At 52.8% G+C, this 56182-nt stretch carries 62 protein-coding genes and 1 other RNA gene (1 of these 63 running past the window's edge); 24 read left to right on the top strand and 39 right to left on the bottom strand.

Annotation, left to right across the window (positions count from 1 at the left end; translation table 11 throughout):
- Positions 1-49 precede the first annotated feature (49 nt).
- From SIB83_RS00580 to SIB83_RS00565, 4 genes are all read left to right on the top strand, one after another.
- The gene (locus tag SIB83_RS00580; RefSeq protein WP_413746449.1) at positions 50-586 is read left to right on the top strand and encodes an HAD family acid phosphatase; all 537 of its coding nucleotides are present in this window, start codon (positions 50-52) and stop codon (positions 584-586) included.
- A gap of 255 nt (positions 587-841) precedes the next feature.
- A complete protein-coding gene (locus SIB83_RS00575) occupies positions 842-1243 on the top strand; it encodes a hypothetical protein (protein ID WP_413746448.1) in 402 nt (133 codons plus the stop codon).
- Between the two features lie 748 nt (positions 1244-1991).
- Positions 1992-2213 carry a hypothetical protein gene (locus tag SIB83_RS00570; protein WP_413747410.1) on the top strand — a complete coding sequence of 74 codons (222 nt, stop codon included), beginning with the start codon at positions 1992-1994 and terminating at the stop codon, positions 2211-2213.
- A 31-nt stretch (positions 2214-2244) separates the two neighbouring features.
- Positions 2245-3288 (top strand): PLP-dependent cysteine synthase family protein, encoded by a 1044-nt coding sequence (locus tag SIB83_RS00565; RefSeq protein ID WP_413747246.1) that lies wholly within the window; start codon positions 2245-2247, stop codon positions 3286-3288.
- Between the two features lie 619 nt (positions 3289-3907).
- Here SIB83_RS00565 and SIB83_RS00560 read toward each other — a convergent pair.
- The 7 genes from SIB83_RS00560 to nadA all read right to left on the bottom strand — a co-directional run bounded on the left by SIB83_RS00560 (position 3908) and on the right by nadA (position 12178).
- Positions 3908-4360 (bottom strand): cupin domain-containing protein, encoded by a 453-nt coding sequence (locus tag SIB83_RS00560; RefSeq protein WP_413746447.1) that lies wholly within the window; start codon positions 4358-4360, stop codon positions 3908-3910.
- Positions 4350-4727 carry a carboxymuconolactone decarboxylase family protein gene (locus tag SIB83_RS00555; protein WP_413746446.1) on the bottom strand — a complete coding sequence of 126 codons (378 nt, stop codon included), beginning with the start codon at positions 4725-4727 and terminating at the stop codon, positions 4350-4352. Before SIB83_RS00555 ends, SIB83_RS00560 begins: the two co-directional genes overlap by 11 nt.
- An 882-nt stretch (positions 4728-5609) precedes the next feature.
- The gene (locus tag SIB83_RS00550) at positions 5610-7985 is read right to left on the bottom strand and encodes a ligase-associated DNA damage response DEXH box helicase (protein WP_413747245.1); all 2376 of its coding nucleotides are present in this window, start codon (positions 7983-7985) and stop codon (positions 5610-5612) included.
- 116 nt (positions 7986-8101) lie between these two features.
- Positions 8102-9811, bottom strand: coding sequence for an ATP-dependent DNA ligase (locus tag SIB83_RS00545; RefSeq protein ID WP_413402850.1), 1710 nt, complete (start codon positions 9809-9811; stop codon positions 8102-8104).
- A gap of 24 nt (positions 9812-9835) precedes the next feature.
- Positions 9836-10186, bottom strand: coding sequence for a DNA ligase (locus tag SIB83_RS00540; RefSeq protein ID WP_413402847.1), 351 nt, complete (start codon positions 10184-10186; stop codon positions 9836-9838).
- Between the two features lie 28 nt (positions 10187-10214).
- The gene (locus tag SIB83_RS00535) at positions 10215-11192 is read right to left on the bottom strand and encodes a ligase-associated DNA damage response exonuclease (RefSeq protein WP_413746445.1); all 978 of its coding nucleotides are present in this window, start codon (positions 11190-11192) and stop codon (positions 10215-10217) included.
- Positions 11193-11245: 53 nt separating this feature from the next.
- Complete coding sequence (gene nadA / locus SIB83_RS00530) at positions 11246-12178, bottom strand: quinolinate synthase NadA (protein WP_413402843.1); 933 nt, start codon at positions 12176-12178, stop codon at positions 11246-11248.
- Positions 12179-12241: 63 nt separating this feature from the next.
- Between nadA and SIB83_RS00525 the strand changes: the two genes are divergently transcribed.
- From SIB83_RS00525 to SIB83_RS00515, 3 genes are all read left to right on the top strand, one after another.
- Positions 12242-13087 (top strand): TIGR04168 family protein, encoded by an 846-nt coding sequence (locus SIB83_RS00525; RefSeq protein ID WP_413747244.1) that lies wholly within the window; start codon positions 12242-12244, stop codon positions 13085-13087.
- Positions 13081-14175, top strand: coding sequence for a hypothetical protein (locus tag SIB83_RS00520; RefSeq protein ID WP_413746444.1), 1095 nt, complete (start codon positions 13081-13083; stop codon positions 14173-14175). The genes SIB83_RS00525 and SIB83_RS00520 overlap by 7 nt, the downstream gene beginning before the upstream one ends.
- A 246-nt stretch (positions 14176-14421) precedes the next feature.
- Positions 14422-15156, top strand: a complete 735-nt coding sequence (locus SIB83_RS00515) for an endolysin (protein WP_413746443.1) — start codon at positions 14422-14424, stop codon at positions 15154-15156.
- Positions 15157-15177: 21 nt separating this feature from the next.
- On the opposite strand, the gene SIB83_RS00510 is transcribed toward SIB83_RS00515, so the two are convergent.
- Positions 15178-15972, bottom strand: coding sequence for a TPM domain-containing protein (locus SIB83_RS00510; RefSeq protein WP_413406443.1), 795 nt, complete (start codon positions 15970-15972; stop codon positions 15178-15180).
- A gap of 65 nt (positions 15973-16037) precedes the next feature.
- On the opposite strand from SIB83_RS00510, the gene SIB83_RS00505 reads away from it, so the two are divergent.
- Positions 16038-17231, top strand: coding sequence for a class I SAM-dependent methyltransferase (locus SIB83_RS00505; protein WP_413746442.1), 1194 nt, complete (start codon positions 16038-16040; stop codon positions 17229-17231).
- On the opposite strand, the gene aroB is transcribed toward SIB83_RS00505, so the two are convergent.
- A complete protein-coding gene (aroB, locus tag SIB83_RS00500) occupies positions 17232-18365 on the bottom strand; it encodes a 3-dehydroquinate synthase (RefSeq protein WP_413746441.1) in 1134 nt (377 codons plus the stop codon).
- A gap of 77 nt (positions 18366-18442) precedes the next feature.
- On the opposite strand from aroB, the gene SIB83_RS00495 reads away from it, so the two are divergent.
- From SIB83_RS00495 to ssrS, 3 genes are all read left to right on the top strand, one after another.
- Complete coding sequence (locus SIB83_RS00495) at positions 18443-19339, top strand: carbohydrate ABC transporter permease (RefSeq protein WP_413746440.1); 897 nt, start codon at positions 18443-18445, stop codon at positions 19337-19339.
- Between the two features lie 40 nt (positions 19340-19379).
- Positions 19380-20561 carry a 5-(carboxyamino)imidazole ribonucleotide synthase gene (locus SIB83_RS00490; RefSeq protein ID WP_413746439.1) on the top strand — a complete coding sequence of 394 codons (1182 nt, stop codon included), beginning with the start codon at positions 19380-19382 and terminating at the stop codon, positions 20559-20561.
- A gap of 1 nt (position 20562) precedes the next feature.
- Positions 20563-20745, top strand: a non-coding RNA gene (ssrS, locus tag SIB83_RS00485) — 6S RNA.
- Between the two features lie 139 nt (positions 20746-20884).
- Here ssrS and SIB83_RS00480 read toward each other — a convergent pair.
- The gene (locus tag SIB83_RS00480; protein ID WP_413402827.1) at positions 20885-21142 is read right to left on the bottom strand and encodes a DUF1651 domain-containing protein; all 258 of its coding nucleotides are present in this window, start codon (positions 21140-21142) and stop codon (positions 20885-20887) included.
- A 243-nt stretch (positions 21143-21385) separates the two neighbouring features.
- Between SIB83_RS00480 and SIB83_RS00475 the strand changes: the two genes are divergently transcribed.
- The gene (locus tag SIB83_RS00475) at positions 21386-21658 is read left to right on the top strand and encodes a hypothetical protein (protein ID WP_413746438.1); all 273 of its coding nucleotides are present in this window, start codon (positions 21386-21388) and stop codon (positions 21656-21658) included.
- 88 nt (positions 21659-21746) lie between these two features.
- Positions 21747-21944: a hypothetical protein gene (locus SIB83_RS00470; RefSeq protein WP_413402824.1), complete on the top strand. Its 198-nt coding sequence runs from the start codon at positions 21747-21749 to the stop codon at positions 21942-21944.
- A 74-nt stretch (positions 21945-22018) separates the two neighbouring features.
- Here SIB83_RS00470 and SIB83_RS00465 read toward each other — a convergent pair whose 3' ends face one another.
- From SIB83_RS00465 to SIB83_RS00455, 3 genes are all read right to left on the bottom strand, one after another.
- A complete protein-coding gene (locus SIB83_RS00465; protein WP_413746437.1) occupies positions 22019-22249 on the bottom strand; it encodes a DUF1651 domain-containing protein in 231 nt (76 codons plus the stop codon).
- Positions 22250-23749: 1500 nt separating this feature from the next.
- A complete protein-coding gene (locus tag SIB83_RS00460; RefSeq protein WP_413402821.1) occupies positions 23750-23902 on the bottom strand; it encodes a hypothetical protein in 153 nt (50 codons plus the stop codon).
- 116 nt (positions 23903-24018) lie between these two features.
- Positions 24019-24228, bottom strand: coding sequence for a hypothetical protein (locus SIB83_RS00455; RefSeq protein ID WP_413746436.1), 210 nt, complete (start codon positions 24226-24228; stop codon positions 24019-24021).
- 546 nt (positions 24229-24774) lie between these two features.
- Between SIB83_RS00455 and SIB83_RS00450 the strand changes: the two genes are divergently transcribed.
- Complete coding sequence (locus SIB83_RS00450) at positions 24775-24957, top strand: hypothetical protein (RefSeq protein WP_413746435.1); 183 nt, start codon at positions 24775-24777, stop codon at positions 24955-24957.
- Between the two features lie 861 nt (positions 24958-25818).
- Here the strand turns inward: SIB83_RS00450 and SIB83_RS00445 are convergent.
- The 3 genes from SIB83_RS00445 to SIB83_RS00435 all read right to left on the bottom strand — a co-directional run bounded on the left by SIB83_RS00445 (position 25819) and on the right by SIB83_RS00435 (position 27380).
- Positions 25819-25998 (bottom strand): hypothetical protein, encoded by a 180-nt coding sequence (locus SIB83_RS00445; RefSeq protein ID WP_413746434.1) that lies wholly within the window; start codon positions 25996-25998, stop codon positions 25819-25821.
- Between the two features lie 920 nt (positions 25999-26918).
- A complete protein-coding gene (locus SIB83_RS00440) occupies positions 26919-27143 on the bottom strand; it encodes a hypothetical protein (protein ID WP_413746433.1) in 225 nt (74 codons plus the stop codon).
- A 60-nt stretch (positions 27144-27203) separates the two neighbouring features.
- Positions 27204-27380 carry a hypothetical protein gene (locus tag SIB83_RS00435; RefSeq protein ID WP_413746432.1) on the bottom strand — a complete coding sequence of 59 codons (177 nt, stop codon included), beginning with the start codon at positions 27378-27380 and terminating at the stop codon, positions 27204-27206.
- Between the two features lie 456 nt (positions 27381-27836).
- Between SIB83_RS00435 and SIB83_RS00430 the strand changes: the two genes are divergently transcribed.
- Both SIB83_RS00430 and SIB83_RS00425 read left to right on the top strand, forming a co-directional pair.
- Positions 27837-28016 (top strand): hypothetical protein, encoded by a 180-nt coding sequence (locus tag SIB83_RS00430; RefSeq protein WP_413746431.1) that lies wholly within the window; start codon positions 27837-27839, stop codon positions 28014-28016.
- 314 nt (positions 28017-28330) lie between these two features.
- Entirely contained in the window at positions 28331-28762 is a 432-nt protein-coding gene (locus SIB83_RS00425; protein ID WP_413746430.1) for a hypothetical protein, read from the top strand.
- Between the two features lie 567 nt (positions 28763-29329).
- Here the strand turns inward: SIB83_RS00425 and SIB83_RS00420 are convergent.
- Positions 29330-29605, bottom strand: a complete 276-nt coding sequence (locus SIB83_RS00420) for a DUF2103 domain-containing protein (protein ID WP_413746429.1) — start codon at positions 29603-29605, stop codon at positions 29330-29332.
- Between the two features lie 79 nt (positions 29606-29684).
- Between SIB83_RS00420 and SIB83_RS00415 the strand changes: the two genes are divergently transcribed.
- Positions 29685-29912 (top strand): hypothetical protein, encoded by a 228-nt coding sequence (locus tag SIB83_RS00415; protein WP_413746428.1) that lies wholly within the window; start codon positions 29685-29687, stop codon positions 29910-29912.
- Positions 29913-29938: 26 nt separating this feature from the next.
- On the opposite strand, the gene SIB83_RS00410 is transcribed toward SIB83_RS00415, so the two are convergent.
- Both SIB83_RS00410 and clpS read right to left on the bottom strand, forming a co-directional pair.
- Positions 29939-31327, bottom strand: a complete 1389-nt coding sequence (locus SIB83_RS00410; RefSeq protein WP_413746427.1) for a BCD family MFS transporter — start codon at positions 31325-31327, stop codon at positions 29939-29941.
- A 37-nt stretch (positions 31328-31364) separates the two neighbouring features.
- Positions 31365-31661, bottom strand: a complete 297-nt coding sequence (gene clpS, locus SIB83_RS00405) for an ATP-dependent Clp protease adapter ClpS (RefSeq protein WP_413402805.1) — start codon at positions 31659-31661, stop codon at positions 31365-31367.
- A gap of 72 nt (positions 31662-31733) precedes the next feature.
- Here clpS and petN point away from each other — a divergent pair, with 72 nt between their 5' ends.
- From petN to SIB83_RS00390, 3 genes are read left to right on the top strand one after another with little or no spacing between them, the layout of a single operon-like run.
- Positions 31734-31835 (top strand): cytochrome b6-f complex subunit PetN, encoded by a 102-nt coding sequence (gene petN, locus SIB83_RS00400; RefSeq protein ID WP_066907630.1) that lies wholly within the window; start codon positions 31734-31736, stop codon positions 31833-31835.
- A gap of 1 nt (position 31836) precedes the next feature.
- On the top strand, positions 31837-31971 hold the full coding sequence (locus SIB83_RS00395) for a hypothetical protein (protein ID WP_413746426.1): 135 nt from the start codon (positions 31837-31839) through the stop codon (positions 31969-31971).
- Between the two features lie 58 nt (positions 31972-32029).
- Positions 32030-33466: a hypothetical protein gene (locus tag SIB83_RS00390; protein ID WP_413746425.1), complete on the top strand. Its 1437-nt coding sequence runs from the start codon at positions 32030-32032 to the stop codon at positions 33464-33466.
- Here the strand turns inward: SIB83_RS00390 and psb29 are convergent.
- Positions 33463-34143 carry a photosystem II biogenesis protein Psp29 gene (gene psb29 / locus SIB83_RS00385; protein WP_413746424.1) on the bottom strand — a complete coding sequence of 227 codons (681 nt, stop codon included), beginning with the start codon at positions 34141-34143 and terminating at the stop codon, positions 33463-33465. The genes SIB83_RS00390 and psb29 overlap by 4 nt on opposite strands.
- A gap of 81 nt (positions 34144-34224) precedes the next feature.
- Here psb29 and clpP point away from each other — a divergent pair, with 81 nt between their 5' ends.
- A complete protein-coding gene (gene clpP / locus SIB83_RS00380) occupies positions 34225-34815 on the top strand; it encodes an ATP-dependent Clp endopeptidase proteolytic subunit ClpP (RefSeq protein WP_413402799.1) in 591 nt (196 codons plus the stop codon).
- A 137-nt stretch (positions 34816-34952) separates the two neighbouring features.
- Here the strand turns inward: clpP and ftsH are convergent, their stop codons facing one another.
- The 3 genes from ftsH to pyk form a co-directional block, all read right to left on the bottom strand.
- On the bottom strand, positions 34953-36866 hold the full coding sequence (ftsH, locus tag SIB83_RS00375) for an ATP-dependent zinc metalloprotease FtsH family protein (protein WP_413402797.1): 1914 nt from the start codon (positions 36864-36866) through the stop codon (positions 34953-34955).
- 62 nt (positions 36867-36928) lie between these two features.
- Entirely contained in the window at positions 36929-38158 is a 1230-nt protein-coding gene (locus SIB83_RS00370) for an ABC transporter permease (RefSeq protein WP_413746423.1), read from the bottom strand.
- Positions 38159-38174: 16 nt separating this feature from the next.
- The gene (gene pyk / locus SIB83_RS00365; RefSeq protein ID WP_413746422.1) at positions 38175-39959 is read right to left on the bottom strand and encodes a pyruvate kinase; all 1785 of its coding nucleotides are present in this window, start codon (positions 39957-39959) and stop codon (positions 38175-38177) included.
- A gap of 60 nt (positions 39960-40019) precedes the next feature.
- Here pyk and SIB83_RS00360 point away from each other — a divergent pair, with 60 nt between their 5' ends.
- Positions 40020-40349 (top strand): nucleoside triphosphate pyrophosphohydrolase family protein, encoded by a 330-nt coding sequence (locus tag SIB83_RS00360; protein WP_413746421.1) that lies wholly within the window; start codon positions 40020-40022, stop codon positions 40347-40349.
- 18 nt (positions 40350-40367) lie between these two features.
- Here the strand turns inward: SIB83_RS00360 and SIB83_RS00355 are convergent, their stop codons facing one another.
- The 3 genes from SIB83_RS00355 to ilvA all read right to left on the bottom strand — a co-directional run bounded on the left by SIB83_RS00355 (position 40368) and on the right by ilvA (position 42820).
- Entirely contained in the window at positions 40368-40670 is a 303-nt protein-coding gene (locus tag SIB83_RS00355; protein WP_413402790.1) for a YggT family protein, read from the bottom strand.
- Positions 40671-40694: 24 nt separating this feature from the next.
- Positions 40695-41189, bottom strand: a complete 495-nt coding sequence (gene scpB, locus SIB83_RS00350; RefSeq protein ID WP_413406441.1) for an SMC-Scp complex subunit ScpB — start codon at positions 41187-41189, stop codon at positions 40695-40697.
- Between the two features lie 95 nt (positions 41190-41284).
- Positions 41285-42820, bottom strand: a complete 1536-nt coding sequence (gene ilvA, locus SIB83_RS00345) for a threonine ammonia-lyase, biosynthetic (protein WP_413402788.1) — start codon at positions 42818-42820, stop codon at positions 41285-41287.
- A 77-nt stretch (positions 42821-42897) separates the two neighbouring features.
- On the opposite strand from ilvA, the gene dxs reads away from it, so the two are divergent.
- The gene (gene dxs / locus SIB83_RS00340) at positions 42898-44841 is read left to right on the top strand and encodes a 1-deoxy-D-xylulose-5-phosphate synthase (RefSeq protein ID WP_413746420.1); all 1944 of its coding nucleotides are present in this window, start codon (positions 42898-42900) and stop codon (positions 44839-44841) included.
- 53 nt (positions 44842-44894) lie between these two features.
- On the opposite strand, the gene psaK is transcribed toward dxs, so the two are convergent.
- The 3 genes from psaK to SIB83_RS00325 all read right to left on the bottom strand — a co-directional run bounded on the left by psaK (position 44895) and on the right by SIB83_RS00325 (position 45818).
- Positions 44895-45152 (bottom strand): photosystem I reaction center subunit PsaK, encoded by a 258-nt coding sequence (gene psaK / locus SIB83_RS00335; protein WP_413402784.1) that lies wholly within the window; start codon positions 45150-45152, stop codon positions 44895-44897.
- Between the two features lie 67 nt (positions 45153-45219).
- A complete protein-coding gene (locus SIB83_RS00330; RefSeq protein WP_413746419.1) occupies positions 45220-45510 on the bottom strand; it encodes a DUF3593 domain-containing protein in 291 nt (96 codons plus the stop codon).
- Entirely contained in the window at positions 45510-45818 is a 309-nt protein-coding gene (locus SIB83_RS00325; RefSeq protein WP_413402780.1) for a DUF2499 domain-containing protein, read from the bottom strand. Before SIB83_RS00325 ends, SIB83_RS00330 begins: the two co-directional genes overlap by 1 nt.
- Positions 45819-45890: 72 nt before the next feature.
- Between SIB83_RS00325 and csaB the strand changes: the two genes are divergently transcribed.
- Positions 45891-46970: a polysaccharide pyruvyl transferase CsaB gene (gene csaB, locus SIB83_RS00320; RefSeq protein WP_413747405.1), complete on the top strand. Its 1080-nt coding sequence runs from the start codon at positions 45891-45893 to the stop codon at positions 46968-46970.
- Here csaB and SIB83_RS00315 read toward each other — a convergent pair.
- The 10 genes from SIB83_RS00315 to SIB83_RS00270 all read right to left on the bottom strand — a co-directional run.
- Entirely contained in the window at positions 46959-47933 is a 975-nt protein-coding gene (locus SIB83_RS00315) for an ABC transporter ATP-binding protein (protein ID WP_413746418.1), read from the bottom strand. The two genes, csaB and SIB83_RS00315, sit on opposite strands and share 12 nt — an antisense overlap.
- The gene (locus SIB83_RS00310) at positions 47930-48745 is read right to left on the bottom strand and encodes a carbohydrate ABC transporter permease (protein ID WP_413402775.1); all 816 of its coding nucleotides are present in this window, start codon (positions 48743-48745) and stop codon (positions 47930-47932) included. Before SIB83_RS00310 ends, SIB83_RS00315 begins: the two co-directional genes overlap by 4 nt.
- On the bottom strand, positions 48742-49617 hold the full coding sequence (locus SIB83_RS00305) for a carbohydrate ABC transporter permease (RefSeq protein WP_413402773.1): 876 nt from the start codon (positions 49615-49617) through the stop codon (positions 48742-48744). The genes SIB83_RS00310 and SIB83_RS00305 overlap by 4 nt, the downstream gene beginning before the upstream one ends.
- On the bottom strand, positions 49617-50894 hold the full coding sequence (locus SIB83_RS00300) for an ABC transporter substrate-binding protein (RefSeq protein ID WP_413746417.1): 1278 nt from the start codon (positions 50892-50894) through the stop codon (positions 49617-49619). The genes SIB83_RS00305 and SIB83_RS00300 overlap by 1 nt, the downstream gene beginning before the upstream one ends.
- Positions 50895-50898: 4 nt before the next feature.
- Positions 50899-52389, bottom strand: coding sequence for a glucosylglycerol-phosphate synthase (gene ggpS, locus SIB83_RS00295; RefSeq protein ID WP_413746416.1), 1491 nt, complete (start codon positions 52387-52389; stop codon positions 50899-50901).
- A gap of 60 nt (positions 52390-52449) precedes the next feature.
- On the bottom strand, positions 52450-53022 hold the full coding sequence (locus tag SIB83_RS00290; RefSeq protein ID WP_413746415.1) for a peroxiredoxin: 573 nt from the start codon (positions 53020-53022) through the stop codon (positions 52450-52452).
- A 12-nt stretch (positions 53023-53034) separates the two neighbouring features.
- Complete coding sequence (gene rpmB, locus SIB83_RS00285) at positions 53035-53271, bottom strand: 50S ribosomal protein L28 (RefSeq protein WP_413402766.1); 237 nt, start codon at positions 53269-53271, stop codon at positions 53035-53037.
- Positions 53272-53332: 61 nt separating this feature from the next.
- Positions 53333-55234: a molecular chaperone HtpG gene (gene htpG, locus SIB83_RS00280; RefSeq protein WP_413746414.1), complete on the bottom strand. Its 1902-nt coding sequence runs from the start codon at positions 55232-55234 to the stop codon at positions 53333-53335.
- 78 nt (positions 55235-55312) lie between these two features.
- On the bottom strand, positions 55313-55543 hold the full coding sequence (locus SIB83_RS00275; protein WP_413402762.1) for an indolepyruvate ferredoxin oxidoreductase subunit alpha: 231 nt from the start codon (positions 55541-55543) through the stop codon (positions 55313-55315).
- Positions 55544-55567: 24 nt separating this feature from the next.
- A protein-coding gene (locus tag SIB83_RS00270) for an ATP phosphoribosyltransferase regulatory subunit (RefSeq protein ID WP_413746413.1) crosses the window boundary here: on the bottom strand, positions 55568-56182 show its 3' portion. It continues 564 nt past the right edge of the window; the window shows 615 of its 1179 coding nt (coding positions 565-1179); the start codon falls outside the window, past its right edge; the stop codon is at positions 55568-55570.

The following is a 56182-nucleotide window of genomic DNA, read 5'->3' as shown; positions in this document are numbered from 1 at the left end:
AGAGATTGAAAAATATCACAATAAACAGTCTGCTGCTGATCAACAAAGTGTGGCAGATGCTGCTATTGCATGGACTAACCAATGGTCTCAATCTCGATGTAATGTACCTAAGTCTTTAGATTTTAGTCAATGTAGATTAGCGGCGGTATTCGATGTAGACGATACTATGTTGAGTTCTTATGTTGTTGATCTGAATTCTCCAGTTCCATTTGTTCATAATGGAAAACTTCTAAACAATGCAATTGAATCTTGTAAAACCCCAGTCATTGAGCCTGTAAGAAAAGCTTATCAAGTTTTTCGTTCCTGGGGAATTGCTACCTTTATTGTCACTGGCCGATCTGAGAATCAGCGGAAATCTACTCTGAATTGTCTCGAATCGATGGGCATGTCAGAGTGGGAAGGAGCTCATTTCAAGCCGCATGAATATAAATGTTCAGCATCACAATGGAAATACCAAGTTCGTCAACTTCTTATCAATGACGGCTGGAATATTGGGCCAAGCATTGGTGATCAGGTCAGTGACATGTCTTATGGCTTATTTACGCGTGGTTTTCTTATGCCAAATGTCAGATATTTTATAAAATAGTTTTCTTAAGTGTTATTAAATCGCGGCAATCTTTTAGTTATTTTACAGACTTGGCCATTGTATTTATCCCTTGCAAACTTGACAGAAAGTTTATAATTAGAGTTATACTTGCTTAGTAATAAATCTCGGACTTGGCTCGTCAAGCAGCCGAACTTCTTGCTGGCTTATGACTATCAGCGTGTTGAACACTTCTAGCATTTGTATTTTTGGTTCCAAACGTGTACTTATATTTGAATGGCGCAATGATGATTATTAGTGGTGGTCGTAAATTGGTTTTTTGCTCCCTATGTAATAAAGAATTACACTCTTTTTGATTCAATGGCTACTTTTATGATCGATCTTGATGGAGTGATTTCTAAGCATTCAACAATGGAATTCAATGACGGGGCTTTGAGTTACTTGAAAAAGATCAAAGATGAGGGTCACAATCTTGATTTTACGACGGCTAGAAAAGCTGCTAATAATAATATTCCATTGCTTCAGCTAGATTTGTCCATTGCTAAATTGAATGATTCAGGTATTGAATTTGATTCCATTGTTGGTGATCTCTCAAGTCCGAGGGTAGTTGTCAATGATGACGGTGCTTTTGCTGTTGATCATGCTCGGAATTCTCCACGTCATCACCATCCTGGAGTTGAGTTGTTTGCGTCAACCTAGCCGCCAGTAAAGTCTACCTCTTTTTTCTCTGTGATAACTTCACTCTAAGCTATGATTGGGTTGAATTATTTTTGTTTAGCACCATGAACTGTATGGTATTCGTATCGTGTCTCAAAGCGTAAAAGTTGCATTGTTTTTGCTGCATTAATGCTAAAAAATTATGGATTTAAAAACTGTTATGTCCGCTGAACAAATTGTCGAATTGGCCTAAGCCATTAAGTCAGATGACAGCTTGAGGGAAATGTGTGTCAGCACGAAGTGTTCCGATGTTGATGATCAGTGTGTGGTCGCCAAGCAGTATGGTTTTAGTATTCACCCACATGATTTCGATAGTTATCAAGGCGGCAAGCTTGTAGAGCAGTCTGACGAAGATTCTTTTCTGAGGCCAAATTGGTGGGAGCTCATTTAGCTAATTCGTTTCCACTAGTTGATGTATTTCCGCTGTTTTAAAAAATCAATTTGTTTTGTAATTTTTCACATCTATTTCAATTATCGATTTTCATATTTTTTCTTGTTTTTGATTGATGATTTTTGAATTTAGAAAAGTTTTGCTGTAAAAGCTGTATGTTGAGTGCTGATTATTTTTGCTTCATTCTAGCGATGGTTGACATCTAATATCTTTTTCATATTCTTCTGCTGTAAGGTTAATGTGTTGGTTAGCTAATCTGGTTATTTGCAGCTTCCAGCTCCTCGCTGATTGGCTTGTTTTATTGTTTCTTTAAAAATGTTTGGTTGCCAATTGTCGTTGATGGCAGCCAAGCTCAAGATGGCTCCATGGATTCATGACAATTTCCAGGCGGCAATTTCTAGGCATTGGGACATTTTCGATCCTATCCAGCATGGCAGCTTCTGGCTGGATGTCTGCAGGAACACAGGCATCAGTTGGTCTGAAACAACTATTGAGGGATGCTTCCATTCCTTTGGGCAATGCTCAATGGAGGCGGCAAGCCATTGCCAGGCTCTGGCATGAACACAAAAAAGCAGGGTCTACGCCGTTAATTGTGCATCAGTTTCCATTCAATTCGCGATCAAAACTGCTGCTCAAGAATGAGGCAATGAGTGTGACGGGCAGCCTTAAGCATCGAGTTGCCTGGGCTCTTGTGATGTGGGGTCTTATTGGCAGTGGTATCCGGCGTGATCTTCACCTTTTTGAACGCACCAGCGGTAATACCGGCATCGCTGAAGCCTATTTCGCTCAGCGACTAGGTTTGAGCTACACCGCTGTTGCGTCAGCAGGCATCAGCCCCCTAAAGCTGAAGGAGATTCGTCGCTATGGAGGGCGAGTTTTACTCATTCCGCAGGGTGTTAGCCCTTTGGCCTACTACCGGCAGGTCTTGGCAGACGACCCTCTTTCCTACGACATCAATCAGTTCGCGAATGCAGAAAAGGCCATCTCCTATTTCCAGGGCCCGGAGGCTGAAACTGAAAATCTCGCCAACGAGCTGGTGCTTCAGCTTCAGGAGCTAGGCATAAGCAGACCCGAGTGGTTTGTCATGGCTGCTGGCAGTGGGGGGACGGCTACCAGTATTGGTCGCTATATGCGTAAATGGAATCCTGGTTGGTCACCCGGATCCAAAACCCAACTTCTTGTGCCTGATCCGGAGCATTCTGTTTTGTTCGACTGGTACCGCACCGGGAATGCAGAACTGCGCTCTTCAAAGCCAAGTTTGATTGAAGGTGTAGGTAGTAGAGGGCCCATCATTTTCGGCAGCACTTTCAGTCTTCAGCGGGGTGTTGTGGATCGCATGCTCAAGGTGCCCGATGCCCTCACAGTTGCAGGGATGCACCTGGCCAACGATCTGGTGGGTTTCCGTGTCGGACCTTCCACTGGTTTGAACCTGGTTGGTGCACTTCACTTAGCTTGCGAAGCCCATCAGTATGGGCGTTCCACAAACATCGCCACTGTGATCTGTGACAGTGGCGAGTTGTATTCCGACAACTACTACAACCCCGACTGGCTGGCTTTTTACGACCTGGATTGGCAGCCGTTGCTTCCCTTACTCCGCACAGCCTGGGAGCAGGGCAGTTGGCCTTCTCAGCTTTAATCCCCCTGTTTATTGAAATCTCTGTATTGCATTCATGAGTGATTCTCCCCGTTTGCTTGTTTAGAGAAATTCCTTCTTTGTTCAGTTAGAATTGATCTAATCGTCGAGCATTTGCTGCAATTCTATCCAGTAATTGATCTTGATTCAAGTCATCAGCGATTGCCATTTATTTTCTGCTTGCGCCATAACTTATCGCAGTACCTGACTCAATGGGAATCACATCCAAAATGGCTTGAACTTGCTGCTTAATTGTTCTTTTTATGGTGATTATTTGTATTGAAAACCTATTCAAGCATTGTGTTGAGGCATGCTTTGTTTGACTTCATCATTGGTGGCGGCTTGGTTGCAGGTTGGTTTTTTCTGTTTCACAGTGATCACACGAGAGTTTATGGCTGATGTCATTTCCACAGATTAACGTAGGTAGTGCCAGGGCAGTGATAATCTTTCTTCTTTTCGGCATCGAGGTTTGCATCCCCATCCTGCATACGCGTGGATTCTCAAGTGAAGTGTTAGGCCAGACAAAGAGTGCCTGTTGGTATACATCACCACATAGCGGAAAAAGGCGCCGGCTGGTAGCTGGCCGATCAGTAAGTGAAAGTTTCAAGCCTCAGAATTAACATCATTGTGATTCATCACAAGGATTCCAGGGAGGAGGATCTTGTACTTGAATCAGAAGTAGTTCAGCAGGTTTCTCGCCTACTGCCCATGAGCGATGTCCTCTGTGTTGTTTTGTTCCCTGATCTCCACCAAAGCTGATTTCTCCGGGCCCCATTTCCACGACCATTCCATCCATCGTCTCGACGCGCCAGCGGCCACGAAGGGGAATGATCCATTTAGGCTTTGGGTTTTCATGCCACTCACCAACTTCTCCCGGCATAAGAATTAATGTGAAGACTTTGGTAGGTCCGCTGTAGTTAAGTGCACTCCAGATGGGATCAGCTCCATCAGCAAAAACTGATAGCTTGTGACCTGAGAGACAATGAAAATTCTGACAACTTTCACCTTGCTTATTGACCCACACCCGCCAAAATTTTATGCCTTTGTTTATCATTTTTGAAACTTCATTTCTCAAGTTCATTGAATGCTTCCTTCGCTGCCAGCAGTGCATTCGTTGCGGCTAGAAATTCGCAATAGGCAATCATCTGAGTGATAATTTCAAGGATCTCTGCTTTGCTTGATCCTGTATTTAATGCGCCTTTGATGTGGACCTTAAGTTCTGGAAGAGCAAAGTCCTGTACTGTCAATGCTGCAACAGTGCAAAGCTCACGTGTTTTGTCGTCGACAACATTACGTCTATAGAGTTCACCAAACGGAAATTCGACATTGACTTTTGCAAATTCAGGATAAATTGAGTGAATCACCTTGATCCATTGATCGGCAGCATCGCCAACATGAGTACGCATTTCTTGCATGCCTTCGACATACTTTTCTGATGGCATAGAATTTCGTTGCGATATTACAAATAACAGAATTGACTATGGACTAAGTCGGTTGACGGTGTACGTTTATCTAATAGCAACGCTTCGTACTGATTGTCCGTATTTTTTGTTTGGCTTTTATTGAATTAGTGATCAAGGTGTTTTGAACCCAAGGCTTAGGGGCAGCAAATACCCCGCCGTTGGCGGGGCGTGATTGGTTTCAGGCCTTTTTGCCCGGGGATTTAAGTCCACACAGCGCCCTCTGCTTTTCCGAGCAAGGTTTTTAAAGGTTTTTAGCGTCCCCGTAATGGCTTCATGCTTCTCGCCGAACAATAATCATTCTGTCAGGCAAACTGATAAATCAGTTTATGCCCTTCAATTCATATTTTCATGTCGCAGAGATTTGTCTTGTTAAGAGACTAGGTTTTTGAGGCCAAGGTGTCTTCTGTAAGACTTGCAATCCCTGGGTTTGGTTACTGGTTTGTTTTCAAGGAAAATTTTATTGTAATAAATATCCTGTAAGACAAAAGTTGCTTAAGAGGCTTCTGCACAATGCTTTCAGTTTGGGATTTAGGTGTGCCTTAAAAGTCTTTCGTTCTGTTTCCCAGCCATAACCATTCCCTAACAGCACAGAAGGTGTCTCGCGATCTCGGTTTGTTATCAGTTTCTTATCTCCAGGTGCGCGACGGTGGTTGCATCTGTCACTGAAGCTTCTGTTTTCTTGATCTCACGACGTGTCGCCAAGTCCTTGCGCTTCACACCAGATGCAAGGTTGAACGCGAGGAAATGATCGATGGATTCAGCTGCTTGCCTCAGGTCTCTTTGTAAGTCAGAGAGGGGGTTCTGGGGGCGAATCCGGCTTGAAGTTCTCCAGGCTGTGACTCAGGTTGTGGAGTCAACCGTCTACTGTTCGTAGCGGAGTGCCTCAACTTGCATTCGTTTGATGCGTTCAAGCACTGATTCATTGCTCATTCGATTATTGAGCCGTTCCACCAGCAGTGGAAATGCCAATGGCGTTGGACGAGGTGTTGGGCAGTGGAGTGTCTCTCCACATCGCATCCTTTTCAATGCGCTTCGCAGTCGAGACAGTTCAAGCTGTTCCTGAAGCACTTCCTGTTGAGCCTGGCGAAGTAGAAGATTGTCGGGTTCATGTTTGTTGAAGACCTCCCATAGCAATGATCCACTGATTTGAAGTTGGCCAGCGCTTTTGTTTTTCCCTGGAAATCCCTGAACGAGCAGTCCTGCCACCTGGGCAATACTGCGGAATCGACGTCGACATAGTTCTGAGAGATTTAACGCCTGCTCCAAATCGTTTTCCAGATGACTGTCATCCAGAAGGTCATCAAGATGCTCTTCCAGTAAGTCATCGATGGGGTAGTTCTTCGGTGCCAACAGTTCGAATCCGTAGTCATTCACCGAAACTGTGATGGTGCCACGGTGTTCTCTTGTCAATCTGGTGGCCCACAAAAAACCAAGACCTTCATGCACGAAGCGTCCCTCAAATGGATATGCGTAGAGATGCATCCCCTCCCGCGTTCGGCAGGTTTCAATCAGCAGCTGTCCGCTGGACGGCAGGGTCGACAGATCCATCTGACGTTCAAACAGTGGTTCAAGTGCGCTGAGTTCCGGTGTGTCCAGTTCACCTCGACCGGCTCGTGCAACCTCTTCACGAAGATGATGGGTCAGCAGATCGGACAGCGACATCTGACCTCCAGCCCAGGCTGGCACTGCAGTGCTTTTTTTGGTTGTGTTTCTTACATAAGCCGTCATGTCGCGAAGCCTCACGAATTCCAGCTGACGTCCGGCAAAAAAGAAAACGTCCTTTGGCTTCAACTGGCTGATGAACGTTTCTTCCACGTGTCCCAGAACGGATCCCCGCACATAGCGAACCCGGATTGAGGGAGCGGACGTGATCGTTCCGATGTTCAACCGATGCAGTCTTGCAATCGCGTTGCTGCTGATCACATAACGCCCGTCAGGCGTGGTGACCAGTTTTCGGTAGCGGGGGTAAGCGCCCAGGCAGTCACCGCCGTGTTCGAGGAAACGCAAACACCAATCCCACTCCTCTTGCGTGATGGCCCTGTACGAAATGGTTCCACGAATTGCTCTGAGTGTTTCACCAGATCTGAATCCAGGACCGCAAGCGAGTGTCGTGAGATGTTGCAGCAAAACGTCCAGTGGATGTTTTGGTGGGCGTCTCTCCTCCACCATGCCGTTTTCAAGCCCACGGCGAACTGCACTGAGTTCCAACAGTTCAAGGGCATTGGTCGGCATGAACAGCACCTTGGAGGTTCCACCTGGAAGATGCGCTGAGCGGCCTGCTCGCTGGAGCAGACGTGCCAGATTTTTAGGCGATCCAATTTGAACAACTCTCTCCACGGGTTGGAAGTCCACTCCCAGATCAAGGGAACTCGTGCAGACCACCCAGAGCATTGACCCGGCTTTCACTGCCGCTTCGATGGCCTCTCTCTCACTGCGATCCAGTGCGCTGTGATGTAGTGCCAGCAGCCCCTCCATCTCCGGACATGCATAACGCAGGCACTGAAACCAGCGTTCAGCTTGATTGCGTGTATTGGTGAACAGCAAGGTGCTGGTGCATGGCTCCAGTTGTGCGACGAGATCTTCGTATTGCCTCAGACCGAGATGACCACCCCAGGGAAATCCATCGATGCTGTCGGGAAGAATGCTTGTGACATCGAGCCCCCGCTTGGGAGCCCCAGTGATCAAACAGGGCTGGGAACTCTCTCCGAGTGCATGCCGGGCCGATTCCTCAAGATTTCCGATCGTGGCGCTGATCGCCCATGTCTGCAGTTGAGGGCGCTCCTGGCGCAACCAGCTCAGAGCCAGCTCCGTCTGGATACCGCGCTTGCTTCCAATCAGCTCATGCCATTCATCCAAGACAACGGTCTCGAGCGTTTTGAACAGTGCTTCGCAATGGCGCCCTGCCAACAGAACACAAAGCGATTCCGGAGTGGTGATCAGAATTTCCGGTGGTGTTCTGATCTGGCGGGTTCGTTCCGCTGATGCCGTATCTCCGTTGCGTATCCCTACACGCAAAGGCCAGCCCATGGCGTCAATGGGTTGCTTCAGGGCAACTGCAAGGTCTCGGCTCAGCGCCCTGAGGGGAGTGATGTACAGCAACCTGACGCCTGATCGCTCATTCGCCGTCTCCAGCATCCGAGCCATCGGCCCCATCACTGCGGCGTAGGTTTTCCCAGACCCGGTTGGCACCTGAATCAGGCCACTCAGCCCCTTCAGGTGGGCCTCCCAGGTGCGCATCTGGAAAGGCAGTGGTGACCACCCCTGCCGCCTGAACCAGGTCTCGATCGGAGCGAGGGTCCGTTGCGGCTGCGTGTCTCTCTCTGTGTGGTCGTTAATGCTTTCAGTTTTCAGATTCAAGACGCCTCGCCTCTTTTGGCTAACTGATCACAAAGCGTTTGAGCGTCCACGATGGTGTTGGCACTTTCGGCCGTGCGGTCGTGCCTCCAACGAAGAATCCTTGGAAAGCGAACCGCCAGCCCGCACTTATGGCGTTTGGATGTCTGGATGCCTTCAAACCCGATCTCGAAGACCAGTTCAGGTGCCACCGAGCGGGTTGGGCCGAAGCGTTCCTGCGTATGACTTCGAATCCAGCGATCCAGCTCAAGGATCTCGCTGTCGTTGAGTCCGGAGTAGGCCTTGGCGAACGTCACCAGCTGAGGGTTGCTCGATGGCTCTTGTGGCTGCCCCCAGAGCGCAAAGGTGTAATCGGTGAAGAGGTTGGCGCGGCGACCACGTCCTGCCTGGGCATAGATGAGCACGGCATCGAGAGTCATCGGATCACGTTTGTGCTTCCACCAGTAACCGCGCTTGCGACCGCTCAGGTAGGGAGATTTCAGATGCTTCAGCATCACCCCTTCAGCGCCCCGCTCAACGGCCTGTGCCCGGAGCTGATCAAGTTGATCCCAATGTCCCAGTTGTTGTCCACTGCTCAGACGGCAACGCCATCCCGACGGTTTCTCTCCAATCCTCTGATGCAGTTCATCCAGTTGTCGAAGTCGCTGCTGCAGTGATGTGGAGCGCAGATCGTCTCCATTGTGTTCCAGCAGGTCATAGGCCACAAAACTCACCGGGCACTCCAAACGCAGTTTGCGGCCAACCGTTTTTCGTCCAAGTCGTCGCTGTAAATCACTGAAGGGTCTTGGTTGTGGCTCGGTTTCAGCCCAGCAGATCACTTCTCCATCAAGCACCGTGTCTTCAGGAATCGCAGCCGCCATGTCAATCAGTTCCGGGAATTGCTCATTGATCAGCTCTTCGCCGCGACTCCACAGGTATGTTCCGCTGCCGCGCTGGATCAGCTGTCCACGGATGCCGTCCCATTTGTTTTCCACCCACCACTCCGATGCAGGTCCGGCATCGATCGATTCCTGTTTGAGGGGGCTGGCCAGAAAAAAGGGGTAGGGAACGGGGCCTCTGTTGGCACGCTCTTCACTGTTGATCGCTGTCAGAGATTGGAACCACCGTTCCGATGCCGCCCATGGCGTCATCAGTCGTTCAAGAACCAGCGCCTCCTCGAGGTTGAAGCCTGCGGCAATTGCCTTCACGACAAGGCCACGTGCGACGCCGATGCGGAAGCCGCCTGTCAGCAGCTTGTTGAACAGGAACAGGCGTTCATCCGGCAGTGACTCCCAGATTGTGAGCACAGCATTGGTCTGCTCATCGGGTTCCATGGCCGCAATGGCAGGGAGCAATGTCTCCATCCACCAGTGCATGGGTGGTGCACTGCTGAGCTGATCGATCCAGAACGCCACCTCCGGGTTGTGGATTCGTGCCGGAATATCGTTCCTGAGTTGTGGCCAGAGCAGCGACAGTGTTTCCGCTGAATCGCCGACATGACTCTGGCAGTCGTCGAACAGCCAGTCAGGCATGGCGCTCGCCTGTTGAAGGATCTCGCGCAGTCGGCGGCCGGTGATCAATCGCTTGCGTCGTTCACCCATCAGCAGCAACACAGCCCAGGCGGCGTCATGAGCATCCGCCTGCTGAAGATGATCTGCGATCAGATCAATTTTGCGTTTCGTCCCTGTGCTCTGATCCAGTTCCTCGATCAGAGCCGCGAAAGCGTTCATGCCGAAAGGGTCTCAGGCTTCTGATCAGTAATTCCAGAGATTGTCTTCACTTGGACCTGTCACCTGAACATTGCAGCCCTTGATTGCGGCTGTGGTGCTGTTGAAGGCTTTCACGTAGCTGTTTGCTGATTCGGATTCGCCGACTTCGCCGAGTGCACTTTGCAGTCGGGCGAGATCGATTCCGACCTGATCACGAGTGAGTGCACCGCTCGCCAGACCGTCGCAGATGGCCTTTGCCGCTGCGGCACCATCAGCGGGAAACACCACAGTGTTGATCTGTTCAATGGTGACCGTGGCCTGCTGTGCCAGTAGCGGTCCTGCCGTTGAAGCGATCAAAACAATCAGGCCGGTCAGTGCAGAACAGCGGGTGGCCATCGTTCCAGAGAAGATGTCTGAGATTAGTTCAGATGAGCTGATCAAGTGGTTGGGCATCGAGTCCGTGTCGCTCGCGCAGGAAGCGTGCCAGCACGTCACTCTGGCCATGGGTGACATAAATGGTTTTGGCACCGCTGTGGAGCACCGTTTGAACCAACCCCTGCCAGTCGGCATGGTCGCTGAGAACGAAACCTCTCTCATAGCCCCGGCGACGACGGGCTCCACGCACGGCCATCCATCCGGAGGCAAAGGCCGTCTGCGGTGACCTGAACCGCCGCATCCAGGCGGAACGATGCGCTGAAGGGGGCGCAAGGATCAGTCGTCCCGCCAGTGAGTCCTTGCGTGGCAGCTCGCTCACAGGCCTGCTTGAGGTCATGGCCACCCCTGCCTCGCGGTAGTGGCGCGTGACGGTCTCAACGGCGCCGTGAAGCAGCACTTCCTCGTCCACACCAATGGCGTTCAGCTCTGCCAGCAGACGCTGAGCCTTGCCGAATGAGTAGCAGAACAACAGCGAGGGACGCTCGCGGTCGCCATGCCACCAGTCTCGGATCTGTGTTGCCACCAGTGTCCCTGGGGCCCAGGCATAGATCGGCAACCCGAATGTGGCTTCGGTGATCAGCACGTCGCAGGGCACGACCTCAAAGGGTTCGCAGCTCGGGTCCGGGCAACGTTTGTAATCGCCGGTCACCACCCAGACCTGATCCTCGACCATCACCCGAATCTGAGCGGATCCGAGCACATGACCAGCGCTGTGAAATGACAGACATGCCTGATTGAGCCAGAACTCCTGGCGGTAAGGCATGCAATGGAGATGGATGTCTCTTCCCAGGCGTTGACGAAGCACTCCCTCGCTGATATCCACAGCCCAGTATTCGCCGCAGCCAGGTCTGGCGTGATCGGCATGGGCGTGCGTGATCAAGGCTCTCGATACTGGTCTTGAGGGATCGATCCAGGCGTCTGCTGCTCTGCAATACAGGCCGCTGTCGGTTCTCTCGAGAACGTTCATCCTTCAACTCTGGCAAGCCTGATCTGCAGCTGTGTCTCGGGCTCCTGAATGCGTTACTTGCTCATCGCCAGCATTCGTCTGATCGGTGCTTCCGCCTTGGAACGAATCGATTCCTCCATGGTGATCTGCGGCGACAGTGTCTCAAGACAGTCGCGCAGTTTTTCGAGGCTGTTCATGCGCATGTAGGGACAGGCGTTACAGCTGCAACCATCAAGGCCGGGAACATCAAGCAATGTCTTTTCGGGAACCCGCTGCTGCATCTGATGCAGGATTCCGGGTTCTGTGAGAACGATGAATGTCTGGGAGTCGCTGATTTCGGAATGGATCAGCAGTTTGCTGGTCGATCCGATGAAGTCGGCTAGGTCCAGGAGATTTTCCTGACATTCCGGATGGGCGATCACTTCCGCATCCGGATGCTCCAGTTTGAGCTTGAGAAGTGCTTCTTCACTGAAGGTTTCGTGCACAAAGCAGCGCCCGGGCCAGAGGGTCAGTTCGCGGCCGCTCTGGCGCTCCACCCAACGTCCGAGGTTGCGGTCAGGAGCAAACAGCACCGGCTGTTCATCGGGCAGCTGTTTCACCAGGTCGACGGCGTTGCTGCTGGTGCAGATCAGATCGCTCTGGGCCTTCACTGCTGCAGTGCAGTTGATGTAGCTCACCACCAGATGATCCGGATGACGTTCGCGAAAGCTTGCGAACTCATCGGCTGGGCAGTCGTCGGCCAGTGAGCAGCCCGCATCGATATCAGGCAGCACCACTGTTTTTTCAGGGCTGAGGATCTTCGCGGTCTCCGCCATGAAATGGACCCCGCAAAACACGATCACATCGGCATCGGTGTTGGCAGCCTTCCTTGAAAGCTCGAGCGAGTCACCGATGAAATCAGCGATGTCCTGAATTTCAGGTTCCTGGTAATAGTGCGCCAGGATCACGGCATTGCGTTCCTGGCGGAGCTGGTTGATCGCCGCGACGAGTGCGGTGTCAGAGCTCATCGGGGCCTTCTGGGGCAGGATGGCACCAGCCTAGAAGTCGTTCTGACATCACTCCGTGTTGCCATTGCCGGAGACCTCCATGGTGACTGGGGGGAAAGAGATGCGGATCTGATACAGCGATTGCAACCGGACGCCCTTCTCTTTGTGGGAGATCTCAGTGATGGAGATCTGCGCCTGGTTAGGAGCATCACCCAGCTGTCCCTGCCTGTGGCGGTCCTGCTTGGAAATCATGACCGTGGACGCGACAGAAGCGGTGGTCTGCTTCAACAGCAGATCACGATGCTTGGAGACCGCCACTGCTCCTGGAAACTGCGTGAATGGAGCCAGCCCGAGCTGGCTGTGGTTGGTGCCCGACCTTGCAGTGCAGGGGGTGGGTTTCATCTCTCGAAGGCTGTTCAAGCGGTGTTCGGTCCAGTCACAGAGGCGCAGTCGGCTGGTTGGATCGTTGATGCGGCCGGGAAGGCTCCCGTTGACTGGCCCCTGGTGGTACTGGCACATTCGGGTCCCACGGGGCTGGGATCAGAGGCGAACAGTCCCTGCGGTCGCGACTGGAAGCAACCTCATATCGACTGGGGCGATCGGGATCTGGCCCTGGCTCTCGATCGCATGCAGCGAACCCGTCCAGCTGACCTTGTGGTGTTTGGTCACATGCATCATCAGCTCAAGGGACGACGCGGTGAACGGATCACGTTCCACCGGAACCGCCGAGGCACCTGCTTTGTGAATGCGGCATGTGTGCCGCGGGTTGGTGTGGATGGATCAGGTCAGCCGCTGCATCACTTCACCTGGGTTGAGTTCGCAGGGACTCAGCCAGCCTGGATCAGTCACCGTTGGTACCGACCCAGTGGTGAGCTGACTTATGAACAGCCCCTGCTCCGTTCAGCTCTGTCAGGTCAGAAGCCGTGCTGATCTATGTGTGTGTCAGTACGCATGGGTATGGCCATGCCGCGCGCCAGGCCGCAGTGCTGATCGAGTTGCATCGACTCAGGCCCGACTGGCATCTGGTGATCAGTTCCGGCGTGGATGAGACCTTCCTCGATCTTGTCCTTCGCGATCTGCCGGTGAGCAGGAGAACGGTTCGCTGGGATGTCGGCATGCTTCAGGCCGATGCCCTCGGCGTTGATGAGCAGGCAACTCTCAGAGCTCTTCAGAAGCTCGAGATCGAGCTCCCCAAGCTCGTGCAACGTGAGGTCGACTGGATTCGGCAGCAGAACAGCCCTTGTGTTGTTTTGGGGGATATTCCACCTGCGGCAGCTGAGCTTGCCCGGCAGCTGGAGGCACCGCTGCTGTGGATGGGCAACTTCGGCTGGGATGAGATCTACGGCCCCCTTGGCGGCCCGTTTCTTGCCTGGGCCGACAAGGCCACATCGGCCTATCAACGCGGGGCGCTGCTCTTGCGCTGTCCCTTTTCATTGGCGATGAACTGGTCGTTGCCTGAACGGGCCCTGGGTCTTGTTTCTGCAGATCCGGAGCCGCTTCCCTCAGATCTGGAAGGGCGTCTTCTCGCGGATGGCCGAGCAAAAGTCCTGGTGGGTTTTGGTGGCCTCGGTTTTCCACTTGCCCCCGAGCTGTTCACAAGCTGGCCTCAACATCAATTTCTCCTGCCTGCACCGAAGGATTCCAGGCAGTACGAACAGTTTCATCAGATCACGAATGTCCTGCTGTTGCCTGAATCGATCAGGTTTCTGGATGTGATGCCGTTCTGTGACCGATTGCTCGGCAAGCCTGGATTCAGCAGTTTTTGCGAGGCGATGAGCTGTCGCCTTGGGCTTCACGTGGTGGAGCGTCAGGGATTTGCAGAGGCTGCTGTGCTGATGGATGGCTTGCAACGCCATGCAGATCACAGAATTCTCACGCGACAGTCGCTGGAAACGGGTGACTGGCAGCTGGATCAGCCCCTGCAGCCTGCCGCAGGCACACCTCTGAAGGTTGGAGGGGCTGCGCAGGCCGCGGAAGCAATTCGACTGGTCGCAACCAACACAGTTCAGGAAGGCTGATTTTTTCTATCAGCTTGGCTTATCGGTGCTTCAAAGCATCTCTGCCCCTGGGCTCTGGCTTCTGTCGCGACAGCTTCAGTTGGCGTGACGATCTCCCGCCTGTCACAAAGTCCCTGGGATCTGCGGCATCTGTTCGACACAGTTTGGCCGTGTTTTACGGCACTGGATTCATCGAATCCATGGATTATTCGCCGTCCCAGTTCTCTTCTGGATTCGACGTTTGATTCTGTTCCTCGAATTTTCTGTATGACTTCCCTTGCTCTCACCGCCTGTCGTTTCATTCCAGGCGCTGTCGCAAGTGTTGTTCCTCTCCTCGCTTCCCTGCCTTTACCGGAGGCTCGTGCGGCTCTGCCTGCGTTGGAGAGTTCCCGCTCAAGGCTTGTGATGCTTGAGGAGGAATCCGGTTCATCAGCTCTCCCTTACATCATCACTCCAGAGCGTCGCGCGATGCTCAACACCATTCGTTTTGCTGAAGGAACCTGGAAGGGTGGTCATGACCTCGGCTATCGAGTCATGTTCGGTGGTGGTCTGATGCCGTCGATGGACCGCCACCCCAACAGGGTGATTTATTCCTCCCGGTACGCCAGTGCTGCTGCCGGTGCCTACCAGTTCATGCCTTTCACCTGGGACATGGTCAAACGCCGCCTGGGAGTCAGAGGCTTCGGCCCTGAGGTACAGGACCAGGGCGCTCTCTTCCTGATCCAACGACGTAAAGCTCTGAAGCTGACTGACACCGGTGTGATGAGTCCTCACCTTGCAGCAAAATTGGCTCCCGAGTGGGCTTCCTTCCCCACCTTGCGTGGCAGCAGCTATTACGGGCAACCTGTGAAGCGCTTTGCAAATCTGCAGGGGTTCTTCAACGTGAATCTCGCTCAGTTGCGCAAGATTCGCGATCAGCGTCGCTCGGCTCTTTCGGCTAATAAAACCGTTCAGGCCAAGTCCGATGCTGATTGTCTGGGTCCAGCATTTTCTTGCAAGTAGCCCTGAGGCCTCTCGCCTGACTCAGCCATCCTGATTGGATTCGTTCAATTTTCGTCCAACCGTGGCCCCGGCGATCAGGTAAGCACCAACTCCTCCAGCCATGAATCCCATGCCGTTGCGAATCAGCGGCAGCAGTTCACTGGTTCGTGTGACGACAGGTGCAACCCCGAACACACCGAACAGCATCACCCAAAGAGGCGACAGCAACAGCAGCCAGCCCCAGGCAATACGCTCACCCTCTTTGCGTGGATAGGCAGCGAAACCTGCAATCAGACCACCAAGGATTGAGGTGCTGAGCGTCCAGAGCCACTGTTCCGTGGGCAGGCCCGGCACAACCTGGCACCCTCCGCGATCCAGGCAGAGTTCCACGGCATCCAGTGCTGCCAGGATGGCTCCGTCTTCACCGTGATCCTTCACATAAAACTGATTGCCGTAGCGGGTTTGCAGCTCCACCCACCAGGTACGCGGCATCAGCGCAAACAGGGCATCCCCCACATTGAAATTGAGCAGGTTGCCCCCACGAGGGTCCGCCACCAGCAGAAGGCTGCGCTCGTCAAGTCCCCAGAAGTCCTTCACGGCAAGTCCTGGGGTTCGCTCGTACTGCGTCAGCACTCTCAGCTTCCAGCCGCTGCGTTGTTCAAAGGCGTCGAGAGAGGTTTCCAGTGACTGCCGCTGCGTCTGGCTCAAGGCCTTGGCAAGGTCAATCACCGGTGTCGGATGGTCGGGAAGCAGATCGGGATTGTCGATAGCCCCGGCGGGTGCAGCGAACATCACCAACAACACCCACAGGCTCAGCAGTGCTTTCAGGCCGCGCATCATTGCTTGAACACCCATGATTCAGTGCGAGTGCACGCCATTCTCACCACATGAAGGCCTTTGATGTGCCCTGCCCAGCGTGGCTGCAGGAGCGACTTCAGCACCATGGTGACCGCGTGCCCTTTTCCACCTTCATGGAATGGGCTCTTCATGACCCTGATCACGGTGCTTACGGACGGGGGGAACTGCGTGTCGGTGTGACCGGGGATTTCGTCACGTCTCCTTCCCTTGGCGAGGATTTTGCAGGTCTTCTGCTGCATCAGCTCATCGACTGGCTGGAGATCCTGGCGTCTCGGCATCCGGATTCGCCGCTGTCAATCGTGGATGTGGGTCCAGGTGAGGGCGATCTGATTGCCCAGTTGATCCACATGCTCCCGGCTGCCGGAGCTGAATGGCTGCCGCGCGTGGAGTGCGTGCTTGTTGAAATCAACCCTGGAATGCAGCTCCGCCAGAGGGAGCGGCTCGAGTCATTGGCCAGTGTTCCCTGCCGCTGGGTTTCCCTGCAGGAGCTCGCCGCAGCACCCGTCAACGGCGTGATGCTTGCTCATGAGCTTCTTGATGCTCTGCCGGTTGAACGCCTCATCCTCCGAGAAGGATCACTGCGTCGTCAGATGGTCGCTCTCGAGACCTCAGACGCATCAGTCCCCGTGCTCAGGTGGGATGAAGATCCTCTGCCACCGCCACTGGAGGCTCAGATCCTGAAGCAAGCCGATCGTGATGCTTTCGAGCTGCCGCCCAGGGGAGCGAGGGAAGGATGGGCGACGGAATGGCATCACTCCATGGCGCCCTGGATGAAAGAGGCCTGGGCGGCCATGAACGATGGCATTTTGCTGGTGGTGGATTACGCCCTGGAATCCAGCCGCTATTACGCTCCGCATCGTGCTGACGGAACCCTGATGGCCTACAGGCGTCAGCAGGCATCGTCGGACGTTCTGCGTGATGCGGGTTGTCAGGACATCACCGCCCACCTGTGCCTCGAATCGCTGGTGGGAGCAGCTGAAGAAGCTGGCTGGAGTTGCGCCGGGCATTGCCGCCAGGGAGAGGCGCTGCTTGCCTTGGGTCTTGCGGAGAGACTGACTGCACTACAGCAGATGCCGGGTGATCAGCTGGCGGAAGCGTTGCGGCGGCGAGAGGCTCTGCTGAGACTTGTTGATCCACACTGTCTCGGTGAGCTGCGCTGGATCGCCTTCGATCGCAATGCACCCGCTGCAGCTGAAGAAGACTTGATCGTCAGTCGTTTTCTGCGTTCACCCTCCTGATCAATTGAGTGAATCAAGGCAACGGGTGACATCCTCCTTGCTGATCTCGTCACTGATGATCACGTTGCCGATCCGGGTCGGCAGGACAAAACGCACCTGACCGTGGCGGACCTTTTTATCGCCTTGCAGGGTTTGCAGTGCTGATTCCTGGTTCAGGGCCGGCCAGGCAACGGGTAATCCGGCCTTCTCAATGAGCTTCACCTGGCGCTGTTGATCAGCTTCGCTCCAGAGTCCCTTCTGGACAGCGAGGCGCCCCACCGCCGCCATGCCGATCGCCACCGCTTCGCCATGAAGCCATGTTCCATATCCGGTCAGAGTCTCCACCACATGACCGAAGGTATGGCCGTAGTTGAGGATTGCCCGCCGACCGCCCTCCCGTTCATCATCAGCGACAACCGATGCCTTGGCCTCCGCAGAGAGCACGAGGATGTCGTGGAGCAATGTCGGATCCATGGCCGCTGGATCAGAGAGATCTGAGGCTTGCTCCAGTCGCTGGAACAGTTCAGGGTCTCCGATCACTCCGTACTTGATGACTTCTGCCATTCCAGCTCTGAATTCCCTCACAGGCAGGGTGTTCAGCGTCAATGGATCAATCACCACCAGTCGTGGCTGATGGAAGGCTCCGATCAGATTCTTTCCCTTCGGATGGTTAACACCGGTCTTGCCGCCGATGGAGGCATCCACCATGGACAGAAGAGTTGTCGGAACCTGGACAACTCCGATACCGCGCAGCCAGCATGCCGCCGCGAAGCCGGTCATGTCGCCGACAACACCACCACCGAGCGCCAGCATGAGGGAAGTGCGCTCCAGGCCCTCCTGCTGCGCTTTGTCCAGAATCAGGCTCAGCGTGTGCAGGTTTTTTCGTTCTTCACCCGCATCGATTTCCAGCAGCACCGGTTTGAATCCAGCAGCTTTGAGTCCTTTCAGGCAGCTCTCGCCGTAGGGCCCGGCCACGTCGGGATTGCTCACCACAAGAATTTTGGTCCCTGATCGAATCGACAGCTCGGCCAGTGCCGCTCCGATCGAACTCACCATCGAACGGCCGATGATGACGTCGTAGGGATTGCGTTCCAGCGACACCGTGATCCTGGTGCGTTCCTGCAAGTCAGCTGGCTGCGCTGTGCTTGTGCTCATGGGCCGATGCTGCGGTTGCAATCCGCTGGCGATTCGATCGACTGACCTTATCCTCAGCCGGAGGCTTCTCGAGTTCGATGAACCCTGTCTCCAGGCCAGACCGGCGAACCACCCTCACAGCATGGGCTTTTCTTGCGCCTGCGCTCACACTGTTGAGTCTTTCGGTGCTGATTCCTGCCGCGATGGCTTTGCTGATCAGCTTCACGCAGACCGGGCTTGATGTGTCGGAACCTCTGCGCTTCATCGGCCTGGCCAATCTGCGCAGGCTTGCCGGTGATCCGATGTTCTACCGCGTGCTGGGGACCACCCTCGTCTACCTCATCGGCGTGGTCCCTCCGATTGTTCTCGGTGCCCTGGCTCTGGCCGTCCTCGTGAATCGCGTTCTGCCGGGTATCCACTGGCTGAGAGCTGCCTTCTACACGCCAGTGCTTGTGTCGATCGTTGTCGCCGCCATTGCCTTTCGCTGGCTGTATGCGGAGAACGGCCTGATCAATGGCTGGCTCGAAGCCTTGATCGGGTCCGGTTTCATCCCCATCGACTTTCTGACCAATCCCCTGCTGGCATTGCCTTCCGTGATGCTGGTGACCCTTTGGAAAGGGCTGGGGTACTACATGGTGATCTTTCTTGGAGGTCTTCAGGGGATCTCCAAGGAGCTCTATGAGGCAGCGGAACTGGACGGCAGTGAGGGTTGGAGGAAACATCTCGATATCACCCTTCCTTTGCTGAAGCCCTACGTGACCCTGGTGGCGGTGATGTCAGCCATCGCCGCCACCAAGGTGTTCGAGGAAGTGTTTCTGATGACGCAGGGAGGACCTGCGGACTCCACCAGGACCCTTGTCTATTACGTGTATGACCAGGCTTTTGCAGAGCTGGAGATCAGTTACGCCTGCACAGTTGGTCTTGCACTGTTTCTGATCGTTCTGCTGCTGACGGCGATCAGATTTGCATTCGCTGAGGACCAGTCACTGATCTAGACAAAAACTTTCCTGAGGGTCGGATGGCAAGCTTCAGGGGATGAAATCAACGGCCATGGCCAGTGCTGCCGGAACAATTGGTGTTGTTGGGGGTGGCCAGCTCGCACTGATGCTCTGTGAAGCCGCGTCATCGCGCGATGTTGATGTCATTGTGCAGAGCGCATCCGGGCAGGACCCGGCAATGGCTGTGGCGCAGGAGCAGGTCACGGGTGCGCCGACCGATGCTGCCGCCACGGCGGAATTGTTGAAGCGTTGCCAGAACGTCACTTTCGAGAATGAGTGGGTTCCGGTGGATGCATTGCGGACACTGGACCGTGATGGGGTGAGGTTTTCCCCTTCACTCGTGAGTCTTCTGCCGCTGGTGAACAAGCTGTCTCAGCGACGAATGCTGGATGATCTGGCGATCCCCAGTCCGGCCTGGATTGCCCTGGATGAAATCAACCTCGACTCACCATCCCTGCCCGCAGGATGGACATTTCCGGTGATGGCGAAAGCCGCCCATGGCGGTTACGACGGCAAGGGCACCTGCGTGATCGGCAGCATCAAGGCTCTCAGGGACCTGCTGAGCAGCGTTTCGATTCAGGAATGGCTGCTTGAGACCTGGGTTGCTTACGAGCGTGAACTGGCACTCGTCGTCAGTCGTGATCGGCAGGGCCGAATCCGTAGCCTTCCGCTGGTGGAAACGCATCAGAGCAACCAGGTCTGTGACTGGGTTCTTGCTCCTGCTCCGTCGGAGCAACTGTTGGAAGCCACCGCATACAACATCGCCGCATCACTGCTGACAAGCCTTGATTACGTGGGAGTGATGGCACTTGAGTTTTTCTACGGCCCGGAAGGGTTGATGGTGAACGAGATTGCCCCGCGAACCCACAACTCTGGCCATTTCTCCATCGAGGCTTGCAGCAGCAGTCAGTTCGATCAGCAGCTCTGCATCACGGCTGGTCTTCCGGTTCCATCAACAGACCTTGTGGTGCCGGGCGCGATCATGGTGAATCTCCTTGGACTGCCCTCTGAAGGCTCCGAATCACTGGAGTCGAGGCTTGCTGCACTGAAGGCCATTCCCAGGTCTCACCTGCATTGGTACGGCAAACAGGAAATACCCGGAAGAAAAGTGGGGCACGTGACTGTCCTGCTCGAGCAAGCCGACTCTGATGCTCGCGGCAAGGAGGCTGAAAGCCTTCTGAACCAAGTCCGTGAAATCTGGCCGAATCCCTTAAATTGACAGTGGACTGCCTGGTTGGTGACAGCCTTTTCTAGTGCTCTGATCTGACTCTCTTTCGACTTGGGGTGACTGTCGTGAAGGTGCCGTAGACCGGCCTTGTAGCCGGAAACGAATCCTCGCTTTGTCGCCCCTTCTGGTAACTCCAGGTCGAACACTGGGGCTCGCACGGTCAGGTGGTCCACCTCTTAGCAAGCGCAGTGGTGGTAACGGTTTAGGGCCACTGCGTCTGTTGGAAGACGTCGGTAAATCACCACCTAAAGCGCTACTCAAAACCAGTGAGGAAGTGGCGAGAAAGCACACGATTGGCTCTCTGTTGCTTTGACTCAGTGACCCGTATCAAGACGATCACTAGGAGCAACTTCAGATGTGGTCCATCCACAACGCTGAAGCTCTTTCCAAAGAGCGACGGCATCCTCGTAGCGCATGTTCCGGCGTGTCTTGAGAAGCGGCGGATGACCTTCTGGCATGTCTTTGATGTGGTCAACGATCACAAAGACGTCATCTGCTGAACAGCTGGAGTTCGGATCGGAAAGGAAGCTGACCGTCTGGCACTTATTCGCAATGGTCAGCAAGCCTTTCATTTGACGCGGTCTCGACAAACAAAAGCTACAACCAGTGGCTTGTATCTGCGGACACATATTCACCAAGCAGCCTCACTTGCGGTCCACCAACACCCTGCAGTTCAAACCAAAGGTTCGCTGCGTCCTCGTACGCATCTACCTGAGAATCTTTAGAGAGCAGCGCAGCTGGGTTCGCCAACAAGTCGAAAGCTACAAGCTGGATTGAGTTGCAGAAGCCAGAATCGCTTGAGCGCACTCAATTGCATGGCAGGCCCACACGACCAGACCAATCGAATTGAGCGTGATCTAGAGACAAAGGGAGGAAAGCTCGCCAAGGACCAGAAGCCAGACAACCCAGCAAAAAAACACAGAAGCCTTGATGCAGTCATTGCAACTTCAGGTCTGCTTGTAGTTGTGGCTTTTGCGATCGTTTTCGGGGGCCGCCTCAGCGTCACCCAACGCGCCGCACTGAGCGGTGGTGTTTTGGGCGGTGCTGCAGGGTTGCTGGTGGGTTACGTCGTCGGACGGATTCGCTGATCCCACTCGTAACGAATCGAATTGGCCCGTTTGGGGAATGCACCTTCGGTAATCTTTCAGCGACTGTGCATGCGTTCGCAATCAACCAATGGAAGGCTTCGGACGTGTTGTTGTCGGCTCTGCCGCTATTGCTTCTGTCGTAATAGGTTCTGCTGTTGGCGGTCTTCTGGGCGCGGCAGCGTTTTTTGCAGTCGATGGACTGACGCCCGAGGGCGCTGAGGCAGACCCCTACAGAGGCCCCACTTCTGCCTTGGTTGCCGGGCTTCATAGCTTCACCAGCAACTGAATGAATCACCACCTGGGCTGACATCGCTTCCACCCGCCTAACTTCTGCATGGTCTCCCAGACTTCAGCGGTTGATCACCAAGCCGCTTTAGCCACGGTCCAACCAACGCTCTTCAGTTCAAACCAAAGACTGGCTGCATCCTCGTAACGCATCTCCCGTCGTGTCTTGAGCAAGGCGGGTTGGTCATCAGGCATGGGTTTGCCGTGATCGACGAACACTCTTTGGTCTTTGACCCAGGTGCTTGATGGATCTCGGTGAAACCGAGCAAACCAGCATCCCTTTGGATCAGCAAGCCAGCCATCCATTGCTTTAGTACGCCTGTACCAAGGCTAAGGCGGGTGTTGGTTCTGGTCAATCAAGCGTCCTCTGTTGATGCCTGGTTGCCATGCAGTTTCAGCCAGGCTCAAGTCAATGCTCTTTTTTGACGCTTAAGGCGTGAGGGGTCTTTGATTGGCCTGGCTTAATTTATATTTAGCGATGCCCTCTAAGGTGGCTGCAAGGCCCTGAAAGGCGTGCGTATGCTGATGATGAAAGATGTCTAATTAATGTTTAGGCTTGCTGCAGAGGCTTGCAGGTGTCACTCAATGTGTGTGGGTTTGATAAACGGGTGCATGTGTTAATCGAACTGATTTCAACAATAACAGGGAGTTAAGTGAGAGTAATTATTAATAAATATCGGCACCAAGTGAAGCCAATGTTAGTAACATCTAATAGATAACTAATGGCAAGCGCAACGCGTTAGGGCCGTGACTTCTTGATGGATTTACCGCAGCATCGCAAGATGCTAGATCTATTGGCCAAGGCAAATCGGCAGATGCATTGTTATGACTAGGATCTTGTTCCCAGTCGTTGGCGCTAGGAAAGGATAGTGGCCCAGCCCGTGGCACAAAGGACCATGAGACAGGGTCAGGTAGGCAAGATTGATGACCCTCCCCCCTGGTCAGCAGATTCAAAACGCAGCGATACCCATGCTGGGGGTGCAAGTTTGCGCGCTGTATATACGATGAGGGTTCAGAAATTTATGCTGAAATTTAAGGGGGTTAAATATGCCCCTAGGAGGCCTTCAAAACAGCATAGGGCCCAACGCACATGACACAAAAAAAGCACCTTCTAGGTCCATATAGAGCAAAATCAGAATAGTTTTGTCAGCTAATCAAGGTTTAACACATATCCTATATAATATAAATGCAGTGATGATAACTAACGCTCACTAGATGTAGTGTTAAGCCGATAAAGGGGACGAAAAAAATCAATCATGGGACTGCTCATTGAGCATTAGTTCTCTCTTTCTTTTATCACAGAGCCTTAATCATCATCAATCAATTGAGCAGGCTCCAGACATAGCTTTGGGTTAGGTGCATCTGCGTCCGTTCGCGAAGACCCTGGAATCGGCCAAGGTGATCTAAAAGTCCCGACTCGAAGTCTGGCGGGCAGGAATTAACTGGAGAACGCGACCTAGGCCATGGGGCATAATTGTCTCCATCTACATAAGACAATAGTTTTGAGGAATTAATGTCAAAATTTTTAGAGTCATTCAAGAAGTTTTGGTTCTTCTACTTTGACATAATCCTGCTAATTATCTTCCCCTGGCTGTTTCCCTATGTTTTAACTTCAGCCGTTATTGGGTTAGTGGTGTGCTTATGGAATGAGAAGAAAAAGAAGAAAGAGAAGAAATAGTCCCTGGTTTGAATTAGCCTAAGGAATTATTTCACTAATCACAAAGTGCAATCCTTAGTTATCAAGCCTTGGCCCTGGCACGGATATGGGACCTTTAATCCATCAGACGCGACATCATGAGACACTTACTATTGACTATCATCAGCAATATCAAACTCACGATAAAGTGCATCAGCATCTTGCAATTGCCTTTTTAAAAGCAGATGATTGATACGGTCTTTCCACCACTGCTCAATCATTCCAGCATCTTTTCTAACAAAGGTGTATTTAGGCTGTTCCATAAATCTCCTTTGATTAATAGTATTTAAGAGGCTTTTCCTCCCTGCACCAGTTAATCCTTACAATACTTAAGTAGCCTGCAATACATTATGCCAATCAATTTGCAAAATTATTGAGTTCAGCCCTGTTTTGCTTCTATCAGCTCTTCAGCGTCATCACTGACAGAACACGTCGATTCAGTCTCTTCGACAAGCTGCTGCAACATCTGAATCGCGCCTGAAATCTGCAACAACTGGGTCTGCAACTGTTCCAGCTGTTGTGAACCCTTTTCATATTGGTTCTGAGCTTGCTCTAGTTTGTCTTTTAGGTTTGCGTGATTACACGTCATTGTCTTTTTGAATTTGATGAATAGCTTCTAGCAGGGATTTGATTATGTCTGGTGAACCCTGTATCTCCTGAGCCTTCTCTAAGGCAGCTCTGAGCCTATGTAAGCGGTCAAAATAATCATTCTCCAGATTCAATAGATGTTCCTGAATTAACTCTTGCTCAGGCGCACGGGCGGTCTAAGAGGCTTTCTTTACCTGCTTGCAAGTACCAGCAGAAGTCACTTCATGACTGGCTGGGACGTACCTATGAGTGGGAGGCGCAGTGATATCTCTACTCCTAAGCAGACGCACAGAGCTCTTTGTTTGTCTGTAATCGGGTTGTTGTTCTTCCATCAGTCCTTACCAGATGCACTGCTGATGGTCAATGTGTTGCTATGGCTGCGATTGAATAACAATTAAAACGATTAATTCTTGTAACTCCAGTTATACACAGCGACATAGAAGAGGCCACTGAGGGTCTAAAAATCCAGCCCCTACAGCGAACAGGCTTCAGAAATTTCTGTCGTGTTTAAAACAGACTACTATTATCAATGGTCATAGACTAAGCCATGGACAAAGCTAAAGAGTTCAGAGTTGTTAAAGGTGAGAGTTGTCTCGGAAGCTGGACAACGTACGAACCTGCATTAAAGCTCTTCAATCAACTGAAGGAAGTGCTGTCTAAGGGAGAGCGGTTAGAAGTTGAGGAAGTTAAAGAGGGTTACGTAGAAACAGTCATTTCACAAATTGGGTGAATTAGGCCTTGTAATGGCTCAAAAAGTTCTTCTTGCCAGATCATGTCCAGTTAAGATTACAGGCACCTTCTAGGAACTCATCTTTGCATCAGAGATTAAAAACAACGAATAGAAGTCTGTTTGCGTTCATCTCTTTTTTGGTCAAAGCTGCTCATTCATGCAAAAAGCATTATCAAGTAAAATAATCCAGCAGCGTATATTGTCAACAATAGTAAGAAATAAAATCCATCTTTCCAGCCTCTTCTGTGTTTATTCATTTCTACAAACCAGTCGTAGCCTGTAGCGTATTTAACTAGCCCTAGTGCCCATATATATGCAAAGGTATAAACAAGCCAAGCCACAATGGCTATTAGAGGTTTCAGCATCGCGCTAATCGGGAGTAGAAATCCATCATAGTCCTGCTTCTAAAACGAATAACAACCAAATCAATATTAGCGATCTGAAAGAGATTGTGATTACTTCGATATCTTGCAGCATCTCGAGAAAAGATCAGCTCAGAGGAGCATAAAGAATGATTCCTGCAGTCAGGAGAGCAATCAGCGATGAAAAGATATAGAAGAAAACCATTGACGTGAGCGACAAAAGAGAATTACCGGAGTATCTGGCCTATTCAAACCTGGCTGAAGTTCACTAGAGGTAATGGGGATCACAGCCGAACCAAATTCATTGAGCTTGTATCGATTATCAGACTCACTTGAAGATTTTTGAGTTTTAAATGTTTGATTGGAGGTGCGTGATCACCACAATCATCCTGAGTGTCACGCTCAGGGATATTGGTCGCTTCCCTGGAGGCTGGTTGTAGTAACCGTGATCGATAGGCGCAGCAGCAGCACAGGCCTATTGCAGGCCAGGCGGTAAGGATCAGTCGTCTGCTTCAAGCAATGCATCGAACCATTCCTGAAGCAGCTGAGGTGTTGTGATCCCAATCCTCGTCAGCCCTTTGACCAGTTGCTTGCAGTCTCTGGAACTCAGGTAAAAGAGTTCGGTATCAGTGTCCATCAGCTCCTGGTAAAGGCACTCCTGCTCTCTGGTAAGCGTCATATCCCCCCTTGCCCCGTTAGTGGTGAAATACCAGTGTTGCCCCTATGAATCGGGTTGTCTTCACCCGTTCTGACTAAAACCCAAGGGCTGAAATGGTCATATCGGGTGATGTCTTCGACATGGTGGTGATATCAGTGTCATGTCATCACACATCCACTGACCTGGGCATTGATAGGACTGTTATGCGCTCTGGGCATCGGAGTTGCACAGGACAATATCATTTACTTTCCGATCACCTTTGCAATGGTCTGCATGTTGACTGAGGTTTGAGAGGGAGAACTACGTAGATTCTCTTCTTTTTAACTCATCTTTCAGACGCTTTTCATAGCACTTGATGACGTGCGATGAATAGTTTTTCTCTTTGAGCAGCTTGATGATGTTTGAAAGAACTTCAAGGGGGTCTTCCGTTGGTTCGTTTGAAGTGGTCATTGCTTACGCATTTGACGAAAGTTTAGTGGATTTGGTTTGAGTCGCTGCGAGTCAGTCCAGGAGTTCCAGATCTTCTCGCACCTATTGGATTGCTGGAACTAAATAGTTTTTGAGAATCTCGCTAGATCCTAAATTTGTGTGGCTGGTTGTTGTATTTCGGTAATAATTGTTGATATCTTTCTGCATCATCTGAGCCACTCCATATGACCTCAGCTCATGACTGTCAATACATTCCGTGGCTTAAAGTGCTCAGCAAATCTGCTGCCCCAATCTTCAATCGTTGCTCTGTAGTCATCTGCCCAGATTGGATCCTTGCTGCTGTTGGTAGCTGCTTCAGGCATCCACTCCTTCAGTCTCCTCATCACGTCGCTTTGGATTGAGATGTTTCTTTCACCTTTCTTTTGAGCTTTAGGTTCGGTTTTTGAACCTTTCCATCAGCCGCAGTCCATTGGTACTTATTCCAATGCAGGACACCCTTATCAAGATCAAGGTCACACCACTTCAGGCCGCAGTAATCCTCTTTCCCAAGGCCCCGATATCGACAAAACCAAAGGGATGTCTTGCTTTGCGTCTGCCATTGCTTCTGCTTCAAGCAGCTTTGCCTTGTCTAGTGGTTTTTTCTCCGTATCTCTCTTCAGACCCTTCTCCACGTCTGTCCAAATGTTTTCACCCTTTAGCTGACCTGTTTCCTTTGCCCAATTCCAAAAGCCAGACAACAGAGAGAGATAGGTGGATGTCGTTGTTTCTTCAATGCTCTGGCCCCTCTGCCTTCCTTTTCAGTTCCTCTTTGTTGATGCTGAGGTGCTGACTTGATCCAGTGATCGCGTCTCGAGCCACTGCTGCCAGGTGCCAGCAGCCATCAACAAGCCTTCGACCTGCCCTCTCAGCTCTCCCATAAGAGCTTCGATTCCTTGCCTTTCACGCTGTTCCTCTGTGGCAGAACGAGCAGTCACGACACAGCCTCTGACTCCCTTGACCATCCAGCCGCACGCATCAGGTCATCAACCACCACATCCAGCCTCTCTCCTGTTCTGTTGGCCTCAATGACCAGTGCTTGGCGTGTTGCCTCTTGCCTGGTCTTGCCTCCCTAGCTTCAGAAGATCTTGCTCTCTGCGTCTGTTCTCTCTCGAACCCACTTCGGAACATTGACCTCAACGTGGAATCATGACTTGCCTTTCATCATTTGTTGGGTTGGAGTGGCTTTTGGAGTTAGTCCCACACCTCCAGGTCGAACAATGGGGCTCGCACGGTCAGGTGGTTCATCACAATTGATCCAGATCCTGAAGTTTTTTGGCCAGTGGAGACCAGCCCTCTGTCGTGGCACCAGAAACGTGTTGCGGAACTGTTTCGCCTTAAGCCAACATTAAGGAGTCGCCATCACCAATTTTCGGGTTCAGGCCCTTGCTGCCATGGCCGCCATCATTCGTTTCACTTCCGGTCCAGAGCCAGCATGGCGTCGTTGTCTTGAGCGTTGTTGGTGTCTCGACTGTGACATCGATCCACTGATTCTTCGTTCCCGCCACCTCCATAGGCAAGGGCTTGATCAAGAGGCACTGGCCGTGCGGGAGGAACTCCTACCGATTTTCTGAATGGTTTTCATGAATCTTCAGATGGACTGAAAGGTCATGATGACCCTTGTTCGCTCAGGTTGGTCCGAATGCCGAATATCAGTGCACATATCGTCTGAAGCTGTCTCGTACAGCAAAAGTCATCAATACCCCTGTCGGCGTGACTATTGGTTGATTGTTTTGATGTGCGTTGAAATGAAATTTGGAATGTGTTGTCGCAGGGTGCGCAATCAATTGTTCAGTAGGTCGAGTTTTTTGTTGTTCTGTTTATCTGCGCCATCAACGGCTGAGAAGATAGTGCAGTTTCGCTGTCGCTATGATGATCAAAGATTTTCGTGGCACTTGTGAAACGCCATCATTTGATAGAGGTTTGTGTTGTGATGATGGTGACAGCTGCTTGTTCGATGGATTACCCCTCAAGAACCGAAGCGGAGAGTGCCTGCGATAAGTGGGAAGCGAGTGAAAAGAAAGTTGATTATGAACGAGAGTTGCTTGGTTTTGAGAAAAGAACAAAATTCGAGCAAGACAATCCACGCCCTGATGCTGCTTTTTGGGACGATGAAATCAAAGAGTGGGAGAAGCAAAAGCTAGCCTTTGCGTCAGAGTCAATCAGTGAAACTATCAGTATTAATCCACGTTACTGTCAGGAAGAAGAGCAGACATCGCAGTTTCTGGGTTATCAGAACAATGAGATTAAAAATGGAACGTATCAGGATGAAGTTGGTAAAAAGGGTGAGTGGAAAGTTGTCAGGCATTTTCGATACTGATTGCCTACGGTTTGCATTCACTCGTTAGGCATCTTTCTTTTGGCTGATCAATGGGCCAGCTTGCTCTCACTTGCTTGAGAGGCCAGTGAGCTTTTCGCTGTTATTCAGGCTCGGTAATACTTGCTTGCGTTTGGATTGATTCGTTTTAAGCAAACATTGACCTTGATTGTGTTTGCAAATTACATTGACAATGTTAATTGCTATGTCTCTCTGGTTGGCAATTGCAGGTTTTTATTTTGCTCATCGCGGATTCGGGTTTGAATATGTTTTGGTTGATTTTTGCCACGGTGCGCTCTTGGTATTGCAGAAATCGAGATAAACCGATCTTTTGATTTGATGTTCCAACTCTTCGACACTGCTTTGCTCATCTTCTGAATAGATCCTTCATTGGAATTGCAGTGTCATCAGTGAAGTTCCAGTGATGTGGGTTCATCTCCTGGCTTCGAATGGGCGATGCCATCTCTGAATTGGAAATCAGTACCTCAGGCTGACGAATCAACGATTTTGGCCCTTGTCAAGACAACCATTCATCGTCCCGGCTACGAATCGGGGCCTCCCTGAGAGCTTTCAGGGGCTGCAGGTCTTGATTCTTCTGAGCAGCTCATCCTTGGCCAGCTGCGTCACCACGAAGACCTCCTGAGCCGTGGTGCCTTTGCGAGCGAGCATCTTGAAACCGCCTGTCACCGGTATCGATACACGCAACTGCAGGCCTGAGCTGTGACCGCGAACTCTGGAAATCACCCCTGGAGTGATCGTCTGAATTTCAGGGTCCTTTGCAAGAACCTTCAGCCAGGGGATCAACCCTTCCACGTAGGTGCTGTGTGTGATTACGAGGCGCCCCACCGAGAGTTGCTGTTTGATGAAATTTGAGTTGGTCGAAGCTAATGGATCTGGCTACAGAGAAGAGAGAGATCTGCCAGCCATGCTTCGATCTGTCGACAGGCTGCTTCGTGAGGTGACTGGTCCTTTGCAGGATCGTTGTGGTCCTCAGGCCCGGGTTCTGACGACGGAGGTTCACGGTGATGAGGTCCGTGGTCTGGCCTTTTGTCCCGGCAAGGTGCTCAGATACGTGCTGACAGCTCACAACAGACCCATCAAAACCACTGAGGTGCTGCGGTTGGCTCGCAGCAGCAGGCAGCCTGCTGCCTAAACACACAGCCAGATCTTTGTTTCGGATCACTCGAGCTCACTGACAAGGACCGAACTGAGTGCCTGTTCGACCTTTGACTGAAACAGCTCGGTGTTCACGCGCAGGAGCATCAGTCCTGCCGCCAGCAGACCGAACGCCTGGACGATGAAGACACCTGCGTAGGCCTCATAACTGTTCTGAGATCCGGTGAATTCGCCGAACACGCTCAGCAGCGCTCCGCCGCTGATCGTGGCGAGCCCTCTTGCGTAGGCCTGGGCCAGCCCCCAGACACCGATAAACGTTCCCGCCATCAGTGGTGAGGTCAGACCGAGCATCAGTGTCAGGCTTGCATTGGTGCTGATCCCCGCTCCGACACCAAACAGAAAAAGAGCTGTACGGAAAAGCGGTGTTGAAACCATGAATCCCGCCAATACCATCAGCAAAACAAACAGGGCTGAAAGCACTCCACCTGCCAGTGCCGTTCGCTGTGGGCCAAGACGTGGTGTGATCACGAAGCCTGTGGCAGCAATACCCAGCAACGTTCCGACTCCCCAGACCGCATTCAGCTGAGTGCTTGTGCAGACGTCCATGGCGAATACCGCACCGCCGTAGGGCTCCAGGACAGCTTCCTGGAGAAACAAAGCGAAGGTGAACAAGGAGAGAACAGCAAAGAAATACCCCACCTGGGGAGACTGTTTCAACACAGTCCAGGCTCCACGCAGAGAAATTTCCTGGTTGGCTGCCTGCCGTGACTGATCTTTCTCCTGGCCAGGCTTCAAACGCGGTTCCACACCTGCGATTGCTACCACCACAATCGTGAAGATCGTCAGGGGAGCCACTGTGATCAGTCTTTCTACTCCGGAGATCAGATCACTCAGCTCGGCTGTGGCGCATGAGGAGCCGAGAAACGAACTCAGCAGAATCGCACCTGCGACGATTCCAACCATCAGCATCGACCACACGATGGAGACCAGCCCAGGTCTCTGTTTGTCCGTGCTCACGTCAACCAGCAGGGCTGCGAATGGTGTGGAACTGGCTGCAATGGCCAACCCGTAGAACATGAACACCAGTGCAAGGATCAACCCTCGCCAGATCACATCAGCCTGGCTGCCTGCCTGGGAAGCTTCCGCAAGCCAGAGAACGGTGTTGCCTGCAATCCAGGTCAGTGTGCAGAACATCGCTGCTCCACCAACAATGAAGGGTGTTCTCCTTAACCCCCGCCAGCGGCAGCGATCCGATTGTTGTCCGAACCAGACTCTGGAAAAAGCAACCAGTTGCTGACTGCCCAGAGCCAGTGCAGTCAGAGCGGCCGGAACTTCAAATTCATCGATCAGCAGCCTGTTGAATATTCCAAGGGTGAGGACCGAGAGTGCACCCAGACAGGCCTGAAACAGACCAAGCCTCAGGGCCAGGAGGATGAACCGTGCTGATCCCACGGATTTCAGAAGCGATTTGCTGACCTTAGGTGGGGCTTCAGCAGCGCTCGATCGGAGCCATCGTCAACCCTTCTGAGCCAAGCTGCTGGTGATAGAGCTCCGCCTGCTCCAGGGGGCCGCACCAGACTTCGGCACGACCTTCTCCATCGATGCGGCGAGCCAGTGCCCAGGCACGATCGGAATTCATACCGGGAATGATCTTGCACAGGCACTCGACCACGTGTTCAAACGTGTTGACGTCATCGTCAAGCACGATCACGCGGGCCTGTGGATAACGCTGAGTTGTCTTCTGGCGCTCAAGAACCGTTGCTGCACCGGGTGATGACGAAGTCATGAGGTCTCGTGAACAGACGGGATGAATCCGCAGGGCAGCATAGTTACAATGCCGGAAATCAAGAGATCCACAATGCTTTTCACCCTGGGCTGGGCTTCTCTGGCAGCTGTGTTCAGCTTTTCGATCGCCATGGTGGTGTGGGGTCGTAATGGTGACGGCTCCATTAATTTCTGACGTGTACGAGACACTTCAGTCTCCTCTGGTCAATCAGGGACTCGCCTTTACAGCAATAGCACTGCTCGTGTTCGTCAGTGGAGCTGTGATCTACCTGTCCACCATTGAGTGGAAGGACAAGCGCCGGCGAAGGTAACCGTTTGTCTGAATCTGCCTTCTTGAATCAGAGCTGGAATCGTTGGCGTACGCAGCTGTTGGGTTCAACGGCGACTGTGGCCGGTGTTTCCCTGCTCATCGGTTCCGGATTGGTTGGATTGCGACTGAGCAATCAACCACTGAAGTGGGCTGATGGCAGTTCAGCATCGAGTCTGGCTGAGCTGTCCGGGGCTCTGAGTCTTGTCCAGAGTTTTCGTGGTGATCCATCCCGGACGCCACCGTCACTCTGGTCAGAGCGTCTGGGCGTCAAGCCCGCCGCTGAACTCTGGCGACGATACGGTCGTTCCATCTGGTGGCAGGGATGGGCACAGGACGGTGATGCTTATCTGATTCTTTCTTCGTCGACATTCCCCGGAGAGATTCAGGGATTGCAGCTCCAGCGTGTGGGTTCGATGGAGGTTGTTGCTTCCGATGCACTGCACCGCGAGCAATTGCTGCAAAGGTTGAAAGCCGGTCAGGGTTCAAAGGCCACCCTGCAACCGGACAGTCTCCTGGGAGCCTGTCTTCGAGATCTGTCGGAGGGTCCAGGGGTGATCTGGAATGCAGATGCTCTGGCAACACTCAGTGGAACGCTGGCGCCGCTGCTCCAGCAAGGTCGGGAGGGGTGCGTTCAGCTCCGGCTCGAAAATAATCTTCTTGTCTGGAATGGAGTGATCGGTCGTCGACCGCTCAGCTCCCTCACCGGACCGAGTGCAGGGATGATCTCAGGCGGTTTCAAAGCGGGTTTGGATCAGAGCAGCACCAGTCCAAAACAGCCCAGTCCGATAGAGCCCAGTTCAAGCGCATCGGGTGGAGCAGCCCGTGATCGCACATTGCTTCAGGTTGATGGACAGCGTCTTGATCTGATTCTGGGCACGCTGCTGTCTCGTCAGATCATTCAGGCTCCGCTCGAGGAGCATTACGGAATCAATGGTGCAATGCGCAGCAGAATCGCTGATCTTCCGTTCTCCATGAGACTGAAAAGCCTCTCAAGCGGTGCCTACAAGGCTGGTCTTCAGATTCAATTGCCGATGAGCGGGAGTCGTCAGCAATGGTCCTCAATCCTGGAAGCGGTTTCGGATCGTCTTCTTTCCAGAAATTTTCAGCAACACCAGAATGTTCAGGACCCGTCGCAGGGTGGGGCAAGCAGTCTCTGGCAGCAGCGCGATGACCCTAATCAGACCATCGTCGGAGGCTGGCAGATCATCAAAGATCAGTCAGCTTCCTTATTGAGCATCGGATTTGGAACGGAACCTGCCGTTCAGCCTTTCCTCGCGCCACTTTCGAAACAGCAATCATCAGCGCTGAGAGTCACAGGTGACCCGAAACGTCTGACGCAACTCGGCCTGCTGGCCGGTCTCTGGCCCAAACCCGTGCAGCGAGCATCAGCACTGAACATGGTGATCCTGCCCTTCAACAGCTCAGGAACAGGCCAGTCACACCTGCAGTCCTGGTGGAAGGTCAGTGGAACCCTGACGCTGTCTGCCGAGCCTTAATCCTGGGCAGCTTTTTCAGCCTTTTGCCGTTCGCGTTTCCGTCGTTCTGCAGCGAGTGTCTCCTCCATGAGTTCAACCGCCTGGGCCATCTTCTCGAGATTGCTGCGGTACAGACCGAGATCCTTTTCCAGACGAGGCCGAGACAAACCGATCTGCTCACCGATGGAGTGAACGGTCTTGCTCAGTTCCTCGGGGTCATCACTTTCCTTTCCCTGTGCTTCGGAGAGGAGACTGAACAATCCAACAGCCACGAGGCGGGAGTAATGAAACTGATCACCGGTCACCGCTGAGAGGCCACTGGCCAGAGGCTCCGGAGCTCCTTTCCCCTTCGATTTCAACCATTCCTGGACGTCTTCAACCGTGTGACCCTGAACAGCCTTGCTGCTCCCCTGAGCAAGGGCCTTGATTTCATCGCCATCAAAGCCATTGCAACTGCAGAGGGCGGAGAACAGCGGGTCAAGCTGGTTCTCCGGGCGATACCCCTTCGTAAAGGCCTGGAAGACCTGACAGAGTCCCACTGCGAACAACGCGTTGATCGTGAAGTTGGTTTGGTGACTCAGCAGGTGAAGTTCCACCAGCAGTTCATCTGCTGTGCGTCGATACAGCGAAGGAATGACGTATGGGAAAGCGGTGTGAAATGCTTTCTTGCTGTCAGCGATCGTCTGGGACCCAGTCAAGCTTTTCTCAGGCTGTCTTTAAGGCAAGACCATAGCGCCGCTGTTGCCGCCGTTAGGATTCAGCGAGTGAGAAGATCCATCATGATCCCCATCGTCATTGAGGAATCCGGACGCGGGGAAAGGGCGTTTGATATTTATTCGCGGTTGCTGCGCGAACGAATCATCTTTCTTGGAGAAGCAGTGACAAGTGAGTCAGCCAACAGGATTGTTGCTCAGTTGCTGTTTCTCGAAGCTGAGGATCCTGAAAAGGATATCTACCTCTACATCAACTCACCGGGCGGCTCCGTCTATGACGGTCTCGGGATTTTTGACACCATGCAACACATCAAGCCTGATGTTCAAACGGTTTGTGTTGGTCTGGCCGCCAGCATGGGTGCATTCCTGCTGTGTGCCGGAACCAAAGGCAAACGTAGCAGTCTTCAGCATTCACGCATCATGATTCACCAACCACTCGGTGGTGCAAGGGGGCAGGCCAGTGATATTCGTATCCAGGCTGATGAAATTCTTTTTCTGAAAGATCGCTTAAACAAGGAACTTGCTGATAGGACCAGTCAGCCTCTCGATAAAATTCAGGCAGATACAGATCGGGATTTCTTTATGTCCCCGTCAGAAGCCAAGGATTATGGTTTGATCGACAGCGTGATTGATAAGCGACCGGTGCATTCGGTTTGAACTCCAATTCCGGTTTTAAAAAAGCTTCCTTTCAAGGAAGCTTTTTTATTTTCTGATGATTCAACAGCGGCTAATAAGTCAATAAAAAACCCAGTCACTTAAGGTGACTGGGCAAAATCTTTTTATGAATTACTGGTTCAGTTCAGAACCGGGGAGAAACGATCCTTCTCAGGAATTGTGGTGTAATTGGAGAGAACTTCACGGAATTCATCTCCATCCATGGTTTCTTTTTCAATCAGGAGCTCAACAAGACGATCCATCGCTTCGCGCTGACCCTGAACAAGGCTGAGTGTTTCTTCGTAGCACTGCATCACGATGCCACGAACCTGTTCGTCAATCTGTTTCGAAGTGCCCTCGGAGGTGTCACTGCGAGTCATCAGATCTCTGCCGATGAATACCTCCTGGCTTCCTCCCTCGGTTGACATCTGTCCAAGGCCGCTCATTCCGTAGCGGGTCACCATCTGCCGAGCGATTGAAGCAACCATCTGGATGTCTCCACCAGCGCCCGTGGTGACTTCTGCGTATCCGAACACCACATCTTCAGCAGCGCGACCACCAAGGGCACCCATGATCCGTGCTTTGAGTTGAGAACGGGACACCAGCATCTGCTCTTCGTCAGGGGAGAACCAGGTCAGACCCTGTGCTTGCCCTCGTGGAATCAGGGTTACTTTCTGAACGGGGTCATGGTCCTTGACAAGACTTCCTACGAGAGCGTGCCCAACCTCGTGATAAGCGATCAGTCGCTTACTGCGTCCGTCGGTCAACGGATGGCCTTCCAGTCCAGCAATGATCCGATCAACGGCATCATCAATCTCAGCGAGACTGATGGTTTCCTTGCGGCGACGGGCTGTGAGGATTGCTGCCTCATTGAGGAGGTTGGCCAGATCGGCACCCGTGAAACCAGGTGTTCTGCGTGCAATGCTCTCGAGTGAAAGATCTTCTGCGAGTTTCTTGTTGCGTGAATGCACCTTGAGAATGGACAGACGTCCCTTGATGTCAGGAGCATCGACGGTCACCTGACGATCGAAACGGCCAGGACGCATCAAGGCCGAATCAAGAACATCCGGGCGGTTTGTGGCTGCAATGATGATGATTCCACTGTTGCCCTCAAAACCATCCATTTCCGTGAGCAGCTGGTTGAGTGTTTGCTCACGTTCGTCATTCCCTCCACCGATTCCAGCTCCACGCTGGCGGCCGACCGCATCAATCTCGTCGATGAAGATCAGGCAGGGACTATTCTCTTTCGCTCGCTTGAACAAATCCCTCACTCTGCTGGCTCCGACGCCGACAAACATCTCCACGAATTCAGAACCTGAAAGCGAGAAGAACGGAACACCTGCCTCGCCAGCGATGGCTTTGGCAAGCAAAGTTTTGCCTGTGCCGGGAGGGCCAACCAACAACACACCTTTGGGAATCTGAGCTCCGACGGAAGTGAATTTCTCCGGCTGCTTCAGGAACGTCACAACCTCTTCAAGGTCCTGCTTTGCTTCGTTCACCCCTGCAACGTCATCGAACATCACACCCGTTTCAGCTTCCATCGCAAAGCGGGCTTTTGTTTTCCCGAACTGCATGGCCTGACCAGGTCCGCCAGGCATGTTGTTGCCCCGTCGTGCCAGGAAAATCAGAGAACCGATCAGCAGCAGCGGAAACAGAAGATTGCCAAGAATTCCAAGAGCCGGGGGTGCGGTTTTCGGAGGATGAACATCAAAGCTGATGCCCTCTGCCTTGAGCGTGTTGATCAGCTCAGGTGCCAGACCAGGCAAATCCACCCGCAATCGCTGAACTCGATTGTCGAGATCGGGATCAACAGCCTCGACCACCGCATCTCTTCCCCCGTCATAGATGTCGACCGATGTGACACGGCCCGCTTCCACATAATCAAGGAAACGGCCGTAACTCATTCTCGCTACAGCCGTGTTGCGAGGAGCCACTGTTGGCCCCCCCGGCTTCAGATTGTTCAGCGCACCACTGCCAAAAAATTGCAATGCCAGCAGCAGAGCAACAGTGATAGGGAGTCCCCAGAGAAGGATCTGCCGCCAGCGCTGATTCATGGCAATGATGAAGATCCGACGATCGTAAGAGCTTCGGGTTACAAACTGTGCAGTTGTTCTACCTAAAGACTCCGCAAAGCCGTAATCGGATCAAGCCGAGCGGCACGCCTTGCGGGAACAACACCGAAAAACAGTCCGATTGAGCCTGAAAGCCCTACGGTCAGGAGCACTGTTGGAACGCCGATGACGGCGGGAAGAGGGGTGAAAAAGGCCACCGCCGCAATCGCTCCGTAACCGACCGCAGTTCCGATCACGCCTCCCAGGCTGGAGAGCACCAGTGATTCGACAAGAAACTGACGCAGAACATCCGAGCTGCGTGCACCGAGCGCTTTGCGCAGTCCGATCTCCTCAGTTCTCTCGCTCACCGAGACCAGCATGATGTTCATGATTCCGATCCCACCAACGAGCAGCGACACTCCTCCTATGGCACCAAGCATCAGGGTCAGGCCGCCGGTGATGGTTCCAACGATTGTCAGAGCATCCTGCTGAGAGCGAACAGCGAAATCGTCATCCCTGAGGATGCGGTGTCGTTGACGCAGAAGATTGGAGATCTGGAACTTTGCTGCACTTGTGCTGTTCTCATCTCTTGCTTCAGCACTGATGAAACTGAGGCTGACGCCGTAGGTGGGGTCGCGCCCTGTCAGGCGGCTGACCATCGTGCTGAGTGGGATATAAGCGTTTTCATCCTGATTGGATCCGAACACAGCCCCTTTGGGAGCCATCACACCGATCACGCTGAAACTCTGGTCTCGGATTCGCAGGGAACTGCCGATTGCTCCACCGCCAGGAAAGAGCTTGTCGCGCAGATCAGGACCGATCACCACCACGGTTCGTGCTGCCTGGACGTCCTGTTCGCTGATGAAACGGCCCCGGCCCACTTCAAAACTTCTGACCGGCAGAAACTCAGGAGTCACACCGAAGATGGCGGCGGTGCTGCTTCTCGCACCTGACTGCACCACTTCATTGGCATTGATCTGGGGCGCCACCCGCTTGACGCTGGGAACCTGTTGGGCAATCGCCTCAGCGTCCTCCAGCACCAGAGTGCGTGGAAAAGCCACGCCCTGACGCCTTGTGTCGTTGCTGCCCGGCACCACGAACAGCACATTGGCTCCCAGGTTGCTCAACTGACTTTCAGCAAGATTCTGGGCCCCACGTCCCACGCCGACAAGCGTGATCACGGATGCATTGCCGATCACAATTCCGAGCATCGTCAACAGGCTGCGCAACCTGTTGGCCTTCAAGGTCTTGAGGGCCATGCCGACGGTTTCGGCGATGGGCAGATTGCTCGCCATGGATGACTGATCAGGCTTAGAGCATGGTGTCGAGTTTCACCGCCATGTTGCTGCCGGTTCCTCGATGCACAGCTCCCTCCTTGACGAGCAGAGTCACCACCTCACCGTCCAGCAGATCACGGGTGGCATTGGCGACTCCAGCAATCACGGGGATGCCGAGACGCTGAGCGATCACTGCGGCATGCGAGCTTTCGGCCGGCGTTTCAGTGATCACCGCCGCGGCGTCTCTGATGGCATCGAGATAGTCGGCGTCGGTATCCATGGCCACGAGGACTTCCCCGGGCTCGATCTTGGCGCAGTCGCTTGCGCAGGTTGCGATGCGCACTTTTCCGCTGATCGAACCGCTGCCGAAGCCTGTTCCGCGTCCAAGCACAGCACTCACGATGCCCACCTTGATCAGATCGGTCGAGCCGCTGACGCCTGCCAGGGTGCCTGCTGTCTGAACACAGAGGTCGCCGTCCTTCAGCACGCCGAGCTCCTGAGCAACGCCCATGGCGAGCGTGAAGGTTGCGGTTGTGCTCTGCTGCGTTTCGATCAACAGGGGCGTCACGCCCCAGACAAGCTGAAGTTTTCTGGCAACTGACACCTCAGAAGTGACGGCAAGGATCGGGGTGGATGGACGGAATTTGCTGACGTTGTGAGCCGTCGCACCGCTTTTGGTGAGCGGCAGAATTGCAGCAGCGTTGAGCTGCCTGGCAATGCTGCTGACTGCGCCACTGATGGCATTGGGAATGGTGCTTGGCAGATGCGTGTCGATCGGCCGCTGCGGGTAGTCCCTTTCAATACGCCGGGCAATCCTGGCCATCGTTTCGACGGCTTCCACCGGAAAATCCCCTACAGCAGTCTCGTTGGAGAGCATCACAGCATCCGTGCCATCGAGAATGGCGTTCGCCACATCGCTGACTTCGGCCCTCGTTGGACGAGGGCTTGAGGCCATGGAATCCAGCATCTGGGTGGCCGTAATGATCGGAATGCCAAGGCTGTTGGCCTTATGGATCAGATCCTTCTGCAGCAGAGGCACCTCCTCGGCTGGCATTTCCACGCCGAGATCACCTCTAGCCACCATCACGCCGTCGCAGAGGGGAAGAATGGCGTCGATCTGATCGATGGCTTCAAATTTCTCGATCTTGGCGACCACCGGAGTCGAGAAGCCGTGCTTTCTGATCAGTTCACGAATTTCCTGCATGTCCGAGGGATTGCGCACGAAACTCAGTGCGACCCAGTCGACTCCCTGCTGCAGGCCGAACGCAAGATCTTGACGGTCCTTGGTGGTAAGAGCTCTCACCGAAAGCTGCACATCAGGAAAATTGACGCCCTTGTTGTTGGACAGCACTCCACCAACGGTCACAACGCAGTGAAGGGTCTGGTCAGCTTCATCAACGCGGTCGACTTTCATTTCGACCCGACCATCGTCGAGAAGGATGCGACTGCCTGCGGTGACCTCCTCCGCCAGCCTGTGGTAGGTGACCGTGGCAACGGTCTGGTTGCAGCGAACCTGCTTGGAGGTGAGAGCGAAGTGATCCCCGTTGCCCAGGGTGATCGGACCTTCCTCGAAGCGGCCCAATCGAATCTTCGGCCCCTGAAGATCCTGAAGGATGCCGATGTGAACGCCGAGCTCATGGGCCACCTGACGAATGGTGGCGATGCGAGTGGCGTGCTCGGAGTGGTCTCCGTGCGAAAAGTTCAGACGAAATGTCGTGGCGCCTGCTTGAACAAGGTCTCGAATGCGTTCGGGACTCTCTGTGGCTGGGCCGATCGTGGCGACGATCTTGGTTCTACGTGTCAGATCGAGCTCGGCCATCCTTGGCGCCGGAAACCAGCGGAATCTACCGTCATGCCCTCAACCCACCGATGACCCTCCATGCTGCTCAACGACTACCAACTTCAATCGCGCAGTACGGCTTGCTACCCCAATGCCGGTGAGAATCTCATCTACCCAACCCTGGGCCTGACCGGTGAGGCCGGGGAGGTTGCCGACAAAGTCAAAAAACTGATTCGTGACCGTGGCGGCGTTGTTGACGAGCACTTCCGTGAGGATGTGGCTCTGGAACTGGGAGACGTGCTCTGGTATTTGGCGCAACTGGCCACGGAACTTGGGCTCAGCCTCGAGGAGGTTGCCTCAGCAAACCTCAGCAAACTCAAAAGCAGATCTCAGCGGGGAACTCTCCAGGGCGAAGGCGATCACCGTTGATCAGCAAGTGATTTGCAATCAGCCGTACATGCCGAAGCCGCCTGCGAAGGCGAAGCTGGCAGACATCAGCAACTGCTGCATCAAGCTCAGGGCGATAAAGGCCAGAATCGCTGAGAGATCCAGTCCACCGAGAGGAGGGATCAATCCCCGGAACGCATTCAGATAGGGATCGGTGATCGAACTCACGGTGCTGAGCACAGGATTTGCCCAGTCGAGATTGGGGAACCAGCTCAGAAGTACACGCACAATCAACACCAGCGAATAAATCTGAAGTGTCTGGGCGAGAACCTGAAGGACTGTGGACACAAGCTCGGTTGCCATGGATATCGCGGGATTAATGGAACTCTATGCAGCCTGGGACGGTTCGGAGCCACCGCCAAGGTCCGGGAGGACCGAGAAGGTTCTGTGGAACTTCTCGGACAAGGTGATCCAGTAGGAGCGACCTTCACTCTGACGCTTGCGTTCGATGAAGTTCTGGTTCACGAGCTCCTTGATGTGGTCGTAGGCCCCCGAACCTCTGAGATCCACAAGGTCGGATTGAAGAATTCTTTTTTTCAGTGCAACCGTGGCAAGGGTTCTGAGTGTGGCTGTGGAGAGGTTCACCGGAAGCAGATCGCGCACCAGTTCTCCCAGGCCAGGACGTAACTGCAGGCTGTAACGACTGTTGCTCTGATTGATTTCCAGGGAGGTGTCCCGTTGGGCATAGCCCGCAATCAGGATCAACATTCCCTGCTCGGTCTCCGCTTCGGACAGACCCACCAATGAAGACAGTTCCTGCAGCGTGACTGGCCGACCTTTCAGGTAGAGGATCGCCTCAAGACGAGCGGGGAGTGACACCATCGACGCAGCGTCCTGCGTGTTGTGACTGCGTTGTTGGTCTCTTCCCTGGTCCAAACCAGCTTCCATTGATCCGACAGGCCAACGTAACGCTCATCTCAGGGAGTGCCATCGGGACCGAGAAAAATCCTGTAGGCGGGATTGGATGTTTCTTCCCAGCTCGGATAACCCAGGTCTTTCAGGACCGCCTGCCATGACTCGAGATCATCAGGGCTGACGAGCACACCCACCACGATCCGACCGACATCGGCACCATGGTTGCGATAGTGAAAAATGCTGATGCTCCAGTTGGAGTGGAGCGCATTCACAAACCGCATCAGTGCACCGGGCCGTTCCGGGAACTCGAAGCGGTAGAGCAGCTCCTGAGTTGGCTCCTGCGACTTCAGCGGCAAACGACCTCCCACCATGTGACGCAGATGGACCTTGGCCAGTTCGTCGTCACTGAGGTCCAGGCATTCATATCCATTGCTGCGCAGGGAGGCCAGCAGATCAGAACGATCCTGGAGGTCCCTGACCTGAACACCCATGAAGATGTGCGCCTGATCGCCGGCACCCATCCGATAGCTGAACTCCGTGAGGCTGCGCTTCTGAAGGAGTTCTGACAGTTTGCGCAGGCTGCCGGGCTGTTCCGGAATTTCAACCGCAAGCATGGCCTCACGCTCTTCGCCGAGCTCTGCGCGTTCCGCAACAAAGCGCAGACGGTTGAAGTTCATGTTGGCGCCGCAGGCGATCGCCACGAGCTGCTTGTTATTGAGTTGCCGCCTCGTGACGTCAGCCTTCAGCCCTGCAACGGCCAGAGCACCTGCCGGTTCGAGGATGGATCGAGTGTCTTCAAAGACATCCTTGATCGAGGCGCAGATCTCATCCGTGCTCACCGTGACGATGGAATCCACATAGCTCTGAGCCAGTCGGAAGGTGTGTTCTCCCACCTCTCGAACAGCCACCCCATCGGCGAACAATCCCACCTGAGGCAGACGGATTCTTTCACCTGCCTCAAGCGACAGGGTCATCGCGGCGGCGTCATGGGGTTCAACACCAATCACCTCTATCTCAGGCCAGAGGCTTTTGACATAGGCAGCAACCCCACCAATCAGACCACCTCCGCCGATCGCCACATAGATCGCGTCCGGACGCTGGTGGCACTGGCGCAGGATTTCCATCCCAACCGTTCCCTGACCGGCGATCACCTCCGGATCATCAAATGGATGGATGAAACAGAGGCCCTCCTGTTCGCTTCGTCTGCGGGCCTCCGCATAGGCCTCGTCGTAGGTCTCTCCGTGAAGGATCACCTCTCCACCGAGCTGACGAACCGCTTCTACCTTCACGCTGGGAGTGGTGACTGGCATTACGATCACGGCTCTGCAGCTCAGATGAGCTGCGCTGAGAGCAACGCCCTGGGCATGATTGCCAGCACTCGAGGCGATCACACCCCGTGAACGTTCGTCGTCCGACAACTGAGCCATGCGGTTGTATGCACCGCGCAGCTTGAAGGAAAAGACCGGTTGCAGATCCTCGCGTTTCAGCCACACATGATTGTTCAGACGCCGGCTGAGATTGGTCGCTGACTCGAGAGGGCTCTCGCGGGCGACGTCGTAAACCCTCGCGCGCAGGATCCTTTGCAGGTAATCATCCATCGAGTCAGTCTGACAACCGAGGGCTTTCGCGGGTGGCAGGTGGGCCCCGTAGATTGACTTGATCTGCCGGGAGGCTCATGCAACTGAGCGATCTATCGCATCCCAATCAGTTGCATGGTCTGTCAGTGACGGAACTGGAGGATGTTGCCGCTCAGATTCGCCAGCGTCACCTGGAAGTGGTGTCCAACAGCGGCGGCCACCTCGGTCCAGGTCTCGGGGTTGTTGAACTCACGCTTGCGCTCTATCAGACCCTTGATCTGGATCGTGACCGGGTTGTCTGGGATGTAGGCCACCAGGCTTACCCACACAAACTGATCACAGGTCGCTACTCCGATTTCGACTCCCTGAGACAGAAGGGCGGAGTGGCCGGTTATCTCAAACGCTGTGAGAGCAGATTTGATCATTTCGGTGCCGGTCATGCCAGCACATCCATTTCAGCGGCACTTGGGATGGCCATGGCCCGGGATCGGCTCGGCCAGGATCACAAATGTGTTGCGGTGATTGGTGACGGAGCGCTCACCGGAGGCATGGCTCTTGAGGCCATCAATCATGCGGGCCACATGCCCAACACCCCTCTGCTGGTGGTGCTCAATGACAATGACATGTCCATATCCCCGCCAGTTGGAGCTCTCTCCAGTCATCTGAATCGGATGCGGCTCAGCCCTCCTTTGCAGTTTCTTTCCGGAAGTGTTGAAGAAAGCATGCGTCATCTCCCTTTCATGGGTGGTGATCTACCCGCTGAGCTCAATCGACTCAAGGGCAGCATGCGCCGCCTGGCGGTGCCGAAGGTCGGTGCGGTGTTCGAAGAACTCGGCTTCACCTACATGGGACCCGTGGATGGTCATGACATCGCTGAGATGACGAAAACATTCCAGGATGCCCATCGGGTAGGTGGTCCGGTGCTGGTCCATGTGCTCACCACCAAGGGCAAGGGATATCCCTATGCGGAGGCTGATCAGGTTGGCTATCACGCTCAGTCGGCTTTTGACCTCAACACAGGCAAGGCCCGCCCAAGCAAAACTCCCAAACCGCCCAGCTACAGCAAGGTATTCGGTCAGACGCTCGTCAAAATCTGCGAACAGAATCCCCGCGTTGTCGGAATCACAGCAGCAATGGCCACCGGCACCGGTCTCGACCTGCTGCAGAAGGCTCTACCTGACCAGTACATCGATGTAGGTATCGCTGAGCAACATGCGGTGACCCTGGCCGCTGGCATGGCATCGGATGGTCTTCGTCCTGTGGTGGCCATCTACAGCACATTTCTGCAAAGGGCCTACGACCAGTTGATCCACGATGTTGGGATTCAGAAACTGCCGGTCACATTCGTGCTTGATCGCGCTGGCGTGGTGGGTGCCGATGGGCCAACACACCAAGGCCAGTACGACATCAGTTATATGCGTTCCATCCCCAATTTCACGGTGATGGCACCCAAGGATGAAGCTGAACTCCAACGGATGCTGGTCAGCTCTCTGAGGCATGAAGGGCCTTGCGCCATCCGGATTCCCAGAGGTCCCGGTGAAGGAGTTCCCCTCATGGAGGAAGGATGGGAACCTCTTGCGATCGGTTGTGGTGAGCTTTTGCGTTCAGGAGAGGATCTCCTGATCGTGGCCTATGGCGCCATGAACGCAAAAGCGATGGCGACAGCTGAAATCCTCGCTGCTCAGGGAATTCAGTCCACGGTGGTCAATGCCCGTTTTCTCAGACCGCTCGACACGGCGCTGCTGCATCCATTGGTCAGGACCATCGGTCGTGTCGTGACCATGGAGGAAGGCTCCCTTGAAGGCGGTTTCGGTTCCGCGGTGATTGAGTCGCTTCAGGACGCTGATCTGCATCGTCCTGTCCTGAGACTGGGAATTCCTGATGTCCTTGTGGACCACGCCACGCCACAACAGAGTTTTGAAACGCTTGGCCTTCTCCCTGATCAGATGGCCGCAAGGATCAGTGAGAGATTCAACCTGGTCGTTGTCCCGATTCAGACTGCCTCTGAATCGAGTGTGGAAGTGCCTTCAATTCGCAGCTGATGAAAAAAGGTGGCTGAGCCACCTTTCAACGTTGTTTTCGGCTCAATGGTGTTTCAAAGAACTCCCCGGGTTGCCAGACCGAGAATGGCCCCCATGCCAATGACGTGTCCCAGACTTGTCGTGGCAAGGAGAGAAGCATGGCTCATGCCACCGAAAAATGATGGGTTGGGCAGCTGAGCTCCCTCGTTGGGGTATTTGATCGCAGCCTTGCCGATGACAATGGCGATCACATTGCAGACAATCATCACCAGCCCCACTTTCGGAGACCAGGTAAGCGTTGCTGGAGCAATGGCCAGAAGTGGAGCGAGCATGAAGATCAGAGGCAACGATTTATCTTCCAGCTTTTAGGCACGCACGCCTAATTCTTGTAAAAGTTGTTCATCGCAGTGCTTTTTGATACCCGATCAGTCCTGCCACGATCACGGCGTTGCTGAGCGTCAGAAATGCCTCGGCTCCACCATGAAGAGCATCAACGGCCACCAGTTCAGTTCCAAATCGCAGATCAGCAACGACAGCTGCTGCAATGGTGACTCCAACAAACAGCAGCGTGAGTTGAAAGCCACGACGGCTGAGAGCGGGAAGCAGCCGACGCTGTCCCAGGTAATAGAGAAAAACCAGATATGGAAACAGCGAGAGTGCGAACAACGGTGCTGGATCGAAGTCAGGCATCAGGCTTGTTCCTCCAATTCTGTTGGCGGCTTGATTGACCATGCGGCCCAGGCCAGCGTGGCGTTGCCGAGCAGGGTGAATGATGCCTGGAGCGTGACCAGCCAGCGCAATTGTTCAGCGTTGTCGTAAATGTGCCAGGTGCAGGCTGCCATTGCACTGACCAGCGCTGGAAGCATCGCCCAGGCGATGCGCTGAGTCGAAACGTTCTGTCCATCCGGTTTGTATTGATGAATCAGCACGATGGCCATCAGCCATTCAGCCACTGACGCCCAATGAATCCACCACGTCCCCAGGGATAGTGCGTGCATGTCATTTCAATGGCGTCGTTCACCGTAACGGTTGGAGACTTGGATAATGGGTCGATCAACTCTTGTTTGCTGGTGAAGGCACTGCGCAGTGGGCGGAAGTTGAGGGTGATGCTCTGTGGTTATTACGGCGAGCACAATCTCGGTGACGATGCTTTGCTTCAGGTGCTGGTGTCGCAGATCCCTTCCGATTGGGAACCTGTCGTGACAGCAAGGGATTCAGAGGCCGTACAGGCGTTGGTTCCCGGGGTATCAAGCGTGAATCGGCGATCACTTTCAGACACCATTCGAGGCCTGGATCAGGTGAATGCGCTGGTTCTTGGCGGCGGCAGTTTGCTGCAGGACGGAACCAGCTTCAAAAGCCTTGTTTACTATCTCGTTCTTCTCTGGAGTGCCCGTTTCAAACGTGTGCCGATATTGCTTTGGGGTCAGGGGCTGGGTCCACTTCAACATCGGCTGAGTCGTGTTTTGGTCAAACACACACTTTCTGGAGTCAGGGCTGTGTCATGGCGAGATCCCAGCTCCATTGGTCTGGCTGAGCGTTGGGGACTCAAGATTCCAATGCTGATGGGACCTGATCCGGTGTGGCGTCATCCCTCGCCACCCTGGACAGGCGGAACCCGGCTGATCCTCTGTTGGAGACCTACTCCGCTGTTGAACAGCAGGAAGTGGGGTGTTCTTCTCGAAGCCGTCGATCGATTGAGTGCCAATGACTGTTCTGAGGTGATCTGGCTGGCTTTTCACACTGAGCAGGACGCATCATTGTGGGATGACCTGCGAAATCGTGATCTGATCCCTGAAGGTTTGGATCGGCGATCCGTTCAGATGCAGGCAGAGTCTCTGGAACAGGTTCAGTCACTGTTCAGTGAATCTGCACTGGTTATCGCAATGCGTCTGCATGCCTTGATCCTGGCTGCAACGGCGGGTTGTCCAACTGCGGCACTGAGTTATGACCCAAAAGTGAAGGCAGCGGCGCAACTCGCAGCCTTGCCATGGGTGGATCTGAACGACGCACTTGATGTCGACCGGTTGAGCCGTCAATGGCAATCTGTCATGACGGCCGACCGCAGTGACTCAGACATTGAGCAGCTGAAGCGTGACGCACAGCTGCATGAGGAGATGCTCGTTGAGGAGCTCCAAAAATTATCGGCGTGATCGAAGTCCTGTATCAGCGTCGAAGAGAATTTCGTCCTCAGCCCGCCAGGTCAACCTGATCTGTGCGGGTATCCCCTGGTCGGGTGATGTCATCATCCGAATCACGCCTTGCTGAGTCTCCAGAAACAGCAACTGGGAATTTCCCAGCCATTCCCTTGACTGCAGTTTGCCTGATAATCCTTCATCAGAAAAACGAATGGACTCCGGTCTTACGGCGCGAATAGATCCAGAGTCACCCTTCAGGCAGTTGATTTGCGGCCGACCGATGAATCGAGCAACAAAAAGACTTTCAGGATTGTGATAAAGGTTGTATGGAGTATCGATCTGTTCAATCCTTCCCTCATGGAGAACAGCAATTCGCTGTGCCATCGCCATGGCTTCATGTTGGTCATGGGTGACATAGATGGTTGGTTTACGTTGCTCCAGAACAAGCCTTCGAAGTTCTGGACGAATATCTTCCCTCAATTGTGCGTCAAGATTGCTCATCGGTTCGTCGAGAAGATAAACCTCAGGGTCCCTGAGTAGTGCGCGAGCTAGAGCCACTCTTTGGCGTTGACCACCTGAGAGTTCAGCAGGACGGTTGTCTGCACGATTCCAGAGTTGGACCAGATCGAGAATCCCCTTGATTTTGAATCGTCTTTCTGGCTTTGGAACGCCACGCACCCGAAGTCCGAGTTCAAGGTTCTCGAAAACAGTTAGGTGTGGAAGCAGTGCATAACTTTGAAACACCATCCCAATACTTCGTTCAGAAGGTGAAAGGGATGTGATGTCACGACCACGGATATGAATGGAACCAGCACTGACAGGATCAAGCCCTGCGATCAGCCTCAATGTTGTGCTCTTGCCGCAACCACTTGGCCCAACCAGGGCAAGGCATTCATTGTCAGCAACAGTCAGGCAGATATTTTCAACAATCCATTGCTTGTTGATATTTCGCCCTACATTTTCGAGTTCAAGCGTCATCCCTTAACAGCTCCAGTGGTTAAACCCGAAACAATTGGTTTCTGGAAAACCATGACCAAGAGAATAAGAGGAATTGAACCTATCACTGTGGCTGCTGCGTAAGGACCGTAGGGAACCGAATGAATTGAGGAGCCAGCAATTCTTGCCATTGCAACAGGAAGAGTCAGTTTGCCTGAGTCGCTGATCCATGTGAGGGCAATTGGATATTCGTTCCATGAAAAAAGGAATACAAGAATTGCTGTACTTGCAATTGCCGGTGAGATGAGTGGGAGCAGAATCCATCGAAACCTCTGCACCACGCTTAAACCTTCAACTCTGGCAGCATCTTCAAGTTCTGCAGGAAGATCAGAAAAGGCATTTGTCAATAAAAGAATTGCCAATGGCTGGGATAATGCTGCGTAGGGAACAGCCAGTGCAATCAGACTGTTCCCCAGTTGCAGATAGCGCGCGATTTCAAGCAATGCAAGAAAAAGAAGAACATAGGGAAAAAGTGCGCAGCCAATCAAGAAGAATTTGATGACAAGTGAACTTCGTCGCCCCATTTTGCTTAAACTGTAGCTTGAGGGGATTGCTAATAAAAGGGTTAGAAATGTAGAAAGTCCTCCTACGAACAAGCTGTTCAACAAATAGCGAATGAACGGTGGGTTGCTGTTCAGAACACTCTGATAATGATCAAGTGTCCAGCGTTGATTCAGTGAAGCAAACGGTGTGACCAGTGCCTGATCAGTACAGAACGATGTGTAAAGCTGCCAAGTCAAAGGAGCCAGTGACCAGACCAGTAGAGCGAGAATCAGGAACCGTGTTGCTTTCATCTTGCTAGGGATTGCTGAGACCTGTTTCGCGCTGTTGTGACCACAAGCCAAGTAATGAGAATCAGTGAGCTGAGGATCACAAAGCTTCCGATCATGATGGTGGCGCTGTAGCCAAAGTCGAGAAATCGCAGGGCATTCCAGTAGGCGTAGAGAGCGATGCTCTCCGTACTGCTGGCGGGACCGCCTCCAGTCATCACCTGCACAAGATCAAACACTCCGAATGCCTGAGCAAGACGGAACATCAAGGCAAGGCCGAGGTAGGGAAGCAACAGGGGGATTGTGATGCGTCGAAGGCAAATCCAGGAACCTGCCCCTTCTAGCTTTGCCGCTTCGTAGAGATCAGAAGGTATGGTCTGCAGGCCCGCAAGCAGAATCAGTGCCACAAAAGGAGTTGTTTTCCAGATATCGGCGTAGACGGTGGTGATCCATGCGATGGATGGTTCTCCCAGAGCATTGAGCGATTGACCCAGCCACGATTGCGTCAGTCGATCAATAGGGCCGTAGGGAGTATTGAAGATCCATCTCCACCCAAGAGCCATCACTGTTGTGGGCAAAGCCCATGGAATCAAAGCTGATGACCTGATCAATGCCCGCTTGCGCATGGGCTGATGCAGGATCAAGGCAATAACCAAACCGAGCACGATTTCAGCGGTCACTGAGACCACTGAAAACCGAAGGGTCTGGAAGAGGTCCTGCAGGTAACGGGTGTCATGGATGAATCGCTGCCAGTTGGCCCCCTGATTCGGGATCGCCACAAGACCCGTCATCACGGAATCTGCATGGAAACTGAGCCATGTGTAGCGAAACAGAGGTAGAGCAAAAACCGCTACGAGAAACAGCAGAGATGGAATCAGCAGAATCAGCAACGGCATCAGGGAGACTCTCCTGCGGCTTCGAGCACCTGAGCTGTGGATCGTTCCGCTTGTTGCATCGCCTCCACAGGAGTTGTCATACCTGTCAATGAGCTGCTCAGCTTTCGCTGTAATACAACACTGATCTGTGCATAAAGGGGAGTTTCAGGTCTCGATCGGGCATAGGCCAGGGCTTCGCCGATGGATTGAAGGGAAGGATAATTCTCAAGGAGTTTCTGATCATTGAAGATCTCGGCCTTAGTTGGCGTATTTCCATATTTGGTATATAGATAGCGTTGAGATTCTTCGCTGGTGAGAAATTTAAAAGCTTCAACAGTCGATTCAGGATGTGCTGAACCCTTCAACAGACTTAACCCCCAGCTACCAAGTGTCGCCGCAGGTTGATGTCCCTTTTCCGCCACCATTGTTGTAATCCCGACCTTGTTCCTGACTTGACTGTCGTTTTTCTGCAATTCAGCCCATGCGTAGGGCCAGTTGCGCATGAAAGCTGCCTGACCGGATTTGAAACTCTGCAGGGCCTCAGACTCAGCGAAGTTTGTTACAGCCCGCGGACTGACACCCGTTTGAATCAGATGATTCAGCCACTCTGAAGCGTCCAGTCCTGGTGGTTCGTCCAACCCGATGCGCCCTGAATCTGGTGAAAACCATTCACCACCAAAGCCGTCAATAATCTCAAGGAAGACACAACTTAGTCCCTCATATTGCTTGCCTTGCCATACATAGCCATAGGGTATTCTGCCGCCGTTCTGAAGCTTTTGACTGATGCTCTCAAGTTCCTGCGGAGTCCGTGGGGGCTCATCCATCAAGTCTGTTCGCCAGTAAAGAAGTCCGATATCTGCATTCAATGGCCATCTCAGTAGAGAGCCCTGGTAGTGATTGCCTTCATCTGCACCTTCTGCAAGAGCATTCAGATCGTCTTCATTGAAATAGTTATCAAGGGATTCAAGCCAACCTGCTTTGGCATACTTTGGTACCCACGTTACGTCCATCAACAGTCCGTCAAATGGTGTATTACCCAGGAGAAGACTGCTGATTGCCAGATCTGAGATCGCTTCAGTCTCCAGAGGCCCTTTTATCACCTCAAGATGAATTCTGCCCCTATTCTTCTGGTTGAAGATCTTGACAAGTTCAGACGTTGAATCAGCGAAAGGAGCTGCCATCAATATGGAAACATTATCCGGGCGCTTTGCAAGAACAGACAGACAAAAAAGGCTACTGGAAATGAACAATATTGCTGCTGTCAATAGTATGAGTGACCGCTTTCTGATCGTGAACATCGATTTATTCTGGCAACTCAAGTGCACCCATTTGTTCATCAGCCCAGTCGGATACGGTGAAGGCTTCAACGGCTGAACTCATTTTCTCCATTCTTTCAAATTGCTCTGACGAAGGCATATCAATGGCAGAGTCAATTGCTGAGTCCATCTGTTTGTGCGAGTAAGGATTGGTCAGAATGGCCCCATCAAGAATGACTGAAGCTCCTGTGAATTCAGACAGCACGAGAACTCCGGATTTGCCTTTTCTTGCAGCTGCATATTCCTTGGCAACAAGATTGAGTCCGTCTCGCAGTGGAGTGATCCAGCAGATATCTGCCTGCGAAAACCAAGCCACCATTTCTTCATAAGGAATCCTGCGAGTTGAAAATCGAATTGGAACCCAATCAATTTTGCTGAATCGACCGTTGATTCGTCCAGCTGTTTCTTCAATGAGTCGTTGCGTATCCTCATAGATTTTCATCCCTGAGGCTGCAGCAACGCATGCCAGCATCAATACAACCTTCCCGTGTAGGTCATGTCGCCGCTCAAGAAGTCGTTCGAAAGCTAATAATAATTCTTCATTCCCTTTTGTGTAATCGACTCTGCTTGCTGAAAGTATAAGCTTCCTGCCTTTTTTTGTATCTTCGTTAATGCGCTCCGATAATTGAAGAATTTCAGAATCTTTTGTCATGGCTTGAATCACGTCTGGAGAGGTGCCGACGGGAGATGAAAGCAGACGTACTTTTCGTCCTCTGTAATTCAACCATGGTGTTTCAGATGGTTCGGTCAATGCAGATCCGCAACCAAGAAAGCGAAACGGAACAGCTCTTTTATCTCCTTTCTCTACACCTAGGAGGCAGTTAGCTGCTCTTGCAAAATTCTCTGTATAACGAGGAATATGAAAGCCAACAACGTCGCAGCTTAATAAACTTTCCAAGATTTGTTTACGCCATGGAAGAATCGAAAAAACATCACTACTTGGAAAAGGTGTGTGATGAAAGAAAGCGATTTTCAGGTCTGAGCGTTTGCTGCGAATATACCCTGGAACAAGCCAAAGATTATAATCGTGAACCCATATGGTTGCGCCTGGCGCCGCTTCTGAGCATGCCGCATCTGCAAATCTTTGATTGACTTCTTCAAAGATTCTCCAATCAGTATTGTTAACATTAAAGAAATTCGGGAAAGTATGCAGGATCGGCCAGAAAGATTCTTTGGAGGTGACGTGATAAAAACTTGAAATTTGTTCCTGCTCAAGCGGTATTCTCCTCAGCGTGAATGAAGCTGGATACTCCATCGCAATTCTTTCATCCTCGGCTTTGGCCAGATCGTTGACCTTACGCCAGGCAATCCAGGTTCCATTCAGCCGGTCGCGAAACAGATTTCTCAGAGTGGGAATAATTCCATTTGGACTTTTCTGATCTCTCCAAACTCTTTCACCGTTTTCATTTTTTGCTTCATCAAATGGTGTTCGATGGTAGAGAATAATAAAATTACTACTTCCTATACTTGTTTTCATTTTGACAACCTCCTGTATGGTTTGTAATGAATCTCGCCATTCAGAACTTCAATGGTGTTGTTATGCGGTTAATTGACTTTGTTCTGAAACGAGTGTGTTCAAAACGTCCTCTGCATGTCCAACAGGTCTGACACCAGTCCAGCGTGCACGTAATATCCCATCGGGATCAATCAAAAATGTATGGCGCAGTGAGTAAGGAGCCATCCAGGAACCGTACTGACGACTCACCTCCCCCTCTGGGTCAGAAAGCAGAGTGAAACTGAGCCCTTCACTGCTGCAGAATGATTCATGATCATCAACGCTGTCAGCCGAAACAGCTGCAATATCGCACTTCAGAGCATTGAAGTCTTGGATTGATTCCTGAAATCCGTGAGCCTCAATTGTGCAACCTGAAGTGAAGTCTCTCGGATAAAAGTACAGAACCAGCCATCGACCTGTCCAGGTGTCCAATCCCCAGTTTTTTGAAGGCCCCCCACCCAGTGTGCCTGGAAGGTTGAATTGCGGAGCCGGCTCCCCAATCTCAGGAAGCTTTCCCCCCAACGCTCTTGCTCGCGATGGAATCCAGAACAGAGCTGCTGCCCCAGTGACTGTGAAGCCAAGGAAGTCTCGGCGTTTCAGCGCAAGCTGAGGCATGTGAATACCAACTCAGACTTTGGCCAGATTGATGCCAAGAGATTTGGCGTAGGCGCCAAGGCCCTTTTTCTGGATGGTCTTCAGAGCACGGGTCGTGATCCGCAGATTCACCCAGCGATTGCCTTCAGCCCACCACAGTCGACGCTGCTGCAGGTTGGCCTGTTGGAGCTTCTTGGTTCTGATATGGGAGTGGCTCACTGCCATTCCGTTGTTGGCACGCGTTCCAGTGAGCTGACACACCCGGGACATGATGACGTTCCTTTGTTTCTGTGGCCAAAAGCCAAGACACCACTTTAGCAGCCAGGCCTGGTCAGGTTCCTTTGCTCACCAGCTCCGACATCAGCTTGGCGCTGCGTGTCTGGAATCCCGCCAGCTCATTGGGTTCCAGTCCCCCAACACCCAGGCGTGCCATGTCGTAGAGATGCAAGGCGAGCTCGGAGGCCAATCGTCTGCTGGGTGAAGCTTCTTCTGCGCCGATGAGGACCCCCCCCGAAGACAGCCTCAAGAGTCCTTCAACGAGTGGGTGACGACGGTTGATCAGCAACACATGATGGTCAGGCAATCCAGGCAACCGCTGATCCATCAGAGCCCCCATGTCGTTCATGCGACGCATCTGTTCGGGAAGCAGAATCATCGCTGGTGGTGCGTCCTCACCTCCCTTCAGTGCCTGCACCTGAATGGTGACCTTGTCATTGTTGAGAGCGTCCTTGATCAGGTTTCTGATCGTCTCACTCTGTGTTTCACCATCCTGGTCACTGATTTCCGGTTTTTCATCATGGAGACTTTCGTCAAGCTCCGCATCAACCCTCTGGAATTTGTATTGATCTTTTGTTGCTTCGAGCCAGGGCAGAAACTGACTGTCGATCACTGTTTCAGCGAAAATCACTTCAGCGTTCTGACTTTTCCAAAGTGTCAGTGCTCCTGCTTGCGCAACTTCATCAGTGCAGTAAAGAATTCTCTTTGATTGTGGATCTGAAAGCCTGTCCTGGTAAGAGGAAAGTGTCGTATATCTCTTGTCTCCTGCTTTGATGGGTTCCTGTTTCCCTTCGATTGATTCTGCGGTTGTTGCAAACAAAATCAGATCCGAAACCTGATCGGCGAATTTATCGTCTTCCATTGCACCGATCTTTACAAAAGGCGCGAGTGATTCCCAGGCTTCAGCGTATTGCTGGGGATGATCTGCTTTAAGAGTTTTAAGCCGGTCAGAAACTTTTTTCGCAACAAAATTTCCAATTGATCTGACTTTCCGATCAGTCTGGAGTGCGCTTCTGCTGACATTGAGAGGAATATCAGGGGAGTCGATCACTCCTCTTAATGGCAGCAAATATCTGGGTACGATTTCTTTGATCGAATCGCTGACAAAGACCTGATTGCAATATAAACGGATATCCCCTTTTTCCCAGTCAGCCCGTCCCACCGATTGTGGGAAGAAAAGAATTCCCTGCAATGTGTAGGGGTAATCCGTATTTAAATGAACCCAGAGCAGCGGGTCGCCCTGAAACGGATATAGATAGTGGTAAAGATCGATATAGTCTTGATCAGACATTTCCCTGGGATTTCTTCTCCATGCCGGGTTTCGCTTGTTGACACTTTCTCCCTCGAGCTGAACGTCGATGGGCATGAAATCGCAGTACTGAGTGATCAGTGTGCGTAACTTTGCAGGCTCCAGATACTCCAGTTCGTCATCCATTAGGTGAAGGATGACGTCTGTACCGGCTTCTGATCGTTCGTGACTCTCCAGTTTGAATGAAGGGGATCCATCGCAAACCCAACGCACTGCTTCACTGTCGGGTCGAGCAGAACGCGTAATCAGCTCCACCTCTTTGGCGACCATGAAGCTGGAGTAAAAACCAAGCCCGAAGTGGCCAATGATTGCGTCAGACTCCTGTTTATATTTTTCCAAAAAGTCTTCAGCACTGGAGAATGCCACCTGGTTGATGTATTTTTTCACCTCTTCGGCCGTCATGCCGATTCCATTATCGCTGATTTTGATTGTCTTCGATTCTCTGTCAACAGTGATATTGATCAGACCTTCATCACCTTCTGAGCAGTCACCAGCCATCGCAGCCATGCGACGCTTGCTGATGGCATCAGTACTGTTGCTGACCAGTTCCCTCAGAAAAACTTCGTGGCCTGAATAAACGGCCTTTTTGATGATTGGGAAGATATTTTCGGTATGGATCTGAATTTGACCCTGTTCAAGCACCGACATCAGCAAGCGTGAGCTCTCTGAAAATTAATCAGGGTGGGTGCTGCAGATCAAGAGATCCCTTGGTGAGTTTCCCGTACGTCACTTCGAAGATGGCCGTTGGAGGTCCGATCGCTCTTCCGGCAGAATTGCCCCTTCTATTGGACAGATCTGCAGGCAGACACTGCAGTTGATGCAGGTTTCAAAATCAATCCAGAAATACTCAGTTCCCTTTGTGTTTCTACCGCTTCCAGGTGTGATGCAGGCCACAGGGCAGGCGTCAACGCAATCGGCTGCGCCTTCGCAAGCGTCGGTCACGATTGTATGAGCCATTCATCTGTTCAGTTCCGAAAGACTTTAGGTATCAATCCATTCCAGCCTGTCGCAGCCCGATTGTTTGAGGCGATCGAGCGCTTCGAGCTTATCTCCACAGGCACGCTGATCCAGCACGCTGATTCTGCCCTGCTGGTGGAGTTCCATCTGGCGCTCCAATGCCGACTCGAGGGTTTGTGTTGGCCCGAAACAGATCAATGCTGCTGTTTCTTCCTGCGTCGTGGTGATCTGATCTCCCGGAAGATCCCTGATGTCATCAACGCAGTAGCTGAAACCCAGCCCTGTTGCTTCCGCTCCCTCGCCGCCAAGTTTCCTGACAAGTGAGTCGTATCTTCCGCCACGGGCGATCACGACAGGCGCCGACGCTCCCTGGCAAACCAGTTGAAGAACGATGCCGTCGTACAGCTCGTAATGAGGCTGAAAAGTGGGGTCGAGCTGAAGTGTCAGTTCGGATTTCTCCGCCAATGGGTTCAGATGGTTGAACAGTCTCTGTAGCTGGTTTAGAACCTCCTGATTCGGAAACTGCGCACTGAGTGCCGCCAGGATCTCCTGCGGGTTTCCGCGTCGGTCGAGCCATCGGCCCAGATTCTGCTCCGCCTCGGGTGCTAATCCGAGCGCCTGCAGACCAAGCCGATCGTA

The sequence above is a fragment of the Synechococcus sp. MIT S9507 genome (genome assembly GCF_047304715.1).
Taxonomy (GTDB): Bacteria; Cyanobacteriota; Cyanobacteriia; order PCC-6307; family Cyanobiaceae; genus Synechococcus_C.
Note: the sequence above shows the minus strand (reverse complement) of the source record. Positions and strands in the feature narration are given on the sequence as shown.

Bases quoted from the DNA above. Each gene is read 5' to 3' on its own strand.
- SIB83_RS00570 (WP_413747410.1), top strand. From the start codon at position 1,992: ATGGCAGCCAAGCTCAAGATGGCTCCATGGATTCATGACAATTTCCAG.
- SIB83_RS00555 (WP_413746446.1), bottom strand. From the start codon at position 4,727: ATGCCATCAGAAAAGTATGTCGAAGGCATGCAAGAAATGCGTACTCAT.
- SIB83_RS00550 (WP_413747245.1), bottom strand. From the start codon at position 7,985: ATGCGCACCTGGGAGGCCCACCTGAAGGGGCTGAGTGGCCTGATTCAG.
- SIB83_RS00545 (WP_413402850.1), bottom strand. From the start codon at position 9,811: ATGAACGCTTTCGCGGCTCTGATCGAGGAACTGGATCAGAGCACAGGG.
- SIB83_RS00540 (WP_413402847.1), bottom strand. From the start codon at position 10,186: ATGGCCACCCGCTGTTCTGCACTGACCGGCCTGATTGTTTTGATCGCT.
- SIB83_RS00535 (WP_413746445.1), bottom strand. From the start codon at position 11,192: ATGAACGTTCTCGAGAGAACCGACAGCGGCCTGTATTGCAGAGCAGCA.
- nadA (WP_413402843.1), bottom strand. From the start codon at position 12,178: ATGAGCTCTGACACCGCACTCGTCGCGGCGATCAACCAGCTCCGCCAG.
- SIB83_RS00515 (WP_413746443.1), top strand. From the start codon at position 14,422: ATGACTTCCCTTGCTCTCACCGCCTGTCGTTTCATTCCAGGCGCTGTC.
- SIB83_RS00510 (WP_413406443.1), bottom strand. From the start codon at position 15,972: ATGCGCGGCCTGAAAGCACTGCTGAGCCTGTGGGTGTTGTTGGTGATG.
- aroB (WP_413746441.1), bottom strand. From the start codon at position 18,365: ATGAGCACAAGCACAGCGCAGCCAGCTGACTTGCAGGAACGCACCAGG.
- SIB83_RS00495 (WP_413746440.1), top strand. From the start codon at position 18,443: ATGAACCCTGTCTCCAGGCCAGACCGGCGAACCACCCTCACAGCATGG.
- SIB83_RS00490 (WP_413746439.1), top strand. From the start codon at position 19,380: ATGAAATCAACGGCCATGGCCAGTGCTGCCGGAACAATTGGTGTTGTT.
- SIB83_RS00480 (WP_413402827.1), bottom strand. From the start codon at position 21,142: ATGAAAGGCTTGCTGACCATTGCGAATAAGTGCCAGACGGTCAGCTTC.
- SIB83_RS00475 (WP_413746438.1), top strand. From the start codon at position 21,386: ATGGCAGGCCCACACGACCAGACCAATCGAATTGAGCGTGATCTAGAG.
- SIB83_RS00470 (WP_413402824.1), top strand. From the start codon at position 21,747: ATGGAAGGCTTCGGACGTGTTGTTGTCGGCTCTGCCGCTATTGCTTCT.
- SIB83_RS00465 (WP_413746437.1), bottom strand. From the start codon at position 22,249: ATGGATGGCTGGCTTGCTGATCCAAAGGGATGCTGGTTTGCTCGGTTT.
- SIB83_RS00460 (WP_413402821.1), bottom strand. From the start codon at position 23,902: ATGGAACAGCCTAAATACACCTTTGTTAGAAAAGATGCTGGAATGATT.
- SIB83_RS00455 (WP_413746436.1), bottom strand. From the start codon at position 24,228: ATGACGTGTAATCACGCAAACCTAAAAGACAAACTAGAGCAAGCTCAG.
- SIB83_RS00450 (WP_413746435.1), top strand. From the start codon at position 24,775: ATGGACAAAGCTAAAGAGTTCAGAGTTGTTAAAGGTGAGAGTTGTCTC.
- SIB83_RS00445 (WP_413746434.1), bottom strand. From the start codon at position 25,998: ATGACGCTTACCAGAGAGCAGGAGTGCCTTTACCAGGAGCTGATGGAC.
- SIB83_RS00430 (WP_413746431.1), top strand. From the start codon at position 27,837: ATGGCCGCCATCATTCGTTTCACTTCCGGTCCAGAGCCAGCATGGCGT.
- SIB83_RS00415 (WP_413746428.1), top strand. From the start codon at position 29,685: ATGCTTCGATCTGTCGACAGGCTGCTTCGTGAGGTGACTGGTCCTTTG.
- clpS (WP_413402805.1), bottom strand. From the start codon at position 31,661: ATGACTTCGTCATCACCCGGTGCAGCAACGGTTCTTGAGCGCCAGAAG.
- petN (WP_066907630.1), top strand. From the start codon at position 31,734: ATGCTTTTCACCCTGGGCTGGGCTTCTCTGGCAGCTGTGTTCAGCTTT.
- clpP (WP_413402799.1), top strand. From the start codon at position 34,225: ATGATCCCCATCGTCATTGAGGAATCCGGACGCGGGGAAAGGGCGTTT.
- ftsH (WP_413402797.1), bottom strand. From the start codon at position 36,866: ATGAATCAGCGCTGGCGGCAGATCCTTCTCTGGGGACTCCCTATCACT.
- SIB83_RS00370 (WP_413746423.1), bottom strand. From the start codon at position 38,158: ATGGCGAGCAATCTGCCCATCGCCGAAACCGTCGGCATGGCCCTCAAG.
- pyk (WP_413746422.1), bottom strand. From the start codon at position 39,959: ATGGCCGAGCTCGATCTGACACGTAGAACCAAGATCGTCGCCACGATC.
- SIB83_RS00360 (WP_413746421.1), top strand. From the start codon at position 40,020: ATGCTGCTCAACGACTACCAACTTCAATCGCGCAGTACGGCTTGCTAC.
- SIB83_RS00355 (WP_413402790.1), bottom strand. From the start codon at position 40,670: ATGGCAACCGAGCTTGTGTCCACAGTCCTTCAGGTTCTCGCCCAGACA.
- scpB (WP_413406441.1), bottom strand. From the start codon at position 41,189: ATGGTGTCACTCCCCGCTCGTCTTGAGGCGATCCTCTACCTGAAAGGT.
- ilvA (WP_413402788.1), bottom strand. From the start codon at position 42,820: ATGGATGATTACCTGCAAAGGATCCTGCGCGCGAGGGTTTACGACGTC.
- dxs (WP_413746420.1), top strand. From the start codon at position 42,898: ATGCAACTGAGCGATCTATCGCATCCCAATCAGTTGCATGGTCTGTCA.
- psaK (WP_413402784.1), bottom strand. From the start codon at position 45,152: ATGCTCGCTCCACTTCTGGCCATTGCTCCAGCAACGCTTACCTGGTCT.
- SIB83_RS00330 (WP_413746419.1), bottom strand. From the start codon at position 45,510: ATGCCTGACTTCGATCCAGCACCGTTGTTCGCACTCTCGCTGTTTCCA.
- SIB83_RS00325 (WP_413402780.1), bottom strand. From the start codon at position 45,818: ATGCACGCACTATCCCTGGGGACGTGGTGGATTCATTGGGCGTCAGTG.
- SIB83_RS00315 (WP_413746418.1), bottom strand. From the start codon at position 47,933: ATGACGCTTGAACTCGAAAATGTAGGGCGAAATATCAACAAGCAATGG.
- SIB83_RS00310 (WP_413402775.1), bottom strand. From the start codon at position 48,745: ATGAAAGCAACACGGTTCCTGATTCTCGCTCTACTGGTCTGGTCACTG.
- SIB83_RS00305 (WP_413402773.1), bottom strand. From the start codon at position 49,617: ATGCCGTTGCTGATTCTGCTGATTCCATCTCTGCTGTTTCTCGTAGCG.
- SIB83_RS00300 (WP_413746417.1), bottom strand. From the start codon at position 50,894: ATGTTCACGATCAGAAAGCGGTCACTCATACTATTGACAGCAGCAATA.
- ggpS (WP_413746416.1), bottom strand. From the start codon at position 52,389: ATGAAAACAAGTATAGGAAGTAGTAATTTTATTATTCTCTACCATCGA.
- SIB83_RS00290 (WP_413746415.1), bottom strand. From the start codon at position 53,022: ATGCCTCAGCTTGCGCTGAAACGCCGAGACTTCCTTGGCTTCACAGTC.
- rpmB (WP_413402766.1), bottom strand. From the start codon at position 53,271: ATGTCCCGGGTGTGTCAGCTCACTGGAACGCGTGCCAACAACGGAATG.
- htpG (WP_413746414.1), bottom strand. From the start codon at position 55,234: ATGTCGGTGCTTGAACAGGGTCAAATTCAGATCCATACCGAAAATATC.
- SIB83_RS00275 (WP_413402762.1), bottom strand. From the start codon at position 55,543: ATGGCTCATACAATCGTGACCGACGCTTGCGAAGGCGCAGCCGATTGC.